At 42.1% G+C, this 57,671-nt stretch carries 53 protein-coding genes and 1 other RNA gene (1 of these 54 running past the window's edge); 27 read left to right on the top strand and 27 right to left on the bottom strand.

The window, feature by feature from the left end; translation table 11 throughout:
* Together CHB62_RS08290 and CHB62_RS08285 are read right to left on the bottom strand one after the other, a co-directional pair.
* On the bottom strand, nt 1-712 hold the 5' portion of the coding sequence (locus CHB62_RS08290; RefSeq protein WP_089366467.1) for an isochorismate synthase. Its footprint begins 335 nt before the window's first position; 712 of the gene's 1,047 nt are visible here — the first part of the coding sequence; the start codon lies at nt 710-712; its stop codon lies off the left edge, out of view.
* Nucleotides 713-1,129 (bottom strand): PaaI family thioesterase, encoded by a 417-nt coding sequence (locus CHB62_RS08285; protein ID WP_089366466.1) that lies wholly within the window; start codon nt 1,127-1,129, stop codon nt 713-715.
* Between the two features lie 1,384 nt (nt 1,130-2,513).
* On the opposite strand from CHB62_RS08285, the gene lysS reads away from it, so the two are divergent.
* The 4 genes from lysS to CHB62_RS08265 all read left to right on the top strand — a co-directional run bounded on the left by lysS (nt 2,514) and on the right by CHB62_RS08265 (nt 7,730).
* Nucleotides 2,514-4,250 carry a lysine--tRNA ligase gene (gene lysS, locus CHB62_RS08280; RefSeq protein ID WP_089366465.1) on the top strand — a complete coding sequence of 579 codons (1,737 nt, stop codon included), beginning with the start codon at nt 2,514-2,516 and terminating at the stop codon, nt 4,248-4,250.
* A 174-nt stretch (nt 4,251-4,424) separates the two neighbouring features.
* Complete coding sequence (locus tag CHB62_RS08275) at nt 4,425-5,420, top strand: NAD(P)H-dependent glycerol-3-phosphate dehydrogenase (RefSeq protein ID WP_009011521.1); 996 nt, start codon at nt 4,425-4,427, stop codon at nt 5,418-5,420.
* Nucleotides 5,421-5,426: 6 nt separating this feature from the next.
* Nucleotides 5,427-6,782, top strand: a complete 1,356-nt coding sequence (locus tag CHB62_RS08270) for a glucose-6-phosphate isomerase (protein WP_089366464.1) — start codon at nt 5,427-5,429, stop codon at nt 6,780-6,782.
* 213 nt (nt 6,783-6,995) lie between these two features.
* On the top strand, nt 6,996-7,730 hold the full coding sequence (locus tag CHB62_RS08265; RefSeq protein WP_089366463.1) for an inorganic diphosphatase: 735 nt from the start codon (nt 6,996-6,998) through the stop codon (nt 7,728-7,730).
* A gap of 197 nt (nt 7,731-7,927) precedes the next feature.
* Here the strand turns inward: CHB62_RS08265 and rsgA are convergent, their stop codons facing one another.
* From rsgA to rsmA, 4 genes are all read right to left on the bottom strand, one after another.
* Nucleotides 7,928-8,872 (bottom strand): ribosome small subunit-dependent GTPase A, encoded by a 945-nt coding sequence (gene rsgA / locus CHB62_RS08260; RefSeq protein ID WP_089366462.1) that lies wholly within the window; start codon nt 8,870-8,872, stop codon nt 7,928-7,930.
* A 154-nt stretch (nt 8,873-9,026) separates the two neighbouring features.
* On the bottom strand, nt 9,027-9,587 hold the full coding sequence (gene frr / locus CHB62_RS08255) for a ribosome recycling factor (RefSeq protein ID WP_009011525.1): 561 nt from the start codon (nt 9,585-9,587) through the stop codon (nt 9,027-9,029).
* Between the two features lie 167 nt (nt 9,588-9,754).
* Nucleotides 9,755-10,234, bottom strand: coding sequence for a GAF domain-containing protein (locus CHB62_RS08250; RefSeq protein ID WP_089366461.1), 480 nt, complete (start codon nt 10,232-10,234; stop codon nt 9,755-9,757).
* Between the two features lie 5 nt (nt 10,235-10,239).
* Nucleotides 10,240-11,043, bottom strand: a complete 804-nt coding sequence (gene rsmA / locus CHB62_RS08245; protein WP_089366460.1) for a 16S rRNA (adenine(1518)-N(6)/adenine(1519)-N(6))-dimethyltransferase RsmA — start codon at nt 11,041-11,043, stop codon at nt 10,240-10,242.
* Nucleotides 11,044-11,121: 78 nt separating this feature from the next.
* Here rsmA and CHB62_RS08240 point away from each other — a divergent pair, with 78 nt between their 5' ends.
* Together CHB62_RS08240 and CHB62_RS08235 are read left to right on the top strand one after the other, a co-directional pair.
* Nucleotides 11,122-12,150, top strand: a complete 1,029-nt coding sequence (locus CHB62_RS08240; RefSeq protein WP_089366459.1) for a lysylphosphatidylglycerol synthase transmembrane domain-containing protein — start codon at nt 11,122-11,124, stop codon at nt 12,148-12,150.
* 65 nt (nt 12,151-12,215) lie between these two features.
* Nucleotides 12,216-13,670, top strand: coding sequence for an aminoacyl-histidine dipeptidase (locus tag CHB62_RS08235; RefSeq protein WP_089366458.1), 1,455 nt, complete (start codon nt 12,216-12,218; stop codon nt 13,668-13,670).
* Nucleotides 13,671-14,501: 831 nt separating this feature from the next.
* On the opposite strand, the gene CHB62_RS08230 is transcribed toward CHB62_RS08235, so the two are convergent.
* The 4 genes from CHB62_RS08230 to CHB62_RS08215 form a co-directional block, all read right to left on the bottom strand.
* Nucleotides 14,502-15,080 (bottom strand): hypothetical protein, encoded by a 579-nt coding sequence (locus CHB62_RS08230; protein ID WP_089366481.1) that lies wholly within the window; start codon nt 15,078-15,080, stop codon nt 14,502-14,504.
* Between the two features lie 471 nt (nt 15,081-15,551).
* Nucleotides 15,552-15,974 (bottom strand): RNA-binding S4 domain-containing protein, encoded by a 423-nt coding sequence (locus tag CHB62_RS08225; protein WP_089366457.1) that lies wholly within the window; start codon nt 15,972-15,974, stop codon nt 15,552-15,554.
* Between the two features lie 31 nt (nt 15,975-16,005).
* Nucleotides 16,006-16,578, bottom strand: coding sequence for an aminoacyl-tRNA hydrolase (pth, locus tag CHB62_RS08220; RefSeq protein ID WP_089366456.1), 573 nt, complete (start codon nt 16,576-16,578; stop codon nt 16,006-16,008).
* A gap of 35 nt (nt 16,579-16,613) precedes the next feature.
* Nucleotides 16,614-17,216: a 50S ribosomal protein L25/general stress protein Ctc gene (locus CHB62_RS08215; protein WP_089366455.1), complete on the bottom strand. Its 603-nt coding sequence runs from the start codon at nt 17,214-17,216 to the stop codon at nt 16,614-16,616.
* A gap of 262 nt (nt 17,217-17,478) precedes the next feature.
* Here CHB62_RS08215 and nusB point away from each other — a divergent pair, with 262 nt between their 5' ends.
* From nusB to CHB62_RS08190, 5 genes are all read left to right on the top strand, one after another.
* Nucleotides 17,479-18,552, top strand: coding sequence for a transcription antitermination factor NusB (gene nusB, locus CHB62_RS08210; protein WP_089366454.1), 1,074 nt, complete (start codon nt 17,479-17,481; stop codon nt 18,550-18,552).
* A gap of 157 nt (nt 18,553-18,709) precedes the next feature.
* Complete coding sequence (yajC, locus tag CHB62_RS08205) at nt 18,710-19,039, top strand: preprotein translocase subunit YajC (protein ID WP_089366453.1); 330 nt, start codon at nt 18,710-18,712, stop codon at nt 19,037-19,039.
* Between the two features lie 35 nt (nt 19,040-19,074).
* A complete protein-coding gene (locus CHB62_RS08200) occupies nt 19,075-20,085 on the top strand; it encodes a CdaR family protein (protein ID WP_089366452.1) in 1,011 nt (336 codons plus the stop codon).
* Nucleotides 20,082-20,645 (top strand): dephospho-CoA kinase, encoded by a 564-nt coding sequence (gene coaE / locus CHB62_RS08195; protein WP_089366451.1) that lies wholly within the window; start codon nt 20,082-20,084, stop codon nt 20,643-20,645. The genes CHB62_RS08200 and coaE overlap by 4 nt, the downstream gene beginning before the upstream one ends.
* A 27-nt stretch (nt 20,646-20,672) precedes the next feature.
* The gene (locus tag CHB62_RS08190) at nt 20,673-21,110 is read left to right on the top strand and encodes a DUF5606 family protein (protein WP_009011539.1); all 438 of its coding nucleotides are present in this window, start codon (nt 20,673-20,675) and stop codon (nt 21,108-21,110) included.
* 95 nt (nt 21,111-21,205) lie between these two features.
* Here CHB62_RS08190 and CHB62_RS08185 read toward each other — a convergent pair whose 3' ends face one another.
* Entirely contained in the window at nt 21,206-22,036 is an 831-nt protein-coding gene (locus tag CHB62_RS08185) for a DUF4846 domain-containing protein (protein ID WP_089366480.1), read from the bottom strand.
* A 519-nt stretch (nt 22,037-22,555) separates the two neighbouring features.
* Entirely contained in the window at nt 22,556-22,963 is a 408-nt protein-coding gene (locus CHB62_RS08180) for an Hsp20/alpha crystallin family protein (RefSeq protein ID WP_009011541.1), read from the bottom strand.
* A 310-nt stretch (nt 22,964-23,273) separates the two neighbouring features.
* On the opposite strand from CHB62_RS08180, the gene CHB62_RS08175 reads away from it, so the two are divergent.
* On the top strand, nt 23,274-26,117 hold the full coding sequence (locus tag CHB62_RS08175) for a choice-of-anchor J domain-containing protein (protein WP_089366479.1): 2,844 nt from the start codon (nt 23,274-23,276) through the stop codon (nt 26,115-26,117).
* Nucleotides 26,118-26,244: 127 nt separating this feature from the next.
* Here CHB62_RS08175 and CHB62_RS08170 read toward each other — a convergent pair whose 3' ends face one another.
* Nucleotides 26,245-26,586, bottom strand: coding sequence for a DUF488 domain-containing protein (locus CHB62_RS08170; protein ID WP_089366450.1), 342 nt, complete (start codon nt 26,584-26,586; stop codon nt 26,245-26,247).
* A gap of 4 nt (nt 26,587-26,590) precedes the next feature.
* Nucleotides 26,591-27,115: a hemerythrin domain-containing protein gene (locus CHB62_RS08165; protein WP_089366449.1), complete on the bottom strand. Its 525-nt coding sequence runs from the start codon at nt 27,113-27,115 to the stop codon at nt 26,591-26,593.
* 142 nt (nt 27,116-27,257) lie between these two features.
* On the opposite strand from CHB62_RS08165, the gene CHB62_RS08160 reads away from it, so the two are divergent.
* Both CHB62_RS08160 and CHB62_RS08155 read left to right on the top strand, forming a co-directional pair.
* Complete coding sequence (locus CHB62_RS08160; protein ID WP_089366448.1) at nt 27,258-27,929, top strand: Crp/Fnr family transcriptional regulator; 672 nt, start codon at nt 27,258-27,260, stop codon at nt 27,927-27,929.
* Between the two features lie 51 nt (nt 27,930-27,980).
* A complete protein-coding gene (locus tag CHB62_RS08155; RefSeq protein WP_089366447.1) occupies nt 27,981-28,904 on the top strand; it encodes a calcium/sodium antiporter in 924 nt (307 codons plus the stop codon).
* Nucleotides 28,905-29,398: 494 nt separating this feature from the next.
* Here CHB62_RS08155 and CHB62_RS08150 read toward each other — a convergent pair whose 3' ends face one another.
* Nucleotides 29,399-30,235, bottom strand: a complete 837-nt coding sequence (locus CHB62_RS08150) for a TlpA disulfide reductase family protein (RefSeq protein WP_089366446.1) — start codon at nt 30,233-30,235, stop codon at nt 29,399-29,401.
* Nucleotides 30,236-30,629: 394 nt separating this feature from the next.
* Here CHB62_RS08150 and CHB62_RS08145 point away from each other — a divergent pair, with 394 nt between their 5' ends.
* The 6 genes from CHB62_RS08145 (at nt 30,630) to CHB62_RS08120 (ending at nt 35,654) form a co-directional block, all read left to right on the top strand.
* The gene (locus CHB62_RS08145; RefSeq protein ID WP_089366445.1) at nt 30,630-32,285 is read left to right on the top strand and encodes a hypothetical protein; all 1,656 of its coding nucleotides are present in this window, start codon (nt 30,630-30,632) and stop codon (nt 32,283-32,285) included.
* A gap of 18 nt (nt 32,286-32,303) precedes the next feature.
* Entirely contained in the window at nt 32,304-32,516 is a 213-nt protein-coding gene (locus CHB62_RS08140) for a hypothetical protein (RefSeq protein WP_009011549.1), read from the top strand.
* 272 nt (nt 32,517-32,788) lie between these two features.
* A complete protein-coding gene (locus CHB62_RS08135) occupies nt 32,789-33,481 on the top strand; it encodes a queuosine precursor transporter (RefSeq protein WP_042856076.1) in 693 nt (230 codons plus the stop codon).
* Between the two features lie 366 nt (nt 33,482-33,847).
* Nucleotides 33,848-34,060 carry a helix-turn-helix domain-containing protein gene (locus tag CHB62_RS08130; protein ID WP_089366444.1) on the top strand — a complete coding sequence of 71 codons (213 nt, stop codon included), beginning with the start codon at nt 33,848-33,850 and terminating at the stop codon, nt 34,058-34,060.
* A gap of 86 nt (nt 34,061-34,146) precedes the next feature.
* On the top strand, nt 34,147-34,602 hold the full coding sequence (gene queF, locus CHB62_RS08125) for a preQ(1) synthase (protein WP_009011552.1): 456 nt from the start codon (nt 34,147-34,149) through the stop codon (nt 34,600-34,602).
* A 113-nt stretch (nt 34,603-34,715) separates the two neighbouring features.
* Complete coding sequence (locus CHB62_RS08120) at nt 34,716-35,654, top strand: endopeptidase (protein WP_089366478.1); 939 nt, start codon at nt 34,716-34,718, stop codon at nt 35,652-35,654.
* A gap of 241 nt (nt 35,655-35,895) precedes the next feature.
* Here the strand turns inward: CHB62_RS08120 and CHB62_RS08115 are convergent, their stop codons facing one another.
* The 4 genes from CHB62_RS08115 to CHB62_RS08100 form a co-directional block, all read right to left on the bottom strand.
* The gene (locus CHB62_RS08115; RefSeq protein WP_089366443.1) at nt 35,896-36,843 is read right to left on the bottom strand and encodes a HipA domain-containing protein; all 948 of its coding nucleotides are present in this window, start codon (nt 36,841-36,843) and stop codon (nt 35,896-35,898) included.
* Nucleotides 36,840-37,175, bottom strand: a complete 336-nt coding sequence (locus CHB62_RS08110) for a HipA N-terminal domain-containing protein (RefSeq protein WP_089366442.1) — start codon at nt 37,173-37,175, stop codon at nt 36,840-36,842. The genes CHB62_RS08115 and CHB62_RS08110 overlap by 4 nt, the downstream gene beginning before the upstream one ends.
* Entirely contained in the window at nt 37,172-37,408 is a 237-nt protein-coding gene (locus CHB62_RS08105; protein ID WP_009011555.1) for a helix-turn-helix transcriptional regulator, read from the bottom strand. The genes CHB62_RS08110 and CHB62_RS08105 overlap by 4 nt, the downstream gene beginning before the upstream one ends.
* A gap of 622 nt (nt 37,409-38,030) precedes the next feature.
* Complete coding sequence (locus CHB62_RS08100) at nt 38,031-39,326, bottom strand: histidine-type phosphatase (protein ID WP_089366441.1); 1,296 nt, start codon at nt 39,324-39,326, stop codon at nt 38,031-38,033.
* A gap of 505 nt (nt 39,327-39,831) precedes the next feature.
* Between CHB62_RS08100 and CHB62_RS08095 the strand changes: the two genes are divergently transcribed.
* Nucleotides 39,832-41,124 carry a Gfo/Idh/MocA family protein gene (locus tag CHB62_RS08095; protein WP_089366440.1) on the top strand — a complete coding sequence of 431 codons (1,293 nt, stop codon included), beginning with the start codon at nt 39,832-39,834 and terminating at the stop codon, nt 41,122-41,124.
* Between the two features lie 506 nt (nt 41,125-41,630).
* On the top strand, nt 41,631-42,761 hold the full coding sequence (locus CHB62_RS08090; protein WP_089366439.1) for a BPL-N domain-containing protein: 1,131 nt from the start codon (nt 41,631-41,633) through the stop codon (nt 42,759-42,761).
* 351 nt (nt 42,762-43,112) lie between these two features.
* Here the strand turns inward: CHB62_RS08090 and ssrA are convergent.
* Nucleotides 43,113-43,513: a transfer-messenger RNA gene (gene ssrA / locus CHB62_RS08085) on the bottom strand.
* Between the two features lie 210 nt (nt 43,514-43,723).
* Between ssrA and mfd the strand changes: the two genes are divergently transcribed.
* Nucleotides 43,724-47,260 carry a transcription-repair coupling factor gene (mfd, locus tag CHB62_RS08080; RefSeq protein ID WP_176414854.1) on the top strand — a complete coding sequence of 1,179 codons (3,537 nt, stop codon included), beginning with the start codon at nt 43,724-43,726 and terminating at the stop codon, nt 47,258-47,260.
* Between the two features lie 19 nt (nt 47,261-47,279).
* Here the strand turns inward: mfd and CHB62_RS08075 are convergent, their stop codons facing one another.
* Nucleotides 47,280-48,611: a DUF6624 domain-containing protein gene (locus tag CHB62_RS08075; RefSeq protein ID WP_089366437.1), complete on the bottom strand. Its 1,332-nt coding sequence runs from the start codon at nt 48,609-48,611 to the stop codon at nt 47,280-47,282.
* A gap of 131 nt (nt 48,612-48,742) precedes the next feature.
* On the opposite strand from CHB62_RS08075, the gene CHB62_RS08070 reads away from it, so the two are divergent.
* The 3 genes from CHB62_RS08070 (at nt 48,743) to CHB62_RS08060 (ending at nt 51,119) form a co-directional block, all read left to right on the top strand.
* Nucleotides 48,743-49,060, top strand: a complete 318-nt coding sequence (locus tag CHB62_RS08070) for a nucleotidyltransferase domain-containing protein (RefSeq protein ID WP_167386057.1) — start codon at nt 48,743-48,745, stop codon at nt 49,058-49,060.
* Nucleotides 49,061-49,112: 52 nt separating this feature from the next.
* The gene (locus CHB62_RS08065; protein ID WP_089366435.1) at nt 49,113-50,474 is read left to right on the top strand and encodes a dipeptidase; all 1,362 of its coding nucleotides are present in this window, start codon (nt 49,113-49,115) and stop codon (nt 50,472-50,474) included.
* A gap of 288 nt (nt 50,475-50,762) precedes the next feature.
* The gene (locus CHB62_RS08060; RefSeq protein WP_141240413.1) at nt 50,763-51,119 is read left to right on the top strand and encodes a hypothetical protein; all 357 of its coding nucleotides are present in this window, start codon (nt 50,763-50,765) and stop codon (nt 51,117-51,119) included.
* Nucleotides 51,120-51,276: 157 nt separating this feature from the next.
* Here CHB62_RS08060 and CHB62_RS08055 read toward each other — a convergent pair whose 3' ends face one another.
* The 5 genes from CHB62_RS08055 to CHB62_RS08035 all read right to left on the bottom strand — a co-directional run bounded on the left by CHB62_RS08055 (nt 51,277) and on the right by CHB62_RS08035 (nt 56,283).
* A complete protein-coding gene (locus CHB62_RS08055; RefSeq protein WP_089366433.1) occupies nt 51,277-52,023 on the bottom strand; it encodes a polyprenol monophosphomannose synthase in 747 nt (248 codons plus the stop codon).
* Nucleotides 52,024-52,088: 65 nt separating this feature from the next.
* Complete coding sequence (locus tag CHB62_RS08050; protein ID WP_089366432.1) at nt 52,089-52,901, bottom strand: lysophospholipid acyltransferase family protein; 813 nt, start codon at nt 52,899-52,901, stop codon at nt 52,089-52,091.
* A gap of 17 nt (nt 52,902-52,918) precedes the next feature.
* Nucleotides 52,919-54,091, bottom strand: a complete 1,173-nt coding sequence (locus CHB62_RS08045) for a metallophosphoesterase (protein ID WP_009011566.1) — start codon at nt 54,089-54,091, stop codon at nt 52,919-52,921.
* Nucleotides 54,088-54,927 (bottom strand): vitamin B12 dependent-methionine synthase activation domain-containing protein, encoded by an 840-nt coding sequence (locus CHB62_RS08040; protein ID WP_009011567.1) that lies wholly within the window; start codon nt 54,925-54,927, stop codon nt 54,088-54,090. The genes CHB62_RS08045 and CHB62_RS08040 overlap by 4 nt, the downstream gene beginning before the upstream one ends.
* Before the next feature lie 6 nt (nt 54,928-54,933).
* Nucleotides 54,934-56,283 carry a dihydroorotase gene (locus CHB62_RS08035; protein WP_009011568.1) on the bottom strand — a complete coding sequence of 450 codons (1,350 nt, stop codon included), beginning with the start codon at nt 56,281-56,283 and terminating at the stop codon, nt 54,934-54,936.
* Nucleotides 56,284-56,476: 193 nt separating this feature from the next.
* Here CHB62_RS08035 and CHB62_RS14880 point away from each other — a divergent pair, with 193 nt between their 5' ends.
* A complete protein-coding gene (locus CHB62_RS14880) occupies nt 56,477-56,632 on the top strand; it encodes a hypothetical protein (protein WP_157600253.1) in 156 nt (51 codons plus the stop codon).
* On the opposite strand, the gene CHB62_RS08030 is transcribed toward CHB62_RS14880, so the two are convergent.
* A complete protein-coding gene (locus CHB62_RS08030) occupies nt 56,619-57,467 on the bottom strand; it encodes a DUF4369 domain-containing protein (protein WP_009011569.1) in 849 nt (282 codons plus the stop codon). The two genes, CHB62_RS14880 and CHB62_RS08030, sit on opposite strands and share 14 nt — an antisense overlap.
* Nucleotides 57,468-57,671 lie beyond the last annotated feature (204 nt).

The following is a 57,671-nucleotide window of genomic DNA, read 5'->3' as shown; positions in this document are numbered from 1 at the left end:
AATCTGTGCGGAGATGAGCCAGGTGGGCTGCACGTGTCGTGTAAGGTTCGCTTTCTGTAACCTCCATCGCAAACGGCTGTAAGCAAGTACGGATATAATCCGTCACAAGTTGTTGCTCCTCTCTATTCTTGTCAGACCATCTCATGTCTTCACCCGCATATCTCATCGTACCTGCTAAAGCCATGGTTTGATAGCCATTAGCGTCTCCACGGAGAAGAATCTCCGGACTTGCAATGAGCCACATACCTGTCTCTTGTGTGTAGAAAAGAGCGATGTATGAGCGAGGATACCTACTACAAGCATTTAAGAAAATGTCACGAGGACTCATGTGCTCGTCTTTCTGTTCGATGACCGAGCGAGCCAAGACCAATTTGCGGAATGTATTGCGTTCTAACTCACTATGGAAACGATAGAAATCATTGTGATACTCCTCACGATAAGCAATACTTGAGGCAGCAAACACTGCGTCGTCTTGCCATTCAGGAATAGCCTCAAAGCCTTCACTCCCATCTAATGGAAGAACGAGCGAAGTGCCCTTTGGCCCATCCAGCAAGTAGACTTTGTCATTAGTATGGCAACTGAAGGGAGCAATAACAAATCCTTCTCGTCCGTTAAGGGCTGTGAGGGAAGCGAAAGCTGACGGCTGTTCTGGTTGAGTATAGCAATGACAAACCTCTTCAAAAGGTTCGCGATAGATAAAAAAAGAATCCATTTACTTCTTCTGTGGTGCTATGACGTAGTTGGTAACTTGTACGCTTGAAATAAGTTCGTTATCGTCATTCTTGATGTCAATGTTCCATACGTGTAGCGTACGCCCTTTGTGAATCAGCTTTCCATAAGCTGTAACCGACCCACCGTAGGGCATTGCCTTGACATGATTACCGTGTACATTAATACCCATAGCCATCATCCCAGGGCATAAAGCCATCGATCCAACGCCTGCAAGGTTCTCTGCAAGAGCCAAAGACGCACCGCCTGCGAGGAAGCCAAAAGGCTGTTTATTACGGTCGTCGACCGCCATCCTTGCTTTTAAGGTGTCGTCTTCTGGTGTCGAAATAAACTCCATACCGAGTGTATGACTTAGTCCGTCTTCCCTTTTGATATGTTCCCAAACTTTATCTATATTCATTACTTTGTCTGTTTAATGCTATGCAAAGGTAGTAAAAAGTTAGATAGATTGCAACATTACAGCAATAGTTATGAGGTGCTAAGCGGCTATTAAATGTATGTTGTCATGTGTTCTGATGGATTATGTTATCCTAAGACTCATGTGCACAAAGGTATATGAAAGTTGGAGGGGTGGCATCCTCACTCACTGTTGCATAGGTGGTCTATCCCCAATTCCAGTTGGTCCTTTCTCCTTCCCCAGCTGGCTTTTTCCCCTTCTCCTCCCTCGATGGGAGAGGTGTAAAATGTGAGGTCACTCCTCATGAACTGCTGATAAAAGGAGAGGAAACATTACGCTTGCAGATTGAAATTGTGAGAGTAGTTCATTAATCACCCTCCTCTAAATTTGTATAGAGGTCGGTTGTGAGTCCGTTCTTGTCTGTCTTTTTCAGTAATCGTTCCCTCTCTCAATTGCGAAAGAGGCTGGGGACGTAACAAGAAGACGCCCTTCTACGTTAGAGAACATGCCCTTCTTGCATCAAGAAGACGTCCTTCTTGGGGCAAGAAAGGCATGTTCTTAAAAGCTATTTATAACACTCTGATTTCGTGTGGGTTATGAATGTGGTAATAGGGGGTATTATATCCTTGTTTTGAGGGTCATTAGCCCGAGTCCGTGTAATGACTTTTCGTAATCTCGCAGACCTATCAGAAGGGTGGAGTGATAGTCGAGACATCGCCTATGTGTACGTAAGAAAAAGTAAAAGGGAGTCATCCTTTCTTTCACAGATGACTACCGATTTATGTACATTGGTAGAGCCTTATAGATCCCCATAGCCAATTTAGTTCACATAGAGTGCCATTACTGACTATCGTAAATAATTAAATCCCCCCTCCTTCTTTTGTGCTATTCCAACCGAGCTAAGAGCAAAATGTGAAGATGTTAAGGATTGGCTGAATGAGAGGAAAAATATTTTTGCTGTCATATCTGTCATTCTTTTGTTGTATATAAGCTGTTGAATGATAACGAGTTAGCGTTAAATGTTAAAATGACAGCAACTTAGTTTAAAACTAAAACTGTAATTATAGCTCATCTCTTAGACGTTTTCAGAAGTCATTATTATTCTTATTGATTGCATGGTTATCTACTATCTATTATCACCGGGTAGGTATCTTGGAAGACTTTGTTGCATGATGTAGGTTGGAAGCAGCAGAGTTATGTAATCCGAACAGGCAGTTCGATAATAAAAACAAAATCTGTTTAGGCACTGAAAAGCAATATGGGATAAATCTTGAAAAGTAAGTGTTATAAATGCGAAGTAGCCATAAAAAAGTCAAAACCAGCCATAATTTGCGAATTATTTAGTAAATTTGCAAACTATAAGAATATATTCGATTTAATTATAAATATGAACGTTTTAGAATTATCTGAGCAGGAGATTGGTCGCCGCCAAAGCCTGCAAGAATTGCGAGAGATGGGGATTAATCCTTATCCAGCGGCAGAGTTCCCAACAAATGCTTACTCTACTGATATCAAAGAGCAGTTCAAAGAAGACGAGCACCGTGAGGTTGTAATTGCTGGTCGTATGATGGGACGTCGTGTTATGGGCAAGGCCTCCTTCGCAGAATTACAGGATAGTAAGGGTAGAATTCAGGTTTATATCACTCGAGATGACATCTGTCCGGGTGAAGATAAAGATTTATATAATAAGGTATTCAAGAAGTTACTCGACATAGGTGACTTTATCGGCGTTAAGGGTGAAGTGTTTAAGACACAGATGGGAGAAATCTCTGTACATGCAAAAGAGATTACCCTCTTGGCTAAAAGTTTGAAGCCACTGCCTATCGTAAAGTATAAGGACGGTGAAGCCTACGATAAGTTTGAAGATCCAGAACAGCGTTATCGTCAGCGTTATGTCGACCTCGTTGTGAATGATGGTGTGAAAGATACTTTCTTGAAGCGTGCCACCGTACTACGTACTATGCGTAAGTTCTTCGACGAGGCAGGATATACAGAGGTGGAGACGCCAACCTTGCAGAGTATTGCTGGTGGTGCAAGTGCACGTCCGTTCATCACCCACTTTAATGCTCTCAACATCGAGATGTATATGAGAATTGCAACAGAACTTTATCTGAAGCGTCTTATTGTCGGTGGTTTTGAGGGTGTTTATGAGATTGGTAAGAACTTCCGTAACGAAGGTATGGACCGTTTCCATAATCCAGAGTTCACTTGTATGGAGCTTTATGTACAGTACAAGGACTATAATTGGATGATGTCTTTCACCGAGAGATTGCTTGAGAAGATATGTACAGAGGTAAATGGAAAACCAGAAGTACAGGTCGGTGATAAGGTTATCAGCTTCAAGGCGCCATTCCGTAGACTGCCAATTCTTGACGCAATCAAGGAGAAGACGGGCTTTGACCTTAGTGATAAGACAGAGGAAGAAATCCGTAATATCGCTGTAAACGAGCTGAAATTAGAAGAGATAGACGAGAGCTTCGGTAAAGGAAAGCTTATTGACGAAATCTTCGGAGAGTTCTGTGAGGGTACATACGTACAACCAACCTTCATTACAGACTATCCTGTTGAGATGTCACCACTGACGAAGATGCACCGTTCAAAGCCAGGCTTGACAGAACGCTTTGAGTTGATGGTTAATGGAAAGGAGTTGGCTAATGCTTATTCAGAGCTTAACGACCCAATTGACCAGGAGGAACGTTTCGTAGAACAGATGCGCTTAGCAGATAAGGGTGATGACGAGGCGATGATTATTGACCAAGATTTCCTCCGTGCTTTGCAGTATGGTATGCCTCCAACTTCTGGTATCGGTATCGGTATCGACCGTTTGGTGATGCTGATGACAGGTAAGGAATACATACAGGAAGTATTGCTTTTCCCACAGATGAAGCCAGAACCAAAGATACCACAGTCTTCTGTTAAGGAATGGGCTGAGCTCGGAGTAGCTGAAGAGTGGGTCTATGTTCTGCGTAAGGCAGGCTTTAATCTCATCTCTGATATCAAAGAGGAGAAGGCACAAGGGCTGCAGCAGAAACTCGGAGAAATCAACAAGAAGTACAAGCTCGGCTACGAGAAGCCTTCTGTTGAGAATATTCAAAAGTGGATTGAAGAAGCAAATAAAAGATAAGAAAGTAGAAGCAAATAGGTAAGAAAGTAGGGAGTAAGCTATTGTTCTGATATAGGATAGAAGAAACAGGGAGATGGTGTTGCGTTAAGAGAGGGATTTATAACATCCTGCTGATACGCTAATCTTATCCCACTCTTAGCCTTATTACCCTATAACCTTTTTACTTTAGTGACTATGTTCGACATCGGTAAAATAGCAATCATAGGAAGCGGTAGCTGGGCAACGGCTATCGCTAAGATTGTTGTGGAGCATACGCATCATATTGGTTGGTACTTCCGACGTGACGATAAGATAGAAGAGTTTAAGCGGAGAGGACATAACCCAACCTATCTCACCAGTGTGAAGTTTAATATGAAGGAGGTGATGCTCTCATCAGATATCAATGCGATAGTACAAGAGTATGACACGTTGGTGTTTGTAACTCCTTCTCCTTATCTGAAAGCATTACTAAAGAAGCTGAAGACAAAGGTAAGTTCTAAGTTGATAGTGACAGCTATTAAGGGTATTGTTCCCGACGAGAACCTTGTGTGTTCGGAGTATTTCCATGAGGCATATAATGTGCCTTACGATAATCTTGCAGTCATTGGCGGTCCTTCTCATGCGGAGGAAGTGGCAATGGAACGCTTGACCTATCTCACAGTGGGCTGTTCTGACCTCAGTAAGGCACGTGCTTTTACGGAGGTGTTGGCATCAAACTATGTAAAGACAAAGACCTCTCCTGACGTCCTCGGTATAGAGTATGCATCTGTATTGAAGAATGTCTATGCCATTTCAGCCGGTATTTGTTCTGGTTTGAAGTATGGTGATAATTTTCAGGCAGTACTGATGTCAAATGCAATGCAGGAGATGGAGCGCTTCCTCAATACGATAAATCCTATCAAGCGGTCTATCATTGACAGTGTGTATCTTGGTGATCAATTGGTGACAGGATATAGTAAGTTCTCTCGAAACCACACCTTTGGTACAATGATAGGAAAAGGATACAGCGTTAAATCAGCACAGATAGAGATGGAGATGGTTGCTGAGGGCTACTTTGGAACAAAGTGTATGAAGGAGATAAATCGTCGTCTACATGTCAATATGCCTATCCTCGATGCTGTATATAACATCCTTTATGAACGTATTAGTCCACAAATAGAAATAAAATTATTAACAGATTCATTTAGATAAACACAAATGGAAAGTATTAAGTTAGACATCACAAAAGCGGTTCAGTTTCTGAATCCAGGCACAGTAGAGGCTTATGCCCCTCATGTTGCTGCAGCTCAAGACGCTTTAGAGAAGGCTACTTGCCCAGGTAATGACTTCCTTGGTTGGTTGCATTTACCATCAAGTATTACTCCAGCGTTCCTTGATGAGATTCAAGCAGTTGCCAATACACTCCGTGAGAAGTGTGAGGTGGTTGTCGTTGCAGGTATCGGTGGTTCTTACCTCGGTGCTCGCGCTGTCATTGAAGCATTGGGTAACAGCTTCGCTTGGCTTGTAAATGATAAGAAGAACCCAACTATCCTCTTTGCTGGTAACAATATTGGTGAGGATTATCTCGCCGAGTTAACAGACTATCTGAAGGATAAGAAGTTTGGTGTTATCAATATTTCTAAGTCTGGTACAACGACCGAGACTGCCCTTGCATTCCGTCTTTTGAAGAAGCAATGTGAGGATCAACTGGGCAAGGAGAATGCTAAGGATGTCATTGTTGCTATCACTGATGAGCACAAGGGTGCTGCACGTGCTGCTGCAACAAAGGAAGGCTATAAGACATTTATTATTCCTGATAATGTCGGTGGACGTTTCTCTGTACTCACTCCAGTTGGTTTGTTGCCTATCGCTGTTGCTGGTTTCGATGTAAAGAAGCTTGTTGAGGGTGCGCAGGTGATGGAGAAAGAGACTTCTGTTGATGTTCCTTTTGCAAATAACATTGCAGCACGTTACGCAGCAGTTCGTCAAGGTCTTTACTCACAAGCAGGCAAGAAGATCGAGATTGTAGCTAACTTCCAGCCAAAGCTTCATTTCTTTGCTGAGTGGTGGAAACAGCTCTATGGAGAGAGTGAAGGTAAGGATCGCAAGGGTATCTTCCCTGCAGCTTGTGACTTCACAACCGACCTCCACTCTATGGGTCAGTGGATTCAAGAGGGTGAACGTTCTATCTTTGAGACAGTCATCTCTATCGAGGAGCCTAATGCTAAGGTTCTCTTCCCACATGATGAGGAAAATCTTGATGGTTTGAACTTCCTCGCAGGTAAGCGTGTTGACGAGGTTAACAAGATGGCAGAGCTTGGTACACGCTTGGCACACGTTGATGGTGGTGTCCCTAACATCCGTGTTAGCGTTCCTAAACTGAATGAGTATTACCTCGGTCAGCTTATTTATTTCTTCGAGAAGGCCTGCGGTATTAGTGGTCTTGTACAAGAAGTTAATCCTTTCAATCAGCCAGGTGTTGAGGCATACAAGAAGAATATGTTTGCTCTTCTTAATAAGCCAGGGTACGAAGCAGAAAGTAAAGCTATTCAGGAAAGACTGACTAAGGAATAAGAACCTCTCCACAATCTCTTCTCGAAAGGGAGGGAAGCACCCTATCCAAGCTCCTCGAATGGGGAGGAATACCTACTGAAACGAAGTTAGGGTGGTGTGGATAGATGTCACGGAGAGTACTATTTATAATATTCTTACTATATCCTCAAGTTCTTCACATAGCTGAGGGACTTGAGGATAATAATATATAATAATAAGGTGAAGCAAGTTACGATGATGTCACAACCTCAGCAAGACAGCCCTTCCGTAGGAGAGTCTTGGAGAGAACCCAAGGTAGTCCTCTTTGATATGGACGGTGTTCTTTATGATTCAATGCCCAATCACGGTGTTGCTTGGCAGCGTGCTATGAAAGAGTTTGGTATCCACTTCACCCTTGAGGACTCATACGCAACGGAGGGAGCACGTGGAGTTGACACCATTCGTAAGTACGCAAAAGCCCAATTAGATAAGGAACTTAGTGAGGATGAGGCCCAGCGAATATATGATGTTAAGGCACATTATTTCCATGAAATGCATGAGGCTAAGGTGTTTGATGGTGTGATAGACCTCATGCGAAAGATTAAGAAGAGTGGGTTAAAGATAGGTATTGTCACAGGAAGTGCCCAACTTCCCCTGATAGAGCGTGTCACTCGTGACTTTGGTGAGTTTGTTTCTAAGGACCAGATAACGACGGCCTACGATGTGAAGCGTGGTAAACCGAATCCCGATCCTTACTTAATGGGATTGCAAAAAGCAGGTAACTATTCACCATCAGAGGGTATTGTTGTTGAAAATGCACCACTTGGAGTGCATGCAGGAGTAGCAGCTGGCTGCTATACGGTGGCCATCAATAGTGGTCCTTTGGCTGATTCGGTGCTCTTAAAAGAAGGAGCTAACATCCTTTTCCCTACCATTCGCAAGTTTACCGACAGTTGGGAGTGTGTATTAGAACATCTCACAAAGCGTTAATTTGGGCTTTTTTAGCTTTTAGTCTACTTGTTTTCTACTATCATTCGTATATTGAAAAAACAATTATAAAAGCTTCCTTCTTCAATTTATTTACGTGAAAAGAAATATTTTTCATCATGAAAATAAATATTTCTTGTCGTGAAGAAAAATCTTTCTTATCATGAAATAAAATTCAAGCAAACAAAAGAAACGTGAAGCTAAAAAGCCTCACGATATTTATTTTCATCCTTGTCTTCGAGCATAGAGAGGTAGCTATTGTAACGACTCTCAGCTATGTAGTGGTCTTCGACAGCCCTTCTTACAGCGCAGCCAGGCTCATGTGTGTGCGTACAGTTTGAGAATCTGCAGTCTTTTGAGAACTTAAAAATCTCACGGAAGTAGCTTGTCAGCTCTTCACGTTCTATATCGAATGTTCCAAAACCCTTTATTCCTGGTGTGTCAATAAGATATCCACCTATAGGCAACTCCAGCATCTCGCTGAATGTTGTAGTGTGCATACCCGTGTTGTGAACATCAGATATCTCAGCCGTACGAAGGTTGACATGGGGTAGGAGAGCATTGATGATGGTTGATTTCCCTACGCCACTATTCCCACTCAAAAGGGTCACTTTACCAGCCAGTAAAGGCTTTAGTTTCTCCACGCTAAACTCGTTATCTGCTTCAGCGCTTGCCTGTATCTCTACACATTGATATCCGATAGTGTCATAGAGATTCATTACGGCATGCTGGTAACGTAATTCGTCCTCCTCAAGTAAGTCGTGCTTATTGAAGATGAGTGTTACTGGGATGCGATAAGCTTCAGCACTGGCAAGGAAGCGGTCGATAAAGGTTGTGGATGTTTCAGGATAGTTTGTTGTGACAACCAGGAACGCTTGATCGATGTTGGCAGCAATGATATGGCTCTGTTTTGATAGGTTAGGTGACTTTCGGATGATATAGTTTCGTCGGTCTTCTATCTCTGTGATGAAGGCCGTTCCCTCTTGGTTGGGCGTGATAACAACATGATCACCCACAGCTACAGGGTTAGTTGAGCGTATTCCTTTCAGTCGGAAGTTACCCTTAATCTTGCTATCTATCGTCTTGCCGTCATCGGTCTTCACCGTGTACCAGCTACCTGTGTTCTTAATTACTAAGCCGCGCATAAAAATAAAAGAGAGTGGCCCCTCTCACTTACCCCTCCCCCAAAGGGAGGGGAGTAGTTACCGCTATTAATCTGAATAGAATTGTGATAATCGGTACATATTACTCCCCTCCCTTTGGGGGAGGGGTAAGGGGGAGGGGCCGTTGTGTGCTTTATTAAACGGTCATAATCTCTTTCTGCTTATCTTCTAACAGCGTATCAACCTGCTTGATAAACTTGTCATGAATCTTCTGTAAGCTGTCTTCTGCGTCCTTCTCATTGTCTTCAGAGAGGCCATCTTTGATAGCTTTCTTCAGTTTCTCCTTGATATCAGAGCGAACATTACGTATCTCAACCTTGGTACGCTCGCCTATTTTGTTGCATTGCTTCACCAAGTCGCGACGACGTTCCTCGGTAGGTTGAGGCAAGTTAAGGCGAATCAGCTCACCATTGTTCTCTGGTGTGATACCAACATCTGAGTCCATAATAGCCTTTTCAATGTCCTTGATGGCTTTCTTATCCCATGGCTTGATAGCGATGGTACGTGCGTCAGGCACCATGACAGAGGCAACCTGATTCAAAGGAACCTTTGAACCGTATGAATCTACTCGTACACCATCGAGGATGGCTACGTTTGCACGGCCAGCACGGATGCGCTGCAACTCATCACCGAGATACATCGTTGCCATTTCCATGCGCTCGCTGGCATCATTTAATGTCTGCTTAACGTCTATCATATTCCGTTGTGTTATTATTCAATGTTACAAAAATAGGTATTAATTCGGATATGTACAAGATTTTACTTTACTTTTTTGTCAAAACAAGGTCTTACTCCTTATACACTATCCGTATCGTTGGGAGGTTAGCTACTATTCTTACTTAAAATAAGCTTCTCAATCCTTCTTTATAAGAAGAGGTCTTGTGTTTCTTCCATGAGTAAGTCGATGATATGTCCTAAGCCTTCTTTGTCGTCTTCGTCGAAGTCGTTGAGGCGGGTGCTATCGATATCGAGTACACCACGGAAGGTATGTGTATCATCATACATAGGGACAACAATCTCACTGCGAGAAAGACTACTACAAGCAATGTGTCCAGGGAATGTCTCTACATCGGGAACAATGAGTGTGTGTCCTTCTTCCCATGCTTTCCCGCAGACACCTTTACCGTATGGGATGGTGTAACAAGCTACTGACCCTTGAAAAGGACCTAATCTCAGCATATTGCCATGTGCTTGTAGATAAAAGCCCACCCAAAAGAAACGCTCTGGGAAGGCCTCATGTAGTGCTGCTGATACATTCGCTAAGATGCCAATGAGGTTTGTTTCATCTTTTATCAAACCTACAATCTGCGTTGTAAGTTGTTCATATTGCTCCTTTCTTGTCATGTACTCTATTGTTGATAATTAACTAATTGCGCCTCAACCATGTTTGTTAGTTCAACAAACTGAGCGATAGACAATTGTTCAGGACGTTTGGTCATGATGTCTTGCTCATAGAAACCATTCGTTGGTTTACCAGTATTGAAGATCTGACGTAGGCTCACACGCAACATCTTACGACGCTGATTGAAGACAGTCTTTACCACACGCTTGAAGAGTTTCTCGTCACATCCGATGTCTGTCACATCATTGCGTGTCATACGGATAACGGCACTCTTCACCTTTGGTGGTGGGTTGAAGACATTCTCATCTACAGTAAAGAGATATTCTACATCATACCATGCTTGTATCAAGACAGACAATATTCCGTAAGCCTTTGAACCTGGTGCAGCAGCCATACGCTGTGCTACTTCACGCTGAATCATACCCGTACAGCAAGGAATAAGGTCTTTATACTCAAGCATCTTGAAGAAGATTTGAGATGAGATGTCGTATGGGTAGTTACCAGTCAGTACGAATTGTTTTCCGTCAAAGACCTTTGTCAAGTCCATAAGGAGAAAGTCCTCCCCAAGAATATTCTCTCTTAACTTAGGGAACTTATCGTAGAGAAAAGCCACACTCTCCGTATCTATCTCTACAGCTTTCACTTCACGTGGCTTCTCAACAAGGTATTGAGTAAGGACACCCATACCCGGTCCTATCTCTAATACCGGTATGTCAGGACAGGCATCAACGGTGTCAGCAATCTGACGAGCGATGTTTAAGTCGGTAAGAAAGTGCTGACCCAAATTCTTCTTTGGCTTGACTAATTTCATAATTTTTCTTTATTTGCCTACAAAGATACTCATTTTATTTTGCATTAAAAAACATTTTAATTATCTTTGCTCCATTATATGAGGACGAAGAAACTGTTCAACAATACTGTGAAGATTGCATTGCCGTTACTACTTGGAAGTGCAATCCTCTATTGGATGTACCGGGGATTCGACTTCTCCAGCATCAAGCATGTGTTATTACATGATATGAACTGGACCTGGATGATTCTCTCTCTCCCCTTCGGCATACTGGCGCAAGCATTTCGTGGGTGGAGGTGGAAGCAGAGTCTTGAGCCTATTGGCGAGCATCCACGTTCGTCGGTATGTGTCAACTCAATCTTCCTTTCTTACGCTGTTAGTCTGCTTATCCCTCGCATAGGAGAGTTTGCTCGCTGTGGTGTATTGAATAGGTATGATAAAGTAGCCTTCCCGAAAGCTATCGGAACGGTAGTTACTGAACGCGCAGTAGACACGATTATCGTATTACTTATCAGTGCTACAGCCTTCTTAATGCAGATAGGAGTCTTTACAAACTTCTTCTCTAAGACGGGAACACGCATTGATGATGTCTTCGGAATGTTCTCATCAACAGGCTGGTTGGTAACAGCTATCTGTGGTGTAGCATCTGTTATCCTCATCTATTATGTGTTACGTCACTTGTCTTTCTATAAGAAAGTGAAGGAAATGTTTAGTGGTATATGGCAGGGAATTAGCTCATTACGTAAAGTAAAGAATATTCCCTTGTTTATCTTCTACAGTCTGGCGATATGGGGAAGTTATTTCCTACATTATTACTTGACGTTCTTTTGTTTTGATGCAACAGCAACCCTCGGTCTTTCATGTGCACTTGTGAGTTTCGTTGTTGGCTCGGTAGCCGTTATAGTACCGACACCTAACGGGGCAGGACCATGGCACTTTGCTGTCAAGACAATGCTGATACTCTATGGAGTGGCAGACAATCAGGCACTCTATTTCGTACTGATTGTACATACCATTCAGACCTTATTGGTTATTCTCTTGGGCATCTATGCATGGATAGCACTAAGTTTCACCAAGACACCAGTGTCTTTAGGTCGTCCAACCGAGCTTACTCGTCCTGCAGAGTAAGGGTAGAAGAAGAATCTATTGAGCGAATGAATAAACAATGATAATAACCTTTTAAAATCAACATTATGAGTGAAATCAGAAATCTTAAGCCTGAAGGCCTTTGGAGAAACTTTGATGATCTGACACAGGTTCCACGCCCTTCAGGATTACCAGAGAAAGTACAGCAATTCTTGTTAGACTTTGCTAAAAGAGTAGGTGTTGAGTCTTATATCGATGCTGGCGGCAATGTCGTTATGCGTAAGCCTGCCACACCAGGATACGAAAACCGCAAGACGGTTCTGTTGCAGGCTCACATGGATATGGTTCCACAGAAGGCTCCAGATAGTAACCATAACTTTGAGACCGATCCTATAGTCACACATATCGTGGATGGATGGGTTTATGCAAACAATACTACCCTTGGTGCTGATGATGGTATTGGTGTTGCAGCTATCATGGCAATCATGGAAGATAAGACCTTGAAGCATGGTGTTGTAGAGGCATTGATTACTCGTGATGAAGAGACGGGTATGTATGGTGTCAATGAAATGCCAAGTGGTGAGTTGCATAGTGATATCCTTATGAACCTTGACTCAGAGACTTGGGGTAAGTTTGTGATTGGTTCTGCTGGTGGTGTCGACATTACTTCAACATTAGAATATAAGGAGGTTGAGAACGATCAGGAAGCTGCTGTAAAGGTGACCTTAAAGGGTCTTCGTGGTGGTCACTCTGGTCTTGAGATCAATGAGGGGCGTGCCAATGCTAATAAGGAGATGGTTCGCTTTGTACGCAATGCAGTTACTGAACTTGGTGCACGCTTAGCTTCTTGGGAAGGTGGTAATATGCGCAATGCTATTCCATTCAAGGCAGAGGTTGTTTTGGCGTTGCCACAGAGCAATGTTGCAGCTTTGAAGGATATGGTTGCACGCCAGAAAGCACTCTTAGAAGACGAGTTCAAGGGTATTGAACCAAATGTAGAGTTCTTCGTAGAGGATGTTGAGAAGCCTGCAAATCTTGTCCCTGTAGACATTCAGGACAATCTTATTGATGCAATCTATGCTTGCCACAATGGTGTGTTACGCATGATTCCTTCGTATCCAAACGTTGTTGAGACTTCGTCAAACCTTGCAATTATACATATTGAGCCAACTAAGGCCTCTATTATGATTCTTGCTCGTTCAAGCCGTGAGGACATGAGAGATTATATCTCTACTCAGTTGGAGAGCTGCTTCAATATGGCTGGCATGAAGACAGTCTTCAGCGGCCAATATGGTGGATGGGACCCTAATCCAGATAGCGAAATCCTTAACCTTTTGAAGAAGGTCTATAAGGAACAGAATGGTGAAGAGGGTATTGTACAGGTTGACCACGCTGGTCTTGAATGTTCAGTTATCCTTGGCAAGTATCCAGGTATGGATGTTGTTAGTCTTGGTCCAACTCTCCGCAGTCCACATACAGCGAAGGAACGTCTTGAGATAGCAACTGTTGAGCCTTTCTGGAAACTTCTCGTTCAGACTTTGGAGGAGATCCCTGTTAAGTAAGGTAGATTACAAATAGAACAAAGGAAACAACGGCCTTACGCTTCTTCTATGAGGGAGTGGTAGGCCGTTTATTGTTTTATTGTAAAAAGCTATTCGTCTTGGAGGGTAAGAAAAATCATTACATACATGTGAACTGAATACGCTCTAAATAGGTGACTATGGCCTTTTAGAATGAGGCTTACAAACTACAATATATCAGATAGTTACATACTGGGTTGGAGAATACGCCCTTCTTGCCTCAAGAAAGGCGTATTCAAGGTGCAAGAAGGGCATGTCCTTGAATGTTGAAAGGCGTCTTCTTCACCCGAGAAGGGCAAGTATTAGAATTGAGAGAAGTGAAAATTGTTGACAATTAGTCAAAGAACTAAAGCGCGAAGGGGTATGAAGGAAAGTTCCTTTTGGGAATTAAAAGGTTGCAAAGGAGTGAAGGATAGATAAGACAATACTGGTTACACACGTTAAGGCAGTATATCACAACAATTGAGGTGTACGCTAATAGAGTCGTTGGTTACTCCTTTCTCTCTAAGACTTACATTCTAAGGATGGGTTAGTTAAGTCTTATTCAATACCAAAAGCATGGGATGTATCGAATTTGACAACGGTGTTCTATGTTATATATGTACATGAGCTGCAGCTAAAAAAGGTGGATGAAGCATCGCTTATTGAGTATGCTCCTGTCCATGGGAGTAGTGAGTGTGTTGAAATGAAGCATGATAGCGGTGTTAACCATTGGTATGAATAGATAAGGTAATAGCTTAACTATTCCTTATACAGCAAAGCAAGGACGCTCTCAGCGTGCGTCCCTGCTTTTTGTTAGTATCTAACTGAAGATTAAAAAGCCCAACCGAAGCCAAGATAGGGATAGATGAAGGACTTCTTAACTGCATTCTTCTCGCCAAGAGTAAAAGAAGGACTGAAACCTGCACGGAACAGGAAACCCTTGTTAGATACGTGACGATAGCCTATGTTCCCAAAGAAATAGTAGCCGAATTGGTTACGACTCTCATTGTAAGCCAGCCAGGTCTTTATTCCTTCAGGAGTGTTATACTCTCCCACAGCATGCTTCTGCTGGTCAGCTGACAGCGAAGATGTAGGGCCATCTACAGACTCCACAAAGATACCGTGTATATTGTATATACCCACACTTGTACCTACACCAACCTCAAGATTATTCTTTTGGCTACCTAAGAGATAGTTAACTTCCAATGGTACAGCATAGCCACGTACGTCTGAACCTTCCCAGAATATATTGGAATTATGACCATAACCGAAGCTCAATCCGGCTCTCCACCCAAAGCGTGTATGGTCGTTGAAACGTGCATCATAGTTGATACCTACAAGGTTAGAGGCACCTAATAGTTCCAAGTAAACGGCTTTATCCTTATCCAATCCAGTCGTCTCTTGTGCCATAGCCGCCGTTTGTAAGCCAAAGAACAAGGTGAAAATGAGTAGTTTCTTCATTTGTTTAGTTTTATTAAATCCATTTGCAAAGATATGAAATAAAATGAATAAAGATGAATGAAAGGCTAACTTTGTAGGGATACGATAAGTTTGGTTATTGTTGATGGGCTTTTAATAGGTGTAGGTTCGATAAGCTAAAGATGTTTGGAGTAGTATGTTTTGTATTTTATTTGTCATGTCCTTTATCTCTGTGGAAAACTTATTGTTCTTAAAGGCACCCGTTATATAAGTTGAAGATATGTTTTTGATTTGTCATTATTATATAAGAAAACACGACTTACCTGTCCGCTTATTATCGTTGTTTGCGGTACGTAAGTCGTGTTTTCTTATTTCTTATGAAGTCACATGGTGCAAATATGGTTTCAATAGAGGCCTTGTAAGACAGTCTATAAATTATGTATAACCAAGTTGATAGAACCTTTAGAAATCGTCTTCCTTGTCGTCCTCTTCATCAAAGCCAAATAGGGCAGGGTCGACGAAAGCATCCATCTGACGGCGGTCCTTCTTAGTTGGGCGTCCTGTACCACGTGCTCTGTCAACGAAACCACTGATACGGCTCATCTCTAAAAGCTCGTATTGCTTTGCATCGGTCACATTCTCGTAGACTTCAGGGATGAGTTTTGCACCCACACGTTGCTCAATTGGCTTGAGAACCTTGAACGAATAGGTGATAGGCGACTTCTTAACACTCACCACTTCACCCGCCTTAATGGTATGAGAAGGCTTCACGTTGACACCATTTATTGTGATACGACCGTTTTTGCAGGCATCCGCTGCAATCGAGCGAGTCTTATAGATGCGGGCTGCCCATAGCCATTTGTCAATTCTTGCAGTATCGTTCATAACTTCATTTGATGTTAGAGAGCGTGTACTATTACTTCTTTCCGAGTTTATTAAACTGGTTCATCGTGATGTCGATACCAGCAAGAACAAAGCTCTTGATGATTTCTACACCTAAATCGATAGCTGGTTGAAGCTCCTTCATTTGTTCGTCAGAGTAGTGTCCCAGCACCCAGTCGACCTGTCCTCCACGTGGATAGTCATTGCCAACACCCATACGTAAGCGGGCATAGTTCTGTCCGATAAGTTGTTGAATATGTCCTAAACCATTATGCCCACCATTTGAGCCACTTCCTTTCAAGCGGAAAGCACCTAATGGAAGAGCAACGTCGTCGGAGATAACCAAGAGTCGACTCTGGTCGATATTCTCTTTGTTGAGCCAGTAGCGCACGGCATTACCAGAGAGATTCATGAATGTCGTAGGCTTCAAAAGAATAATCTTACGGCCCTTGATGGTTGTCTCTGCGATGAAACCATAACGCTTATCCTCAAAAACAATATTGGACGCTTTAGCGAAAGCGTCCAATACCATAAATCCTGTATTGTGTCGGGTCCCATCGTATTCATACCCTGGGTTACCCAATCCACAAATTAAATACTTGTCCAATTTCCTATATTAAGTTAATTGTTGGCGTAGGATTACTATGCCTCAGCAGCTGCTGCAGCCTGCGCAGCTTGGATAGAATTACGTGTAGCCTTGATAGAGCAAACTACAACCTCCTTTGGTGTTACCAGCTCAAGACCCTCGAAGCTCAACTCGCCAACCTTGATACTCTTACCAAGACGAAGTTCTGTAACGTTGATATCGAGGTGCTCTGGAATCTGCTGATAAGGAGCCTTAACGTTAATCTTACGGATAGAGAGGTTCATACGACCACCATCACGAACACCCTGTGCCAAACCAACGAGCTTAACAGGAACGCCGATAGTGATAGGCTTCTGGTCATTTACCTCATAGAAATCTACGTGAAGCAGTGCATCTGTTACTGGGTGGAACTGAAGCTCTTTGAGAACTGCAGTGTGTCTCTCGCCATCAATAACCAACTCAACAACGTAGATGTGTGGTGTGTAAACCAATTTACGCAACTCTGACATAGGAGCAGTGAAAGAGAAGGCTACTGGTTTGCCATCCTGCTGAGCCTCACCATAGAGGTTACATGGGATTAAACCTTCCTTACGGAGCTGCTTAGAAGCTTTCTTTCCAAGGTCTGTACGCTTCTGACCTGATACTTTAATTTCTTTCATAATTGTGTTACTCTAAATTAATATGAACTTTAATTCGCCATCACACACTGAGTGATTAAGGAATTGGAAATCTTTATCTATATCCATAACTTTCAATCCTCAATTTGCAAAAAGCGCTGCAAAGATACCGCTTTTAGCTGGATTAAGCAAGTAATCAATAAAAAAACATAGAAAAAGATAGTAATGTTTGCACGTACGAAGGATTTTTCCTACATTTGCAAAATAAAGTATTCAATACGAAACACAATCTTTAGAAAAGGCAATGATCAATAGGGAATTAATTAGAATTAAGATTGTCCAGTTAACCTATGCATACTATCAGAACGGTAACAGGAATATGGACAATGCTGAAAAGGAACTACTTTTCAGCTTGGCGAAAGCGTATGATCTCTACAATTACCTCTTGGCTTTAATCGTATCCATAACTCAAGAGGAGCGTCATCGTGTGGAGATTGCTGCTAATCGTGCTACCCGTGAGGGGACAGAGGCTCCCTCAAGTCGTTTTGTAGATAATAAATTCGCTCTTCAGTTGGAGGAGAATAAGCAGCTAAACCTGTTCATGGAATCACAGAAACGCCGTTGGGAAGATGATATGGAGGCTGTTCGTAAACTCTGCGACCAGATAGAACAGAGTACAATCTACCAAGAGTACATGAATGGTGATGATGATTCATACGAAGCCGACCGTGAGGTATGGCGTAAGATATATCGTACGCTAATACAGGAGAACCCTGACTTGGATGTAGTCTTGGAGGAGAAGAGCCTTTATTGGAATGATGATAAGGAGGTTGTTGATACCTTTGTTATCAAGACTATCAAGCGTTTTGACCCAGCTAATGGCGCTGATCAGGAGCTTCTACCGGAGTATCGCGACGAAGAAGACCGTGATTTCGCTCTTAAGCTATTCCGTTCGACAATCCTCAATGCCGATGACTATCAGCGTTACATGAGTGAGTCAAGTCGTAATTGGGATTTCTCTCGTTTGGCATATATGGATGTTGTCATCATGCAGATAGCTATTGCAGAGATGTTGACATTCCCAAATATACCAGTGACGGTAACGATCAACGAGTATGTTGACTTAGCTAAGTTATATAGTACACCACGTAGTGGCGGATATATCAACGGTATGCTTGATACGATTGCACGTCATCTCATACAGATTGGTATGATGATGAAGACGATGCCAGAGCCTCGTCCTCGTCATCCTCATAATGAACGTCAAGACAATAGGGCTACTCGTCGTGAAGGCCGTCGCCCTACGATTGCGCAAACTTCTGCTCAGCGTGTTGCTAATCGTCAGCAACAAGAGCCAGAACAGGCTGTAGAGGAATAAGGAGTTAGCGTATAGAGAGAATAACAATAAGCATTGATAAGGATGCGAAACTCATGTGAATGGTTCTCATATACATTATGATAGCCACCAAAGGAGTAGGTTCTGTTGTTTACTCTCTCTTACTTATTACATTATAGAATATAATAACTGATAAATAATGAATACAACATTAATCCTCGCAGCTCAGGCTGCAAATCAAGGTAGTCCAATGCCTATGATAATCATGATGGTCGCTATCTTTGCCATCATGTGGTTCTTCATGATTCGTCCACAACAGAAGAAGCAGAAGGAAATTCGTGCTTTTCAGAATGCGCTCTCAGTAGGTGACTCTGTTGTAACTGGTGGTGGAATCTATGGAACAGTAAAGCATATTGATATGACAACCAATAAGGTTGAAGTCGAAATAGCACGTGGTGTTGTTATCACTGTTGATAAGAACTACGTATTTGCAAACGTACAGGCTTCTCAGCAGGGACAGACTAAATAAACCCTTATTGATAGAGAAAAGAAGGAAAGGATTTGATGAAAACAAGCAAATCGCTTCGTACATTCAGTACTTTCAGGAGCTTCTTATTGAGGATATTCAATAAGGAGTTTCTGATTTTTTTGTTCTTCTTGGTATTGAGTGGAGGTTTTTGGTTGATTATGACACTGAACGAGACTTATGAACGAGAGTTCAGTATCTCACTTCGCATGACGGGAGTTCCTCGTAATGTGGTCATCACCAGCGACCTTGATTCCGTTGTTCGCTTTACCGTGCGAGACAAGGGTTATATGATAGCTTTTTATGGACTTGATGATACTTTCCATCCTCTTTACATCGATTATAAGGCATACAGTGATGGTAGAAGCCGAGGAGAAGTACCCGTTGCCGACCTCCAACGTCAGATTAATCTTCAACTTTCCAAGAGTTCAAAGATAACTTCTGTTAAAAACGGTAAGTTCACTTTCTCTTTTAATTTTGGTCGTCATAAGAAGGTGCCAGTGCGTCTTTTAGGTACAGTAACGCCAGGTGATAACTATTATCTTGCACGTGTCGATTTCTATCCAGACAGTGTACAGGTCTACGCAGCACGTAGTGTGTTGGATAGCATCCAAACTGTCTATACGGAGCGGCAGCATATAAGTAACTTTACTGACGTTAAAGAATTGACAGTCGACCTCCGAAAGTTCACAGATGCTAAGTGTATTCCTTCCAAGGTGAGGATGAAGCTTTATCCTGACGTGCTTACTGAAGAGAGCGTAGAGGTACCTATTGAGGCGATTAACATGCCAGAAAATAAGGTGATGCGTACCTTCCCAAGCAAGGTAAAAGTGAATTTTGTGGTAGGAGCCTACCGTATGCAGTCTATGCCAAAGAATGCTGAGACGAAAGAGCTACTCCCTGTAGGCTTTCGAGTTGTTGTCAACTACGAAGAGATAGAGAAGAGTAATAGCGATAAATGTCCTATCTATGTGATTAGTTCACCTAATGGTGTACGCAATGTTCGACCGGCCATAAATAGGGTTGATTATCTTATCGAGCAACGATGATTATAGCATTAACAGGTGGAATTGGTAGTGGAAAGTCTTACGTCTGTAAGCTTCTTGCAGAGCGAGGTATCTCCGTTTACGATTGTGATGCGCATGCAAAGGAATTGATGCGCACCTCTCAGTCCTTACAGCTACGGCTCTCCACACTTATTGGTGATGATGTGTTTCGTGATGGAGTGTTACAGAAAAGCATCCTTGCGGCCTATCTCCTTCGTAGTGAAGACCATGTACAAGCTGTAAACGCTATTATTCATCCTGCTGTAGCTCACGACTTTGAGCAGTCTGGTCAAGCATGGTTAGAGAGTGCTATCCTCTTCGATAGTGGTTTTGACAAGCGTACCCATATAGATAAGGTGGTATGCGTCACAGCTCCAGAAGACGTTCGTATTCATCGAGTGATGGTACGTGATGGTATTAGTAGGGACAAAACCCTTGAGTGGATAGCACGTCAGCTACCGCAGGAGGAAGTGTTACGACGTAGTGATTATGAAATCATCAATGATGGCATACGTCCTCTCGCTCCGCAGGTAGACCATCTGCTTTCCGTTATTTCAGAATGATTAAATTATAAACAAGAATAAATTAAAATGTTACAGACAATTCTTTCAATCGCAGGTAAGCCAGGTCTTTATAAGTTGGTGAGCCGTGGTAAAATGAATCTTATCGTTGAGTCACTCGATGAAACACACAAGCGTCAGCCAGCATTTGGCTCAGACCGTGTGACAAGTCTTGCTGATATCGCTATGTTCACAGAGTCTGATGATGTCCCATTGGGTGAGGTGTTGGCAAAGGTACGCGACAAGGAGGAGGGCAAAGTGGCTTCTCTTAACTGGCGTAAGGCTTCTGCTAAGGAGTTGCAGGACTACTTCGCAGAGGTTCTCCCTGACTTCGATCGCGACCGTGTACACTCAAGTGACATCAAGAAGCTCCTCCAGTGGTATGAAATCCTCGTTAAAGCAGGTATTACTAACTTTGAGGAAGATATGAAACCAACTGAGGGCGATAACGTTGATGACAGAAAGTAAGATTGCTTTCAAGTCAGAATACAAACAAACAAAAGCACTGTGAGTTCGCTCGCAGTGCTTTTAATTTTTCTATTCTAAGCTGTATCGAATGCTAATTAGAAGTGTTTAGCATAATTACCACGGAAGTACCAGTTTGGAGTCTCAAGGTATTTTACCTGTGGATCGATACAGAACCACTGATTGAATATCTCTATTTCTTGTGCAGGCGTATATCCTTGCGCAAGTAGGTAGACGGCTTCTCCCTTCTTGTTGACAGCTTTGTCTACAATGATGACAGTGTGTCCAGGATGACCACCATTGATAATCACATCACCAACTTGCAGTTCTTTACCCGTGACATTGGCTAATTCCTTTTCAAGTGAGGCCGTTCCAGCATACGTAAAGACGAGATTTAGATATTTGCGGAATGTCTTGTAGGAATAGTCTGGCCCTGTGTCTTTGCTATACGAGCATCGCCAAGTCCTTTTGTCAATATGAATTCGTTCGCCTTTAGCCCACCGGATATAATCAGCTCGAAACCCATTGGTGAAGTTAAAATGGATTTTATCATACTGCTTTGTCCTCCAAAGCCATAAAGCTCTGAGGAAGATAACAGCATCAGCACACTGTTCTACCTCCCCATGACCAAAGTCGATGTCAACAACTGCACCTGTGTAGTTCTTTCGTTTGATGCTACCATTATAATAATGTAAGTCACTTCCCACAGGTTTCAATGGCAGATGCCGTAGGAAATAACCGAATGTTCCCTCTGTTAGTTTTACTTTTTCGTAGCCAGGTGGTGGTGCTAAGCGTTGTTGATTACCCATGGTTGTCTGTTCGACAGTAGATGGTTTTTCTGTAGGCTGCTGTATCTGTCCATTGGTTTTCCCCGTGCAAGAGAGTAGAAATGTGGCCAGTAAGAAAGTGATTGTATAAGTAGTTTTCATCATTATCTCTGTACGAATTTGTCTTATTTTGGTACAAATATAAGTATAAATAACCAACTTGTCAAGTGTTTATCTTAAAGAGTTATACTTTTTCCCATTGTTTTTTAGGGAGATGATAGCGGTCTTCTTATGTTCTTTCCACCTTTTTCTATATATGTTCAGTTTACTTTCTCTAAGATGAAAGGAAGTTATCATCGAATTATTTTCATGAGTGGAAATATTTATTTACGTGACAAGAAATATTTTTTTTCATGAAGAAAAATATTTTTCTTCATGAAAATAATTCGCAAGAGAAGTTCTTTCAATGTGGGGAGAGGTTGTTTGCTGGGGTGGTTTCGTTCGCCTTTTGGATGCATGATAGATAGCCACTTGAGTCGTAAAAGCTAATGTATAGACACGAAAAAGTCCCCAAACATATTCCGTCTGGGGGCATATTCACCAATAACTAACCTATTTCATCAAGGTTCCTCAGCTTAACGCATCAGAACGACAACCTTTCATCAGGGGTACAGTGAGTATTTAGCCCACTGTAATCTGGCGTGCAACCTTCTGCTCCTCTACCTGAATCTTAGGCAAAGTAATGGTGAGCACTCCGTTTGCAACACGTGCTGCGATACTGTCCTTCTGAACATCATCAGGCAAGATCAGTGTCTGCTCATACTTACTATATGCGAACTCGCGACGGAGGTAATGAGCCTTCTGCTCGTTCTCCTCAGCTTTCTTTTCCATCTTAATGGTCAAGTCACCATCGCTGTTAATGTTCACATCAAAGTCTTCTTTGCTCAGACCCGGTGCTGCAAGTTCAACAACATAATCCTTCTCAGACTCCAGTACGTTGATAGCTGGTGCTGTTGGATTAGCCTTAGGCATATTTGTAGTGTTCAAAAAGTCATTGAAAACCTCTGGTAACCATGAATTTCTATACATATCTTAATCTCCTTTACTTTTATTTGTTTGTTAATGTTTTGTACCAACTAATATGCAATGAGCGTACCATTAACGCCTTTATGACATCTTGTCGGTTGTGACTGACAAATTGACTCATGGGCCTTATTATACCTATTGGGCTAATAAGCCTAATAGTACCACCATTTGCTTATAATTAATGAGAGCTTATACACCTTTTAGTTTAGATTGGTATTATTATAAGTCAAAAGTCAAATAAAATGTAACAAAACTTTGTTTGTATGTGAATAATTCCTATATTTGCAGTATGTTAATCAATAATTAGATGTCAATGAAGCATTTTTACTTATCTGCAAAACTGTTTGTAAGTCTTTGTTTAGTTGGTTTTACAAACACGTTGTATGCACAAAATGGTATCTCTCGATCGGTTAGTCATGCAAGTCAACTTACTGCTGAACAAGCAACGGTAGAGTTGTTGGAGGACCCTTATTTCTATTCTTTTAATAATGGTAAGCCTGCACAGTGGGAGACAGCAGGAACGGTTACACAGCTGAAGGCTGGGGATAGATACAGTAGTGACACGGGTTTCGGTATAGGAATAATGACTGCATCAGATGCTGAAGGCTATCTGAAGCAGGTGATAGACCTCAAACGTACTGGGAAGGAAGTCGCTGAAGGCGACGAGTTGGAGTGTTTGATACATTATTGTACGATGGAGAGTAGTCGCACGGAGGGGCCTTTCCGTCTTGCTCTGCGCTGGTTGGACGCTGCAGGGAATGAAGTTGAGTCTAATGAAAAAGCCTTTATCCATAACCCAGAGGTCTATTTCGGTCGCATGAAGGCGTATGGCGAATTGAAATTCCGTACCGTTTGTCCGGCTGGGGCAGTACGTTTAGAATTCTCACTCTTGGTAGCTCCAGGAAGTCAAGTTCGTATGGATGATTTCAGTGTGTTACGTTTGTCAGACAGAGACAAGACTCCACTCGTTGCCATTCTTCCACAGTATCGTACGATGACAGGCGAGGTGGGACAAGCAAAGTCGTTCCCTGTAGCCTTACAGGGTATGCATCTTGCAACGGAGCAGGTGCCTAATTTCTCTGGTAGTCAGTCGTCTTCTGTAATGCAATTAGATGTAGAGAAGCTACCAAAGAACGGTACACTAAAAGCCAATCTAACGATTACGCCGCGGACTGCAGGTGTCTATGTGGGTGCTAATACCTATAAACTTCGTTTCTCGGGAGCCGATGAAGAGAATAGTGGAATGCTTAGTTTGACAGGATACTTTAAGAAGGCTGGTACCACTCCGACGATTAAACTAAAGTTAGGAAAGGCTCGTGAGATGAGTGCTGCGCCAGGAAAGGCGGACGAACAGACACTTGAGTTCGAGATTAATGATGTCATTACGAATGTGAACCTTGCACTGAAACATGGCGAAAATACTCCCTTCCGTATAGATAAAAGTCAATATTACTATGCAACAAGGACAGGAAAACTTTATCAGAGTCCTGTAAAAGTGACCTTTGCACCACGTGAAGCAGGGGTATATGAGGCTGAGTTGAGTGTGTCAAGTGTCTTGGCTGACACCTTGGTTATAAAGCTCAAGGGCGTCTCACAGGTAGCAGCTACTGCCGACTTAGTAGAGAAGTTCACAGCAGACCGTGCTATGGACAGTCGCTTTACGGGTGCTGCATGGAAGGGATATCATAAGTTCGACTTAGGTTACTGGAAACTTAATGGTAATTGGAACAGCACAAGTAATGTCATGTTGACGGCAAAGGATACGCTTTATTACGATGAGTTGGTTGCCGATGGAGTTAATACGCTGCAGTTGTCACCAGTAGGTAGTGCTGCAAAGTGTACTGCTGAATATTCTGTAGATGGTGGTGGGCATTGGAGTTCAGTGGGTGCAGCTGATGGTGAAGGCAAGTTTATTGTGGGAACTCATCGTCCTACACTCGTGCGTTTTGTCACCTCTGAGCGTGTAGAGCTGCAGGGTGTGACCATTAGTCCGAATGCAGCAGAGGCACGTAAGACCTACGATAAGATAGAAGACGCTATGTTGAAAGGAGCTGACAATGAGCCGTTAGCAGTGTTAGATGAGACCTTCTCAGGTTTGCGTCATACACGTATCCTTGGCTTGAAGGGCTGGCAGAATCTTACAGTACGTGGTGAACGCCCATTCTATGCATGGCAACAGAAGAATGCTGACCAGAGCGTTGTAGAGAACGAGGTGGCACAGATTTCTTTCTTAAAGTATGGGGTTGTGGACAAACGTGAGCATGAGAGTTGGCTTATCTCTCCAACACTTTCTTATAAGAAAGCACAAAGCAAGGACCTTACTTTCAGTGTGATGTATCGCAATCAGACGACTAATGGTGAAGAACAGTTCGGCTTCTATATCATTATAGAGAAGGACGGTAAGGCTACACCTTATTATATAGACCTATCAGCATACGTCCCAGCAGGAGTCAAACTTGAGCCTGATATGTGGTTTGACTATCGTATAGACCTGTCTAAGGTAGAGGGACTAACCATTGATGATAAGTTTCATGTGGCCTTTTCATATTATAGTCCAGTAGGTGGGAATGAGACCTCCTTGAACTTTATGATAGATGATGTGACCTTCGGACGTACTGACCTTCCAGAGCTAAGTGTTGATAACGACTTCATTAAGTTTGCGTTCCGTTCGGGACAGGAGATGACACCTCAGCCACTTAATATATATAGTGATCGTACGACAGCACCTGTGACTATCACCTTGACCCCTTCTACTCAGAAGAAATACTTCAAACTTTCACATGAGAAGTTACCACTTGAAGGTGGGGCGATGGCCGTAGGTTTTAAGAGTAATGACTCAAAGACACACGCTGCCGCACTACTTATCCAAACGCGTGGAGCGGAGTCTATCGTCGTGAAGCTGCTTGCACAGCCTGTCACGGACGGTATCAGCAGTGTTACGAGTAGTAGTGATGGTAGTCTGATGCCCGTTGTTAATGGTACAGAACTGACTGTTAACGGTACGTATCAGATGTATCAGCTTTTCTCAACAGATGGGAGTCTCTTGCAGCAAGGCAGTTATCAGCAGCGTATAGACCTGTCTGGTGTTCAGCCAAGTGTTCTCATCTTGAAGCTTAACACAGGCAAAGACGTAAGGACATTCACCTTAAAGCGTTAAGGATTAACCTCTGACATAGAGAATGTGGATGTCAGAAGGTGAAAAAGAGAAAGGGGATAGACGATGATGTCTGTCCCCTTTATTTTTGTTACTTCTCTTTTGTTCATTTGCGTTATAGGGCAAATGCTTACTTTGTTTCAAGCAGATGCTGCAGAACAACAGCGTTGTTATGCTCTTCATCATGGGCCGCAAAGAGCAAAGTAGCGTTAGGATGATCCTTAATAGCACTACGTAGTTCGTCTAAGGCACCGCTCTCTTCTAACTCAGCCTGATAACGTTTAGAGAACTCAGGGAAGCGTTCTGGGTCATGCCCGAACCACTTACGCAAGTCATTACTTGGTGCAACCGACTTCAACCAGAGGTCGATTTTCGCCTTATCCTTACTGATACCTCTTGGCCATAGGCGGTCGACGAGGATTCGATAACCGTCGGTATCTTCTACTGGAGCGTAAGCACGTTTGATTTTCATTGTTTTATTCTAACATTAATGCCCTTGGGAATATGATTTCATTTTCTACATAGACATGCTCAAGGAGGTTGTCACGGAACTGACGGAGGTCGGCAAGGGCCTGTACATATTCTGGTTCAGCACCTTCTGGAGCAGTGTAGTCGTTTGTCAGTTCTGCTATTCGTTCATGCCGTTCAAGCTCTTCACTATGGTCAGCCATCATCGCATTGATAGGAAACTGAATAGAACCACAGTGGAAAGGAGCGTGTTCTTGGCCATACTCTGCAGCGTTGAAGATGTCGATAATGTATGGAAAGAGAATATTCTCCTCTTTCTGACAGTGCATATCAAGGTCGGCAACACTATTGCGAAAGTGGTCTGCTACACGATTCAGTTCTGGGTGACTGCCTGCAAGAGCGTTTAGTCTTACAGCGAGGTCCTCTCCCTTTCTGCGTATGTTACGATGATGGAATTTGAGAACATAGTCAACGAGTAGGTCAAGGTCCCATGACTGGAATGGAATTGTGGTTTGAAATGATGTTTGTGCCATTATAATTCTATTTATCTTGTTCGTTTAATGTGATTGCAAATGTAATCATTATCAAGCAGAAACGAGGGTAACAAATGTGTCCAATACGAATTAAATAAAGTTAAATCTATAGGAATAACAAGAAACTTCGTAACTTTGTAACATGGAAGATAAAGTAATGAAAGCACTCCGTTCCTGTCCGCTTTTTGCAGGAATGAGTGAGATAGAGATAGACCTGACGTTAGGTAACGTTAGTCACCAGCTTGTTTCGCTACCTTCACATGAGGTATATGCCTTGGCGGGTATGCCTTGCAAGTATGTAGACATCGTGGTGACAGGTAGGCTTGTATGCCGTATGGCTGCACTCTCAGGCAAGCAGGTTGAGGTAAGTCGACTACATAGTGGCAATATGGTAGCTCCTGCTTTCATCTTTTCAAAGGATAGGAGTCTACCAGTGAGTGTCGAGACTGATGGGAAGGTACAGCTGTTTCGTATGCGTCCAGAGGAGTTGAAGCGGCTCATTGATGTTGATGATGTTATTCGAATGAACTTTATTCGTATTCTTTCAAACATCGACGTGTTCTTAACACAGAAGATGAAGATACTTAGCCTGTTCACTGTTCGTGAGAAGGTGGCTTATCTTCTGATGGAGCGTGCCGGAGAACAGGGTAGCAACGAGGTACATCTTGAGCGGTCACGGCAGGAAATAGCCGACTCGTTTGGCATTCAGAAGTTCTCTTTGCTACGTGTTCTGTCCGACTTTGAGAAGGAGGGAGCGATAGAGATTGACGGTAGGAACATTAAAATACTTGACCGTCGTAAGATGTTAAAATAACGAAGGCTATTCCTTAGGTTTGTTTTTAGTTATTCAATATAGTACGATTTAATGATACTAAATATTCTTTTTATAGTCATCGGGATAGTCCTTGTGTTGTGGGGAGCTGACCGACTGACCGATGGGGCAGTGGCTGTTGCGGAGAAGATGAAGATGCCACAGATTGTTATTGGACTGACCATTGTTGCAATGGGGACAAGTATGCCAGAGTTCTGTGTGAGTCTTATCTCTGCTTTGAAAGGTACATCCGACCTTGCAGTGGGTAATATTGTTGGTTCAAACATCTTCAATACGCTGCTTATAGTTGGTGTGTCAGCCTTGGTGGCACCAATGTCTATTATGAAGACAACGGTACGGAAGGATATTCCCTTTGCACTTGTTGCCTCTGCTTTACTATTGATAATGTGTCTTGACGGGGATATTAGTAGGATTGATGCAGCTATTCTCTTTGTGATGTTCCTTATCTTTATGTATATAACCCTTCGAGGAGCAAAGGTGCAAGGGACTGATGTAGAGGAAAAAGAAAAGAAGCCGATGGCCACTTGGCTGTCTGTTGTATGGATTCTTGTTGGGCTGGCTTGTTTGATAGGAGGTAGTAATCTGTTTGTTGATGGTGCTACGGCAGTGGCAACAAAGCTTGGTGTGTCGGAGGCAGTTATCGGTCTGACGATTGTTGCAGGAGGTACGTCTCTCCCTGAATTGGCTACAAGTGTTGTGTCAGCTCGCAAGGGGAATAGTGGTATAGCGATAGGTAACGTACTCGGTTCGAATGTGTTTAATATCCTTGCTATCCTTGGTCTTACGGGTGTGATAAGTCCAATGACATTAAAGGGGATTACGATGACCGACCTTTCCATGATGGTTATCTCCATCATCCTTATATGGCTCTTTTCGTTTACGAAGTATAAGATTGAGCGATGGGAAGGAGCAATACTGACGGCAGTGTTCGTGGGGTATATCTATTCCTTGCTCTAATAGCATCTTTAACTCTGCCTCGGAAGGCTTTTTCTGGGCTAAAGCAACGACGGAGCTGTTGAAGAGAGCGTTGCTTGTCCTTAGTTAGTATGGTCTGATGGACTTATTGTTTAGAGGTAAGTTGTTGATGTCTCGCTATATTGATGGTGATTATGCTGGAAGGTCTTTACCCTTTCTTACATACGTACGCAGACTTAACACGTGTGGTGCTGACTACTAAATACTTTGTAATGTGTTGTTAGGAAGAGATGAATATATAGTGACGAACGAGTGATACAATCCTCTACTTAACAATACTTATCGGTTAGGTAAAAACGCAATAACACCAAAAGAACCCTATCTAAACTCATGAGTAGAGTTAGATAGGGCTCTTTTTTATATTGATAAAGTCGTAATTTCTCGGAGTGTGCAATAGGAACTTATATCCCCTCAAAAGGGAGCTTGAATATTCTCAGGCAATGCCTCTTATTCAGTAATTCCTTTTTACAGTCACTTTACTTCAACTTCTCAGCCAGTACCTCCTGTAGTTTATTCTCTCTAAGGTCCATTGCCACAATCTTACCTTGTGGGTCAATGAGGATGTTAGAAGGAATACTACGGATGCCATAGACGGCAGCTGCAGCTGACTCCCAGCCTTTAAGGTCAGACATCTGAGGCCAAATCATACCTAACTTCTCTACTGCTGCAGACCATTGTAATTTCTTACTGTCGAAGCTAACACCAATAATCTCTAAGCCTTTATCCTTGAAACGCTTGTAAGCCTCAACGACATTTGGCATTTCCTTACGGCAAGGACCACACCAGCTTGCCCAGAAGTCAACCAATACATACTTACCTTTACCTACCCATTGGCTCAGTTTAACCTGCTTGCCATTGAGGTCTTCCATGGTAAGATCCTTATACATTGAACCAGGTTGACGTAATTTGTAAGATTCAAAGAGTTGCTTTGGTTTGGCCATCTCAGGCTCATTATAATAGCCTGTCTTTGGGTCGCAGAGGTCTTTTAGTTCGTCATATTCAACGTCATACATCACCTGTGCAATATATTTTGCAGGGAACTTTGTGTCTTTGAATTTCTTTGCTATCTCTAAGACAGCATTCTTCTGTGCGCTACCAAGCGAATCTGCTTTGGCGATAATCTCGCTAATCTTTGCCTTCTCAGCCTCGGTGAGGGTTGAAGGATCTTTCTTTCCGAATGCCTGATAATCAGCTTCAAGTTTCTTAAACTGCGCCTCTATTTGAGACATCTTCTCCTCGTATGGCTTGGTGTCTTGTGCATTAGCGGTGAAGACAGCCGTAGCTAACATTGATATTAAAATAATCTTCTTCATAATTAATTATTCTTTGATAAGACTACAAAAGTACTGATTTTCTGCTTATCACCATGAATAATTATGTTTTTTTATGCGTTTACCCTCGCTTTATGCGTAAAGTGATATATTAGGCGAGCATGAAAAATAGTTGATCATACGGTTTATTCGGTTATAGTAAATTAAATTTCAGAAATATAAACACGGCTGGTTAATATATGTCTTAAATACTTTAATCTATAAAAGTTATGTAAATGTACTCGAAAAAGAATGACATAAAGTTGCATTATGTTGAATTTTTATTAATAATACATGCTGTTTTGTATTGCTATTTACATAAAGTATTATTTTTGCACAGCTAAATTAAAGAGACAAAACATGTAAGCTAAATAAACTCTTATATAATATAAAACTTATGGTTAAACATTTACACTCAGTCCTGACACTTGTGTTAGGATTCTTTTCTGTGGCTGCGTCAGCACAAGCACCAGCTACTGTAACAAAACCAGATGATGGTTATTATCGTATTGTGAATGCTCGTCAGCGTACCGATGGCAAGCAGTATGTTTATGTAACGGGTAAAATTGCGGCACAGCCTAATGCCACTAAGGATGAAGCAACTACATTGCCTGGTACGGTAATTCACCTTAAAACAAAGGTTGATGACAAAGACGCAAGCAGGCTTAATGTGACAACTCTCCGTTCACAAGGTGTTGATGTGATTAATGAATACCTAAACCCTACAATAGAAAAGGTGGAGAAAGCTGTGAAAGACAAGCTGAATGAAAAACTTAGTGCTCCTTTGAGTAGCATAGCTTATGGGATATTTAATACGAGCGTGATTGGACAATGGGACTTGAAGATGCACTTAAAGCCTGTTACCACATCTGATGGACGTGATGCTTATTATGCCTTTGCGACAGTTCCTTCCATGCAACCAATCTGTGATTTCTGGCATACTTATGGGATATTTGCAGGTCGTGCTCTTGATAGCTATCCTAACTTGAAATCAGCTTTAGACCGTGGCAATCCAGACGATGTATGGTATGAAATAGAGCGCCTTGCCTTAGCAAAGATAGAAAGTAGTCCAAATGCTAATGCTGATATAGTAAATATTATAAAGCATTATATTGGAACTACACGTGCAGAGAATCGTATTAATCAAGGACAAACTTACTATCTTATTTCTGGTGCATTAAAGAAGGTTGACCCTTCAGGAACAGCCTATAATCCTGCTAATCCGACAGGGACAGCACATAATGAATATGACGGAACGGAGGCAAAGTTCGACTTTGTCAATAATAATACTACGGACGAATACTTTGGTCCTGAGCTCCCTGTGACAGGAGATGCAGCTATGTGGATCCTTGAGAAGGTTGATGATACAAACTACTTTGGTGTTAAGCCTTCTGCTAACATGAAGGGTAGAGATGGCAAGTATTACACTACATTGTATGTGGACTTCCCCTTCAAGATAGTTGGTGACGTAAAAGCTTACACCATTGAGGGCGTTGATGCTAAGAATGCTCAAGGTTATTATTTCGCTAAAGTGAAGGAGCTTGCTCAGAAAGGCGATACTGTTCCAGCTCAGACCGCCGTTGTTTTGGAGTGTAACTCTACGAATCCTGCTGACAATAAGTTGTTGCCTACGGGTGATGAAAAACCTAAGACAAGTAATAACCGTCTCTGTGGAACATTCTTTGGAGGGGCTATCAATGGCTTGACAGTGAAGGATGGTGCAGGAAATGACTACAATGTAACGCATGATAACATCCGTGCTTTCAATATCAACACCGCTGATAGCAGAAACCCAATAGGTTTCTATAAGGTGAAGAATAATGTTACTAATCTCCCAGGCAACAAGGCATTCCTTGTCCTTACCAGCACTGAAGCACAAGCTAAGAGCTTTGTCTTAGAGTTTGAGGACGGTGGTACAACTGGTATAGAGACTATCGAAAACTCAAAGAATAGTACTGATGATGGTGTTTACTATGACTTACAAGGTCGTCGTGTAGAGAATCCAACACGTGGTATCTATATCGTTAATGGTAAGAAGGTCGTAATTAAATAATCAAAGGAGGATAAAGTCATGAAGAAGATATATTTAACCCCTCAATGTGAGGTGGTGGTTTTGAATGTAAATGGTGATATCCTTGATGGCCATTTCGGTAACCAGAGCGGTGTTCCTGTAGAGTCCTCGAACTCACAACCAGGTGATAGTGGAGCCACTGATGGCGTAGGTGGTTTCGAAGCTAAGGAAAGTGAATGGGGCGAAATTGAGTTCACTCCTTGGGAGGATTAAGCTCCGATGGTGTAAAAAGGGTAATATAGTAATTTGCTACATTTAGACTTATATTGCCTATATTGCCACGATTAGGGCTATAATACATGATAGAGAGTGTGTTAAGATATTGGTCTTACAGATGCTTAGAGCGTCTGTTCTGATAGAACAATAACTTAGCACACTCTCTCTTTTCTTGTATTATTTAGAGTTATTTCAATATTAATGTGTACCTTTGCAGCCACTTAATTGAATAGGGGTACTTGCTCAACCCCCTTTAACAAAACAAGACAATGACAAAAAGTAAACAACAAGTGAGTGTGCTGTTTATGCTTTTCAGCATCCTCTTCTGCGTTTGCCTTATTGCAGCAAACACGCTCGAGACAAAGCAAATCTCTGTATTAGGTATCTCATTGACGGGTGGACTCATCGTTTTCCCCATCTCTTACATCATCAACGACTGTGTTTGTGAGGTATGGGGATTCCAAAAAGCACGTCTGTTGATATGGACGGGCTTTGCAATGAACTTCTTTTTCGTGGCGATGGGAGCATTATGCGACTGGATACCGGGTGCACCTTATTGGACAAATGAAGCTGGCTTCCATGCTATCTTTGGCCTTGCTCCACGTGTGGCAGCAGCCTCTTTCGTAGCTTTCATCGTAGGGTCATTCGCTAATGCCTACGTAATGAGTAAGATGAAACTACGTGATGGAGGTCGTCATTTCTCATGGCGTGCCATCTTGAGTACCATTGCAGGTGAGAGCCTTGACTCTCTCATCTTTTTCCCTTTGGCGTTGGGTGGCGTAGTTCCTACCCCTGAATTGCCAAAACTAATGCTTTGGCAGGTAGTGTTAAAGACGCTTTATGAGGTAATAGCCTTGCCTATCACTATCCGTGTAGTAAAGAAGTTAAAGCAACATGAAGGCGAAGATGTTTATGACAACGGTGTGAATTATAGCATCTGGAAGATTTTCTCTTTGCAATAAACATAAGTGGATAGGCGAAAGAAAGGGGATGTGTCAATGAGAAGACACATCCCCTTTTTTCGTAGTTCATTAGCTTAAAAGTCATTTTGAAGCTTGGAAAATAGTGTTGTTAGTAGTTCAAATACAGATAGTATGTATCATAGTACACTCTTTAACCTACTAAAAAGTGAATTTCTGTTGCGTGTTTGCGGTGAGACTCATTATGAGCGAGTGAAATAATAGTATGTCTTTTCTCATTGTTTACTTACTTTCTTAAAGTTGATAAGACGATTACTTTTAGTTCTACATTACCGACTTTCATATAAGATGTCAATGTGTGAGAGTAGTCCTGTACGTCAGAAACTGCTCTAACAGGCGTTAGTTCTAATGGTCGTAAGCTTGTTGAATTTCAAGTGCAAGGTTCTTTGTAGGCTTTTTAGTCGACCTGCTATCAGCAACTACCTACGCACAACGGATATGAGTGTGAAGGAGATTAGTAACTTATTAGGCTTCCCTAACACAAGCTTCTTTGGGAAGTACGTGCGCAATCGGCTGGGTTGCAGTCCTCTTGAATATCGGAGACAACAAAAGGAGAGGTAGGTCTGCTTCTTTGGTAATATCTTGTGAAGGTGTTTGTAGTTTACTAACAATGTATTACCTTTGCAAGTAAAACAATATAAACGATTATGGAAAGAAACGAAGAGGGCTTGCAGTCGTTAGGTTCTGCAACCCAATACAGAATGGATTATGCGCCAGAGGTGTTGGAGACGTTTATGAACAAGCATCCAGAGAATGACTATTGGGTGCGTTTCAACTGTCCTGAGTTCACGAGTCTGTGCCCTATTACGGGACAACCCGACTTTGCTGAGATACGTATCTCATACGTCCCTGACGAGCGAATGGTTGAGAGTAAGAGTCTTAAACTCTATCTTTTTAGCTTCCGTAATCATGGTGATTTCCATGAAGACTGTGTGAATACTATTATGAAGGACCTCATCAAGTTGATGGATCCTAAGTACATCGAGGTGACAGGAATCTTCACTCCTCGTGGGGGTATCAGCATCTATCCATACGCTAACTATGGTCGTAAGGGTACGAAGTATGAGCAGTTAGCCGAACAACGGTTCATCACGCACGAATAAGGGAGTATATTCCTTGTTCGTAACAAATGCTGATTGTTATGACAACTAAGCGGATTGTATATTCCATCTTCTTACTTCACATTCTACTGTGCTTCAGTTGGTGGATATTGCACATGTGCCTGTCTGATGACTTGCAGCTCAATGTTGTCTTAGACAGCATATTGTATTATGGCATGCTCTGCACCCTTCCTATATGGCTTTATCCTATAGTGAGAGTCATCAAGAAGACCTTTAACTATAATGAGATATTAGGTGTCTTAGCGATAATCCTCATTAGTGGGATTGTGTTTGTGGTTTGGTTTATCGGTCTGCTTTTGTTCACTATTGAAGCTCCAAAAACTGTGTGGTATGAGGATAAGAACCATATTATCACAGATGGTTATGCCTCCGTTGGCTCCTTCTTCGTATGTGATAGGGGAGGAATAGTAAATAAAGTAAGGTCTAAAGGACGCCTCAGAGATTCACCACTAATCCCTGATTCTGCACAATGGAAGTTCTATGATCAGTGGGGAGTACTGATTGCATGGTCGGATAATAAGCTTGATGAAGATCGAGGAATGAAGGCTTATAGCCTTTTTGTTACCGACTCCTTATTATATAAGCGGCATCAGAAGGAAATTCTAAACCTACGTAAGTCTTATCTGATGAAGGAACGAAACTATATTCTTGATTGTCATTTACTCTGTTACGGAAGCTCTCTTCCAAACTATGAGTTCGAATATAACACACGGACACGGATAATGAGTATAGACGACGATGGGATTGATTTTAAGAATAAAATAAGTTTTAAGTTGTCTCCGGAGACGAATGATAGTATTGTTGCTTTCATCCATCAGCATCCAGAGGCATCTATAAATTATGATGGAGACGTTGAACATTATGGACAAGGAGATGTATGTGTATGGCTTGAGGTAAATAGGCGTTCTGTCTTTGACTGTGATAATAGTGACTTTGCACAGATGCCAGTTCCTTTCCAGAATATCATTCGTCTATTTGCAAATAAGCATGTACGGGGGCGCGACCTATTGAAAGTTGTGGACAAAGCAAAGTGATTTACCTAAAATAAAAACTCTCTATAAGACATGATAAATCCCTGATTTAGTTTTGTTTTTATTTGCTGTCATTTTTAACATTTGCGTTAACTCGTTGGTGCACAATACTTTTTTAATGCAAAAGCAATGATAGGAATGACAGCAAATAATGATTTCCTCTTTTCTTATAGTGTGTCCAGATTGTGTCAGTAGCTATTTCAAAAGCTTTGTGAATATTTCTACTTTATGTACAAAGGAGCAGTTATTCCCATGCTAATACATCTAATCGACTATCGATAAGAGCTTTATAGCTCTGTTTCTGATCGTCACTTATGAATGAAGAATCTATACAAGTAAACCACTTATCTCTAAACTTTGAGAAGTCAGACAGTATCCTATTTGTCACTACCTTAGTAATGTCTGTGGAATACATCGCCTCTCTAAAGTCATAAACAAGTAGTTTCTTTTTGAATCCGTTGAGGCTTAATGCCATTTCTTCCGTGTCTTCTGGCATAACAATCTTAGTAGACACTTGGTCGTATGTAGGGCTGAGAACGTAATGATCTGTGCGTGGACTATACAAGGAGAAGTTCTTTAAGTGCATATCAGCATTACCAATAATCCATGAGAAGACGACCTGTTGCCAATAGTTTATCTTATCCAATTGCGGTAAACTTGAATACTGTTCTATGATTTTTGCAATCAACTCATAGCTACCTTGATATTTCTGTTCTGTGAGCTTACCGCTCAATTGACACATGTCTTCCATAGGTAGTTTCTGCCCATCGTCTGTCCTATCTATTCGCCGTGTGATGTAATTCAATTCGCCATCAACAAAGCGAATGAGCGCATGAGGGACGGTCGGTATTTTTGCAATCTCAGCCAAGTGCATAGAGAGGTCTTCTATTTCGGGCAGTCGTTCAAAACGTTCTGTTTGTGGTTTAAGGATATAGCGCCCCATCAAGCCCACTGTTGTTAAGCGTTGAGGCCCACCTGTATTATCCTGTTGAAGGTCTATTGATAACTTTGATTGTACACCTGTCACAGTGGTGCTATTAGCAACGATTACCTGCGCTAAGTCGTTGATGTCCTTACGTGTATATGGTAATACTGGCGCTGTGGGAGAGCCAAATATCTTCTTTGCACATTGTGGGTGATAGTCTATTTCTCCTGCATGCAAGGGTCTATAACAGCACAAACATCGTTTCATCTTTCCGTTTCTTTTTGTTCAATGGGGACAATACTAATATCACCTATACAATCACGACAGCATGAGAGTAGTAATCCCATGCGGTCATGTCGATTGATTTTCCAGTTCCGTTCAGCAATGTTCAGCATCCAGCCTTCGGGTATGAGACCATCAAAGAAGGAAAATAGAACATTGCTGTGATAGTCCTTCTTGCTTAATGGCAAGGTAAGGCTAACAGGTGTGGGATGGTCACTATCTAAGTATGCTTGTGCGTAAGTGAAGCCGTAACCAGTCTCATCTTCCGTTATGATACCCGCCAATTGATTCTTAACAAATACCTGTCCTTGTCTCATTTCGATGAATATAATAATGGTGGTTCTTCCCTTGGAATGGGTACAGGGGCTAATTGTAGGTTGAACAGTAGAAGCACTTGATTCACCTTGTCCATACGTAATGTAGCTTTTCCTTGCTCCATTTCGCGGACAAAGCGTAGACCTACTCCAGCCTTGAAAGCCATATCCTCTTGCGTAAGATGATACTCTTTGCGCAGCTGCTTTAGTGTGGTTGATAATTGATTATTCTCCATTTTGATTATACCTTATCGGGTACAAATATACGAAAAAAATATGAAAAAGAGCATAGAACATCCCTAACGGGTATAATCTTATACTTATTTAACGCAATTATACCCCATTGGGTATAAACTTAATGGTCATGTACTTGTATTTTTCTAAGGTTTTTCTTTAGTCTATCCAACGTATCGAGTGGTTGTTTCAAGTATTTTTTTAGGGTTAACTAAATTTCTAAACACTTTCATGGGTAGCAGTTTCTTCTCTTTTCAGTAGGCTTAGTAAGATTATGAAAAATCGTTACGTTTTATCTAACTGAATACTCTCAAGATAGGGGTATGATATCTTCTATAATCGAGTCTATAACATTCAATAAATCAAGAGGTTATGTTTAGTGTTAAAGAAGAGGCCTTTCTTGCATCAAGAAGGGCCTCTTCAATGTGCAAGAAGGGCATGTTCTTGACTGTAGAAGGGCGTCTTCTTAACCCATGAGGGGCATGTGTTGGATTTAAGAAGGGCGAAAATTATTGACAAACGGTCAGGGCGTTGAAGAGTAAAAAGGAATGGAGTAGGGGAAGAAAACAGCTGGTGACGGGAAGTACCCACCACCAGCTGTTAGGTAGAAGAGCGTGTAGCCCTTTATTCATGATAGCTGTTTAGCTTTGCAAGATAGTATTTCTTAAAGTCACTCCATCGATAGTAATAAGGTGTAGAGGTCTTTGGAAGGGGCAGCGTAGCCTCTTCCTCATTGAGTAAAACCTTCACGAGGACATCGGCATTAGGCTTCTTTGGGTTCTTATAGAACACGAACTGGATGTTAGCAGCCATAGGGACAATGCGAGTAGAGCTCCAACCTTTTAGGTTGAGACTATCTATATCCGATACGCTAATGTCGTTGTTATTAAGATTAAGTAGACAAGTCAATGGCATAACCATCGTGTCATGACCGAAACGAAGGGTTGCACCTGGGTGAGGTAGGGCCAGACATGAGTCGGCATCGGTGATAATCTTACGCAAGAGATTGCGCTGTGAGAACGGTTGCTTACCTCCACTTTGTGGTGCACTGGCATAGCGTAGATACCACCAAGCATTGCTTCGCTCCCATAGACGATATAACTCATCCGACGTAAAGAGATTGTACAATGAGATCGAATGGCGTATCTCTGAGTTCTGAACAATACTTGCCAGACTGAAGAGGTCGAAGGCGAGTTGTCCTGCATCTACCTTCTTGGCCACGTATTCCTTATCGTTAAAGAGGCGAGCCATCAAAGGCTTGGTGTCGATATTGCGTTTGCCCCACTCGTCAATCGTGTTCTTTACAGCACTACTATCCCTTTGATGAGACAGTTTCTTGTCTGATTGATTCATGAAATACATGTCATGTGCACTCGCATCATGCCTAATACGTAAGCGAGGATTATGTCGAATCAGCTCTTGCAGTTCGTTTTCCATGGACAGAATACAGCGGATAACATCCGTAGACTTGGTATCTACCCACACAGAATCACGGAAAACGGATGGGAAACGACGATACATTCTTCTCGCAATCTGCTGATGCTGCTGTGCTCCCAACGGTGTTAGCTCGCCCCATCGCTTGTAGGATTCAGCATACATGAGGTGTAACTTCTTCAATACATCTTTCCCTTCATTGGTCAGAACGCCTGCTGAATCAGCCCGCTCGAGCGTCTCTATTGGTCGGAGATATTGCTGCGCATGGATGAGATAACGTGAGCCATGGCGGCCGTAGTGGGAGAGATAGACCGGAAGATAGCCTGACGGAGCAGGTGTCAGCTTACCAGAAGGAGTCGGATAAGCAAGGTAATTGTTGGCAGAAAGCTCTGGATGAGCACTAACCTGCTTCTTAAACGATTGTGCTGTGACGTGTAGCGATGCGGAGAAGGCCAACGCACAAAGCAAAATAAGCTGTTTTTTCATATCGTTGTGATTTGTTCTAAACTACTTTGCAAAGGTAATCATTTTCTATAAAGATACGTAAGTGAGCGTGAATTAAAGATAGATAGCAGGGGTTATCAGGCATGTGTTCTCATCGGAAACGGACGTTTTGAAGGCTGAATGGTGTGAGGACGATTTATTACAGTCGTGTCTTTCAGTTCAAACGAATGTTGTTTTAATAATAATCTCAGTCTATGCGCTGACATAAATATCTCCAAAAGTCAGTTGACATACAATATTTTCGATAATAATTGACTATCTTTGCAAGTCATGACAATATACTTGAAGGGTCTCTTTCCTCCCATTTAAGCTCCGCTTTATGACTGGTTATGGTTGTTATCGTCAGACTGCAATAGGGGATAGGAGACCTTCGGGGAGTGAGTTAGTGCTGTGTAAGGCCTCTGTTCCACTCGAAAGGGAAGAGAGCATAGGGCTACATCTTCCCATGCTTTAAGTGTGTCGGCACAGAATAAAAACTACAATAACAATGAAAGTGAAGTCTATTGCTTGTCCGTTAGAAACCTTTATCCCAGCTCGGGCAGTTGGTCAGCGTGATGTTCTGTCGTTGACACTCCCCCCGATGCCCCTCTTGCAGGTGGCTTTTGTGGGTGTTGGCGCTCGTGGACGGATGGCAGTTACACGCTGGTGTCATATCCCTGGGGTTCGGATAGCTGCTGTCTGTGATGTTTCAAGAGAGGTGGCTGAGGAGGTGGCACAGCATGTTGAGCAGTTAGGGAAGCCTCGTCCGATGGTCTTTTGGGGTGAGACAGCTTACGTCGATATGTGCCGACAGCAAGCAGTCAACCTCGTTTATGTGTGTACGGATTGGATGTCGCACGTCCCTATAGCCGTTCATGCAATGGAACAGGGGAAGTGTGTCGCTGTGGAAGTACCAGCGGCACTCACCTTAAAAGACATCTGGAAACTGGTAGGTACGGCCGAGCGGACACGACAACACTGTATGATGTTAGAGAATGTAGTGTATGACTACTTTGAGATGGCGGCCTGTCAAATGGTAAGAGAGGGTTTACTCGGTGAGCTTGTACATGTTGAAGGAGGCTATGCACACCCTATCGGCGACCGTTGGATGCCTTGGCGCATGGAGTACACACGTCGGCATGCAGGCGATATCTACCCTACGCACAGTATAGGACCAGCTTGTAGGCTCCTTGATATACACCGTTCTGACAACATGCAGTACCTTACGGCGATGCAATCTAATGCTTTTAAGGGACGAGAGATGTATCAAACAGTGATGGGGACAGACTGCGATGACTTTGCAAATGGCGACCAAACGTCTACGATGATACGAACGGTGAAGGGGAAGACTATCCTTTTACAGCATAATGTGATGACTCCACGTCCTTATAGTAGGATGTTCCAAGCGGTTGGCACACAGGGGTATGCCGCTAAATATCCTGCCCCGGAAGTGCAATTGAGTCCTATGGCTGCGGCCAAGGTGGGGATTGAGATAGAGGAAGATGACACGACCTTGAATACTGTTCAGATAGAGAGACTACTCAGTCATTATGCGCCTTCCTTCTCATCAGAGACTATCGCTTTAGCCAAACAGATTGATTCACGAGGTGGGATGTCCTTCTTTATGGACTTACGGCTCGCTCAGTGTCTGCAAGATGGGCTCCCTTTGGATATGGATGTATATGACTTAGCGGAGTGGTGTAGCATTGCGGAGCTATCTAAACTATCCGTTGAGAATGGCTCAATACCGGTAATGATACCCGACTTCGTGCACCGTGTACATTTATATGATAAGGAATAGCAATAGTGACAATAATGGGTATGATACTATGAGGTGGTTGGTTTGACATTACACTTTGCTTCCATGGAGTTAGGTAGTGTGTTTTTTTATCAGTTATACAAGGTGTCTCCTTTCACGGAAGACGCTATGATTGAGGCTTCTCACCCTAATGACATTGGCAGTGTGGCATAATCACGAGCCTATAAGAAGATGTTGGGTAAGGTGTTTCGTAAATGATAAAGAGCGTAATAGGCGTTGACAAGGAAATCAATCGCTCGTTCTGCTTTGCTTAGTGATAATGTCGTGTAAGGGAGTTTGTTCTTCGCATATTGGAGGAAAGGGTAAGGGAGATGAGTGGAGACTATATAATAAGGTGGAACAAGGCGGTAAGTGATAGTCTAAAAATACTTAAAACACGTATGTAAGCATGTAAGTATCAAAGATAAATACTATCTTTGTCTCGTTCATAGTAGGTTGATGATGAACAAGCAAGACTATAAAAGAATTACAAACTAACATAAACAATTATGCTACGAAAAACGATTTTTATCATTGCCATGTGCTTGGTAGGACTGAGTGTATGGAGTATGGGAGTAGGAAACAAGGTACGTGTGGGTGTGTTCCAAGGTAATGGCGGTGCGCAAACGTGTATTTGGGAGACCATAGCGTCCATACAGTTAGACCCCGACATGACTGTGAGAACAATTACGACGGGCGATATTGTGAACGGAGTTTTGAGTGATTTGGATGCTATCATCATCCCAGGAGGTGAGGGAGCGACGCAGTATATGAATCTTGGAGAGGAGAACATGGAACGAATAAGAAACTTTATTCGTTCAGGAAAAGGTGCTGTGGGTATCTGTGCTGGTGCCTATCTCTTTACAGACACACCAGGATATGCTTGTATGCACATCAATGGTGGAAAGGCAATAGACATCGAACATGATAACCGTGGACATGGTATATCAGCTTTCTCCCTTTCCGCTGAAGGTAGAAAACTATTCCCTGAGCTTGCTAAGCGAGACCGTTCATACGTGATGTATTATGAAGGTCCGGTCCTTGTGAAGAGTGATAGTGTTCCTCTTCCCTACACAGTTATGGCGATGATGGAGACCGATGTGCACGAAGAAGGTAATGCCCCAGCTAACATGACGAACAATCGTCCATTCTTCATCGCCAATGAGTATGGGAAAGGACGTGTCTTTAGTAGTATCTCGCACCCAGAGGCAACACCTGGGATGATGTGGATGATACCACGCATGGTGCGTTGGACATTACGAATGCCAGTCGTAGCCTATTCGAAGCGGGTCGTTAATCCTGATTTATACAATCGTGAGATTCTCATGACGAAAGCTGATTTAAAGAAGGAGCGTGGGTATTATAACACATTCTTATACGGTTCGCCTAAGGAGAAGATAGCGGCACTCGATTGGCTACAGAACTGTCGGTCGTGGGATGCTAAACGCTGGGTACAGGGTCTGCTCTTTGATAATAGTCCTGCAGTAAGAGAACGGGCGGCTCGTTTTATAGCTGAGACTGACTATCTCCCCTTCCTATCTGACTTAGAAGCAGCATGTCGTGTAGAACGTAATGCACAAACGAAACAAAGTATGATGAGGCACCTTGAGCATCTGAAAGCGCTATTGCCGCATAAATAATCTTTGTCTTGTAGGGTCTATTACAGGATAGAAACGTATATGATTTGGGCATTGCTTCGAAGGAGACATTACTTGAAAACAAATTTTCCTGTCATTCCTGTCATTCAAAGCAATGACTTAATACGCTGAACAACAGGAAGATTACGTGAAATGTTAAAAGTGACAGCAAAACGAAATTAAACTTTTTATGATAATAGAAGACATAATCTCTCCTTCTTTCAGTGGGCTTTTTCATTCCATGTCTCGGAAGAGCTGTATATGAGTTCAGCAGGGAGAGCATAAAAAAAGACAGTATCAAATTAAGCTTTGATACTGCCTTTTAATTTTTAGAGAATCCCTTTTAGGATTAAAAAGTGGACCTGGTGGGAGTCGAACCCACGTCCGCACAAGGAAACCATACGCTTTCTACACGTTTATTCCAGCCTTCGATTTTCGTATGTCGGCAAGACCTGGACCACCAACCGACATCTTATCCTCTAAATTTTCATCAGTGCATCGAGGCATACACTGACTATTTCCGATTGAACCTGCATCGCTTACTCTCCGGATTCGGAACAACATCCTCGGAGCGATGTCTCGTCCAACTATCTAATAGTCGGATAAAGCCAGTAACCTACTGTACTTCGGTTAGGCAGCGAGAGCGTAATTGTTTTCGCCAATTAATTTTTCGATAACTGAGATTTAGGAGCCAGTCAACGATGCTCCGCGTGCTTACGTACCATCTCGTCTTGCCGTCAAATCCAAACAAGCCCATAGTACATTTGAGGAATGATATTGGGTGAAAACCATGGCTCTCACCCTCTTATTTCTGTATTCCTTTATCTGTTTCCGCTGAATCAGACTGCAAATATAAGGAGAGTTCACGAAACTACCAAATCTTTAAGTACTTTTCTGCTTAATTTCATAGATAATTGCTGTCTATCTGAAATTTGTTGTAACTTTGCAAGCACAACGCATTGGCGATGAGAATACAGGATATACAGAAACTATACGCTATGCTGCCTCAGGCAGGAGCGATACTGAAGATACAGGAAGATAAGTCAGTTAAGACTGTTTTCCTGCAAGGACTCGTGGCCTCAGCTGCCCCGATGTTCTTTGCATCAATAGCTGAACGATGGAAGACAACGACTGTTTTCGTGTTGAATGACAATGACGAGGCGGGTTATTTCTACAATGACCTCAAGACAATTGCTATGCCTGCTGACGGTGAAAGGAAGGTGGCTGAGGTGCTATTCTTTCCATCATCTTATCGTCGTGCAGTGAAGTATGGACAGCGTGATGCGGGTAATGAAATTCTGCGTACAGAGGTGCTGACACGTCTTTCTGCCCTTGCCTCGGGTGCTGACAACGCTCTACCGCTTTATATTGTGACTGAGCCATCAGCGCTATCAGAACTCGTTGTATCAAAAAAGCAGTTGGATGAACGTCATTTGACATTGACAGTTGACCAGCATATTGATATTGTGGAGGTAGAGAAAACCTTACGTTCTTTTGGCTTTACAGAGACAGATTACGTCTACGAACCAGGTCAGTTTGCTGTGCGTGGTAGTATTATAGACGTCTATTCCTTCTCTAATGAACTGCCATTCCGCATTGACTTCTTCGGTGATGACATTGAAACTATTCGTAGCTTTGAGGTAGAAACGCAGTTGTCTACAGAGAGGTTGACACGTGTTGAGATTGTTCCAGAGCTGACAACGATGTCAGAAGAGAAGGTGCCTTTTCTTCAGTTCTTACCAGAAGATGCCGTGTTGGCATTTAAGGATTTTCTCTATGTGCGTGATGCGATTGATAATATCTATCAAGAAGGCTTTACTAATCAGGCATTGACAGAGAAGTTAGAGGGTAAGACGGAGTTAGAACAGCGTGAACTGGAGCAGGCTTACCGCAAGGAAGGACAGCTTGTACCAGCCTCAAGATGGATGAATGATGCACTTGATTTCCGTCGTATAGAGTTTGGTATGAATCATTCTACCTCTGATCAAGCAAAGAAGAAGGATGGCTCACGGGCAACAATAAACTTCAGTACGTCACCACAACCACTCTTCCACAAGAACTTTGATTTACTGTCTAAGACGCTTCGTGACTATCTTATAAAAGGTTATAAACTCTATATCTTTGCAGATAGTGAGAAGCAGACTGTACGTTTGAGGGATATTTTCGATTCATTGTCAGATACAAATGTCTCACCAGAATCAGAAAATCTATCCGTAGCTGAACTGTCTGGAGAGGGTAAGGATGCGACGGTAGAAGCCTTACCTTTCACGCCAGTCAACCGAACGTTGCATGAAGGTTTTGTTGATAGTACGTTGAAAGTATGTTTCTTTACCGATCATCAGATTTTCGACCGTTTCCATAAGTACAATCTCAAGTCAGACAAGGCACGTCAAGGTAAGATGGCTTTGACGATGAAAGAGCTGCAAGAGATGGAACCTGGTGATTTCTTAGTGCATGTTGACTTTGGAATAGGTAAGTTTGCCGGTCTGGTTCGTGTACCTGCTGGTGACTCTTATCAGGAGATGATACGTCTTGTCTACCAACATAACGACATTGTGGATGTGTCTATTCACTCGCTTTATAAGATTAGTAAGTATCGTCGTGGCGATAGTGGCGAACCACCACGACTGTCTGTTCTTGGTTCAGGTGCTTGGGACCGACTGAAAGAAAAGGCGAAGAAGCGTATCAAGGATATTGCTCGTGACCTCATTAAACTCTATGCTAAGCGATGTCGTGAGAAGGGATTTGCCTTTTCTCCAGACTCATTTATGCAGCACGAATTGGAGGCTTCATTCCTTTATGAAGATACACCCGACCAGTTGAAGGCTACGCAAGAACTCAAACAAGACATGGAAAGCGCACGACCAATGGACCGTCTGGTTTGTGGTGACGTGGGTTTCGGTAAGACAGAGGTGGCTATCCGTGCTGCTTTTAAGGCTGCTGTGGATAATAAACAGGTGGCTGTATTGGTGCCTACAACCGTGTTAGCCTTTCAGCATTACCAAACCTTTAAGAAGCGATTGAAGGATATGCCTGTGCGTGTTGACTACCTCTCACGTGCTCGCAGTGCTAAACAAACAAAACAGGTATTGGAAGATTTGGCAGAGGGAAAAATTAATATTCTTGTCGGTACGCATAAGTTGATAGGTAAATCGGTGAAGTGGCATGACCTCGGACTCCTTATCATTGACGAAGAACAGAAGTTTGGTGTGTCAACAAAGGAGAAACTCAGACAGCTGAAAACGAATGTTGACACCCTTACGATGTCGGCAACGCCTATCCCACGTACGCTACAGTTCTCACTGATGGGTGCACGCGACATGAGTATTATGCGTACACCGCCACCTAACCGTTACCCTATTCAGACCGAGATAGCTTCTTTCTCGCATGAAGTAATAGCAGATGCTATTAACTTTGAGATGAGCCGTAACGGACAGGTTTATTTCGTTAATGACCGTATTAGCAATCTTCCAGAGATAGCAAAGCTGATTAAGAAGTATGTTCCCGACTGTCGTATTGCTATCGGACACGGGCAGATGAAGCCTGAGGAATTGGAGGAGATAGTTATGGGTTTTATGAACTATGACTATGATGTACTGCTTTCAACGACGATAGTTGAGAATGGTATTGATATTTCCAACGCCAATACAATCATCATCAACGATGCTCATCGTTTCGGACTCTCAGACCTACATCAGATGCGTGGTCGTGTGGGACGTTCTAATAAAAAGGCTTTCTGTTATCTTCTCGCTCCTCCTTTGGCTGCATTGAACCCAGAGGCACGTCGTCGTCTGGAGGCTTTGGAGACTTTCTCCGACCTCGGTAGTGGATTTAATCTTGCGATGCAGGACCTTGATATCCGTGGTGCTGGTAACCTCTTAGGTTCTGAGCAGAGTGGATTTATGGAGGACTTGGGATATGAAACCTATCAGAAAATCCTCAATCAGGCGGTGATGGAGCTGAAAAATGATGAGTTCCAAGACCTTTATGAGGAGGAGATGGAAGAAGGAAAGCAGATTACTGGCGATGACTTCATTGATGATTGTGCCGTAGAAAGCGACCTTGAAATGTACTTCCCTGATAACTATGTGCCGGGTAGTTCAGAGCGTATGCTGCTCTATCGTGAGCTTGATAATATTGAAAAAGACGAAGACCTCGATGCCTATCGTAAGCGTCTACAAGACCGTTTCGGTCCTGTTCCACGTCAAGGTGAGGAACTGATGCAGGTCGTTGCACTCCGTCGTGTAGGTAAGCGATTAGGCTGTGAGAAGATTATCCTCAAGCAGGGACGCATGCAGATGCAGTTTGTTTCTAACCCTAATAGTGTCTACTATCAGAGTGCTGCCTTTGATAAGGTTCTCAACTATATCGGTCATCATCCTCGCCGTTGCAATTTGAAAGAGCGAAATGGCAAGCGTTCTATGGTGGTTAGTGACGTTAAAACGGTGGGAGAAGGTGTGAAAGTTTTAAGAGCAATAGAACAAGGGAACAAAATGTCTTGATGAAATGGATACCCTAAGTTCACTTTGAATATTCATCCAATGGTGGAAGACCAACCTCCTTCCGCCATTGATTGACCATTTTCTTATTAAGTAAAGGACAGATTCCATTACGATTTCTCTGTGTTCCGTATTTCTGAGGTCGCCCCTCTCTTACATCAATCCTGTCATGTAGAGCAGCAACTAAAGCAGCTTGAATGTTCCCTTCTGTCGCAGCTCTCTCCAACATAGGTAGATATTCTTTCTGTACGTCCAAGGGGGCATGCTGAATGATTATCCATGCTGCCTCACAAGCAGAAGTGCCTACTTCTGTCTTTTTAGGGAAGCCGTGTTCTTTCAATATTTTCCTTATCTCGGCTTGGTTGATAGAGTCAATACTATCAGCACGAAGCCTTAACGCTATATCACGTTGTGTCTCCTCATGGTGCAACTGTCGGCTCAATATCCATTGTGTCCTATAAGCTTGGTCACGTTCAAGCATCTCTTCTAAATGGTTCTTCAGTGATAAATCATAGTTATAGATATCTGCTCGCTTATCAAACTCATCTTCATAAGAAGGCACAGTAGCAGAGTCTGGCATCTGATAGTAATCCTTTTCCATTCTTATACGGTGCTTATCAAACTTATAAGCAGCCTCATCTTTATCAACCATACGCAATTTATAAGCAACACTTGATAACTTGGAAGGAAAGATATAACGATCATCTGCGAATGCTTCAGTATATACACGGATGGCATCATCATAACGCCCTTGCTCATAAAGAGAGTCGGCATGGAAGATAAGACGCCAATAATCATCCTGTGAGGAAGGTGTCTTGATATCTGGAGACATTAATTTAGGAGTGCTGTTAGAAAGGTTGAATCGTTTTAGAGTTGAGTTCTTCATATCTTCTAAAATAGAGCCAACTAGCTCTAAATGTTCCAGTCGGGTGACATCCCAATTATAATGTCCACAAGAGGCATAGGACTTATTCCTACTCTGAAGAATATAAATTATACCTTTCGTTTTTTTATCTATCAACACCCTATCTACACATATTATCCGATGTTTCCTCTTTTTTATGAAGAGGTTACGCCATACAATATTGGGCTGCTGTGCTTGTTTCGGTTCATTAAAGAAAGTACGATAAACAAATAATGCACCGTCATCCCTTATTTCATAGTCAGGCTCTGCTGTAATAATACCATTGTTGGCGAAGCTCCAGCTGTTACTATTGGTGGGTTTAAGAGAGTCTAATTGAAAAGGGATATCTTGCCTTATTCCATTCAGCATACGTTGTTCTTCTGTAAGTTTAGCAGAACCACATGCAAATAGTAAAGATGACAGGACGATTATCAGGATAACTTTGTTCATAAAAGAGTGTATTAGTTTTTACAAATATATCAATTAATTCTATCTCATGCAAGTAAACTAGTATAAAACCAAAGGAAATACTTGCAAAAGTCATAAATCATGCTTAAATTTGCGAACAAATGACTACGAGAATGAAACATACAGATGTTTTTAGCTCTATTCGCAACGTTGCAATGAAGTTAAAACCAGAGAATGGAAAGATAATACTCTTCGGTTCTCAGGCACGTGGTGACGCTCATGAAAATTCCGATTGGGATATTCTTGTCCTATTAGACAAGGATAAGATAGAGGTGATAGACCATGATAAGTTCACTTATCCATTCTGGGAACTTGGCTGGGAAATCAATGCAATGATTCATCCTATTATATATACCTCAAAAGAATGGAGCACTCTCTCTCACACTTCTTTCCGAGATAATGTAGAACTATATGGGATTGTTTTATGCTAAAAACGGAGAGAGAAGAAAGAAAAGATATAACACCATAAAATATCAAATAATTATGATTAAGAAATATGTAGAAGAGAACAAAGACAGAATGCTCGAGGAGTTGTTCAGTCTGATACGCATACCAAGCGTAAGTGCACAACCAGCTCATAAGGAGGACATGGTACGCTGTGCTGAACGTTGGAAGGAACTACTGCTTGAGGCAGGTGTTGACAAAGCTGAGGTGATGCCATCAAAGGGTAATCCTATGGTTTATGCTGAGAGAATGGTTGACCCTAATGCAAAGACTGTCTTGGTTTATGGTCACTATGACGTGATGCCAGCAGAGCCATTTGAACTTTGGAAGACCGAACCATTTGAGCCAGTTATCAAGGATGGTCATATCTGGGCTCGTGGTGCTGATGATGATAAGGGTCAGTCATTCATGCAGGCAAAGGCATTCGAGTATCTTAACAAGAATGACTTGTTGAAGCATAATATGAAGTTCATCTTTGAAGGTGAGGAAGAGATTGGTTCTGGTAGTCTTGGTCCATTTATTGAGGAACATAAGGAACTCTTGGCTTGCGATGTTATTCTTGTTTCAGATACTGGTCTTATTGGTCCTGATACTCCTTCTATCACAACCGGTTTGCGTGGTTTGTCTTACTGGCAGATTGAGGTGACTGGTCCTAATCGTGACCTTCATTCAGGAACCTTCGGTGGTGCTGTGGCTAACCCAATCAATGTTCTTTGTAAGTTGATAGCTGATGTGACTGGTCCTGATGGTAAGATTCGTATCCCTGGCTTCTATGATGATGTTGAGGAGGCTTCTGATGAGGAGCGTAAACTCGTTGCATCTATTCCTTTCGATGAGGAGGAATATAAGAAGTCTCTTGGTGTTAAGGCACTCTTCGGAGAAGAAGGTTATAGTACAATAGAACGCACTGGTTACCGTCCAACATTTGATGTATGCGGAATCTGGGGTGGTTATACTGGTGATGGTGCTAAGACCGTTATCCCATCAAAGGCATACGCAAAACTTTCTTCACGTCTTGTTCCACATCAGGATCATACAAAGATTAGCCAGTTGGTAGTAGACTATTTCAACAGTGTTGCTCCTGATTACGTTACAGTGAACGTAGAGAAGCATCACGGTGGTCATGGTTATGTTTGTCCTATTGACTTCCCAGCTTATAAAGCTGCTGAGCGTGGCTTCGAAGCAGTATTCGGTAAGCGTCCATTGCCAGTACGTATCGGTGGTAGTATTCCAATCATCTCTACTTTCGAGAAGTTACTTGGTGTGAAGACTGTTCTCATGGGCTTCGGTTTGGAGTCAAATGCTATTCACTCTCCAAACGAGAATATGCCAGTAGATCTTTGGTTGAAGGGTATTGAGACAATCATTAACTTCCACCTCGAGTACGATAAGGAGGCGTAAAATTGACATTATGACACGATAAGCTGTGTCAAGATATAGTAGCAAAGGAATGTTGTTCTCTGTAGTAACAGATTCTTTTATCTAAAGGCTTTTATTGCAAGGAATGATGTTCCTTTTAGTTTTTATTAAAACATGGCGTGCATACATGTTGGTTGTGTTGGTAGGAATGGACTGGATAAAACAGAGTAGACTGTGTCAAAATAAAGTAGAGAAAGGCAGTCCTCTATAGTAACAGTCTCATTTAAGTGAGTTAGGTAATGATAAAATAATTTTTAAATTCATATTATTATGATTAAACATCTATACATTATAGCATCTTTAATGTTATTTCTCTTTGTGGGATGTACAAAGGAAGAAGACGTAGACGGCGACTACAAGTATGAAAAAACAGATACGATAAGCGTATTATCGCATAAGGAAGACTACTTCTATCCAGGTACATCTATTAAATCGAAAAATAAAGGCTATGTTATAGTAGACAAAGATATGAGAACATCTGTTGTATCTCATATTGATGGATTTGATAGTATCTATGAAGAGGGACACGAATACCTTATCATAGTAAAAATATACATTCCACGTTATGAAATGCCAGATTTGTATGAACATAGATACAAGTTTGTTAGTTTAATTAGTAAAAAGTAAATTAAACCTGAATCTCCTGTATTTATTTTCTAATGTTTTATACAATTGATTTGTACTACCATAGTTTCTAAGTTGTATAAAAACAAAGTCACTTGTGTAAATAGTAACAGCCATGACCTTAGTGGGTTATGGCTGTTACTGTTATTTGGCATAAATCTTAGTTCTTTATCTTAGGATACTTTCTGAACCAACCGTCCATACGGAGTCGGATGACACCAAAGAAGGCTTCGGAGAAGATGCCACCGCTCATCTTACTTGTTCCCTCACGTCGATTAACGAAGATAACAGGTACTTCTTTAATATTGAAACCAATCTTGAAAGCGGTGTACTTCATCTCAATCTGGAAGGCATAACCCTTAAAACGAATCATATCCAATGGGATTGTCTCAAGAACGCGACGACGATAACATACGAAGCCCGCAGTCGTATCATGAACATGGAAACCTGTTACAATACGAACATACTTGCTGGCAAAGTAACTCATCAATACACGTCCTATAGGCCAATTTACAACGTTTACTCCACTGACATAACGTGAACCAACTGCAACATCGTAACCTTCGTCATGAGTTGCAGCATAGAGGCGAGGAAGGTCGTTAGGGTCGTGGCTAAAGTCAGCATCCATCTCAATAATGTATTCGTAGCCATGTTCTAAAGCCCACTTGAAGCCAGTGATATAAGCTGTACCTAATCCTAATTTTCCTGAACGTTCAATGATAAAGAGACGATCAGAGAACTCTGTCTTAATCAGGTTATGTACGATTTGTGCCGTTCCATCAGGACTTCCGTCATCAATAACCAAGATATTAAACTTTTTCTCCAATTGGAATACCGCTCGGATAATCTTCTCTATATTCTCCTTTTCGTTGTATGTCGGTATAATTACAATGCTATCGCTTGTCATAGATTTTTGTTTTTATAGGACAAATGTAGTATAAAAATATGATACTAACAAGTTTTTGTCTGTTTTTATTGGTCTGGGTTCTCTACGAAACCTTGGTATTCAGGAGTAAGAGCAGACATAACAGAATTGTAAGCTTCATTCATAGTCTCCTTTTCATATTCGCTACCTTTCCCTTTAGGTGTGATGGGTTCATGAATGGTGAGACTCAGTCGATGCCAAACAGGGAAATGCCAATCATTCGTACGGGGCATAACATCGAAGGAACCATTGATGGTGATAGGACAAACAGGTAATTGGAGTTCGTCTGCTAACATGAAGGCACCACGGCGGAACTTACCCATGTGTCCCGTAAAACTACGTGCCCCTTCTGGGAATACAACCACTGACATTCCTTCATGAAGTGTTTCACGTGCCGTATCGTAAGTCTTTTTAATTTTACTTGCACCACTCTTATCCACAAAAATATGATGTGCTTTCTCACACGCCAGGCCTACCAATGGTATCTTACGAAGAGACTTCTTCATCATCCATTTGAAATTACGACCAAGAAAACCATAGATTAGAAAGATATCGAACGCACCTTGGTGATTGCTGACGAATACATAGCTCTGTTTAGGATTGAGGTGTTCACGTCCTTCAACCTTTACGGGGAGGAAGAGAATTCGAATAGTAAACCATGACCACCATTTCCCTGGGTAGTATCCCCAGAAATGTCCATTACCGAGTTGACAACCAATGGTTGTGGTTAATGCAGTAAAGATGGACGCAATGAAAAAGAGTGGAAAAGCAATGAATAGCATGTAAACCCTATATAGAAAGGTTATAACCAACATCACTATTGACGTTTGCTTTTTTTGTTGCGATACAGTATTGCTCATATATGTTTCCGTTTATTCTATTTCTTTATATGTAATGTTATAACAGTAATCTCATTAGGCATATTGATTCGGAAGGGGACAAGGCCACCTAATCCAGCCGTAACATTGAGAAAACGACCATCTTGTTCGTAGACTCCATAATCTTCATGCTGGCGTACACTCGTTGGTCGCCATCCAAAAAGTTGCATTTGTCCTCCGTGTGTATGTCCACTAAGTGTCAGTTGTGCTGTTGTCTTTGGAAGGATAGAACGCTTCCAAGCAGATGGATCATGCTGTAGCATAATTATAAACGAATTTGGCGCTATGCCTTGTGTTGCTTTCTTATAATCTGAATGGTTTGGGAAGGGAGGCTTACCGTCATTTTCTGTACCACAGATATAAATAGACTCTTTCTTAGGTGATGTGATACAAATGTTCTGATTGCGTAAGAGTGTCCAGCCTAAGACCTTCCTTTCTGCATTGACTAATCGTTCTTCTTGCGCTGCCTTCTCTCTTTTATCACCTTTTATATACTCCGTATAATCATGGTTCCCTAAGACGGAGACAGTCCCCTTCATGGGTTGACGAATAAAGGACGACATCCTTTCAACCTCTTCTGGGCGTATATTCTGTAAATCGCCAGTGAAACAAATGAGGTCAGGCTTTTGCTTTTCAATACTATCCATCTCTGCTTTTAGTATCTTACTGCGCCAACCATCGAAAGTTCCAAGGTGCAAGTCAGATACATGTACGACTCTATAGCCCTCAAACGACTTTGGTAAGTCTTTGAAATAAAGGTCTACATGCCTGATGCGTATATCTGATATTCCGTATGTGAGTCCATAAACAAATACTCCAAAGGCAAAGCAACCTAAAAGTACTCCTATATAATGTCCCCAATTTCGATTTGTACGAATAATATATTTACGAACTATCGAACCTAAGAATGATGTGAGTGCAAAGATAGCCTTAGGTCCGACAAACATACCGAGCAGGAACAGATAAGTGTTCAACCAAGTGAGGTTGTCTGGCGCAAAGTTTTGAATGGATGCCATTGCACAAGTATAGATTACCATCCCGATGCAGGGTAACCACCACAATAGACGTAGCCACCAAGATACGTGGTAACGCTTACGGAAATAGTGAATGTCAATATACAAGTCTGACAGCACTATTATCAATATAAGATATATAACGATTCGAGCTATCATTTCTTCAATAAAGAGGAGACAAGAAACTTTCTTAACAGCTCAACAGGCTGATTACGACGACGAGCATAGTCTTCTAATTGGTCTTCATCAATCTTCCCTACTTCAAAAGATCTACTTTGTGGGTGAGCAAACATAAAGCCAGATACACTGGCATGAGGTATCATCATACCACTTTCTGTTAGGCTAATCCCAATTCCTTTCATATCTAATAATTCATATAAAAGGAAATTAACACTGGTGTCAGGTATAGATGGGTAGCCTACAGCTGGTCTTATTCCTTGATATCTCTCAGCAAGGAGATCTTTTATTGTAAGCTGCTCATCTGCTGCATAACCCCAATATTTCTTGCGGACATCCTCATGAAACTTCTCTGTTGTAGCTTCAGCTAATCGGTCAGCAATGGTCTGGGATAGCATACGTTGATAGGGGTCATCCTCATTACTCTCTGTAAAAGCCGTATCAACAGAAGCTGCAAAGAGTCCTACTGTATCTTTAATGCCCGATGCAGCAGGGCGTAGGAAATCTGAAAGACAGAGGTTGGGTTTTCCTGCAACTGCCTTCTGCTGACGCAACATGGGGATACGTGTTCCATTGACGATGATATCATCACCATCGCTATTAGCATCACACAAAGCAAAGACGGCATGGGTGTGATACTTTTCTTCCATATCGTTTAGCAGGGTCTCAGCTTCCTTACGTAGTTCTTGTTGAGCCTCTTTAGCCTTACCATTCATCGACCAAGCATAGAAGAAGAAAGCCCAATTAATATATGGAACAATGTCACTGATGTTATAAGTTACAATCCTACTTTTATTATCAATTATTGCATCGTTCATTTTACTTTAATCCTTATTTCGGAAAGTAATCTTCTCACCACGAAGCGTGTCATCAAACTTTCCGTTATTTAATAGGTGTTGTCCATTGCAGAAGGTGTGTAATACTCTCCATTGATAAGTGTGTCCCATCATCGGACTCCACTTACATTTACTCTGAATACAATCCTCGTCCACAGTCCAAGGCTGGTTGGGTGAAACGATGGTGATGTCGGCCTTATATCCTTTACGTAAGAAACCACGTTGGTCAACATGGAAGAGCCGAGCTGGTGCGTGTGACATCAAGTCAACCATCCGTTCTATTGTCATAACACCTTTGTCAACCAATTCGAGCATTGTGACGAGTGAGAATTGTATCATTGGCATACCTGATGCAGCCTTAGTACAACCACCTTGTTTCTGTGTCAATAGGTGTGGCGCATGGTCGGTACCAATAACTGTAATCCGCCCGTCTGTGAGTGCCTGACGAATAGCATCTCTATCAGATACCGTCTTGACTGAAGGATTACATTTAATAAGTGCTTTCTTTGTAAGATAATCTTCATTCGAGAAAGCTATATGAGCAATAACAGCTTCCAAGGTTATCCTTCCCTCGTCTTCTGTTTGATTGGCTAATGAAAGCTCCTTTTCAGTAGTGATATGAGCAATATGGAGTTGGGTCTTATATTTTCGAGCTAATTCTACGGCTAATTGAGAGGATGCCCAGCAAGCCTCAGCGCTTCTTATCTCCCAATGATGTGTAATATCTGGATCATCACCAAAGTGTTCCTTGGCAACTCTTATGTTCTCATTGATAATACCAGAATCCTCACAATGTGTCATCACTGGTAGATTCAATGCTGCTGCAGTACGGAATGTTTCTTCTAACGCTTCACGTCTATCAACAAGCATGTTTCCTGTTGAGGCTCCCATAAAGAGCTTTATTCCAGGGATAGTATGTATATCTAATTGAGGAAATAGCTTACTATTAGCATTCGTCGCACCAATAAAGAAGCTATAGTTCACATGACTTGTCCGGCTTGCACGATCCCATTTATCTTGTAAAGCTTCCAGCGTTGTTGTTTGTGGATTGGTGTTTGGCATCTCAAAGTATGATGTGACACCACCATACGCAGCTGCACGACTCTCACTTTCAATATCTGCCTTCTCTGTTAGGCCGGGTTCACGAAAGTGGACATGGTCGTCAATAACGCCTGGTAGAACAAAGCACCCCGTGGCATTGACTATCTCGTCAAACATACCACGGGGTACCTCGTTACCTTCTATAATCTCTATGACACAATCGTCCTCTATGACGAGCGAACCTATAAAGCTTCGCCCTTCATTGACGATAGTTCCACCTTGAATGAGTTTCCTCATATATTATATTCTTTTTTGTTTGAGATTGTTTGTTAATTCATCCGAAAGTTGAAAGCATAAAACCTACTAAAGTAAGATAGAAAACATTACCTATTTTACTAGTAATAGTTTTATTATCATTTGCTGTCATTTTAACATTCCGTGTCAATATCCTATAATCCAGCCAGTTAAATACCCATGTGGGCTGACAGATATGACAGCAACTTTCGTTTTGGATAAATCCGTTGTTGCTCGTAGACTCTTTATCCTACCTTCGGAAACACTCCTATGGAATCTTATCCTACTCTTGTTAAGTCAGAGTCGTTACAGAAAAGATGGTGGGGTGTGGTTGGCCCTTACTTTGAAATAGAGTCGCCTGCCATTTGTGCTGGTGTTGGAGGAGCAACTGCAGCATTAGGTGTTGTACCTGCTGCATCTGGTAGTCCTGCAGGATCAGCCATTCCGTTCATTTCCTTTTGAGCTTGTAAGAAATTAGCATAGAATGCTTTTATCTGCGGATTCTGCTTAAATGTGTCTGTAGCCTTAGACATGATATATTCAATCCATGAAGGTAATTGATTAATAGCATTGCTATACATATAATCATTCATCCATTGTGGATATGCGTCAGGTGTTGTCTCATAGCTGATGCGCGTAAGGAAACACCATGGTCCAAGGATATTATTAAAATTCTCTGTAATAAACTTTGTGAAAAGTTTGTCACCTTTGTCATATACGCCCAAAGCCTTCTTTGTAAGACGAACATTCACCGTCTCCTCATCTTGTCCATTCATAATGGCTGCACTTTCTTCATGGTCAATCTCGGCGTATTGGTTGCGTAGCTGTATAAACTTCGTCCAGAAATCATTAAGTTTATCATTCAGGGGCGTACCACTGACACGTTGCTGTGTATTATCCAGTTTAACCGTAATATCGCCTTTCTCTATTACAACAGGGAACTGAAGGTTGATGTCATCCATGAATATTTGCCCTATCTTGGTAGAGTCAACCGTTCCATGGAAAGCAAACTGACCATGAACCACGTCACATGAGTCCAAGTCAATGAGTGAATCGGCCTGATCAGTTTTCAGATACAACTTACGTCCATCCAGACTTGAAACGTTAGATGTACCTTGGATGTTGAATGAGTTGGCACATGACGTAAACGCTATCAGCGTTAGTAATGCATAGAGAATCTTATTCATAGATGATTAAACTGGTTCTGTTTCTTCTCAGACAAAATTACATTCTATAATCGAAGCCGAGAAACTTTTTTATTCAAATTAAAACAATCTGTGAGCTTTTAGCTTTTTTGGGTCAGTCCTAAAACCCAGTTGCAAGCCTACTCTCTTAAGCACACAATTTCATAAGCCTATATAAAAAGAAAGGAATATCTGTCACCCCTCTGA

This window comes from Prevotella jejuni (genome assembly GCF_900187995.1).
Classification (GTDB): Bacteria; Bacteroidota; Bacteroidia; order Bacteroidales; family Bacteroidaceae; genus Prevotella; species Prevotella jejuni.
This window is presented reverse-complemented; position numbering and strand designations above follow the sequence as displayed.

Coding starts and splice junctions, on each gene's coding strand:
- CHB62_RS08285 (WP_089366466.1), bottom strand. CDS start 1,129: ATGAATATAGATAAAGTTTGGGAACATATCAAAAGGGAAGACGGACTA.
- lysS (WP_089366465.1), top strand. CDS start 2,514: ATGAACGTTTTAGAATTATCTGAGCAGGAGATTGGTCGCCGCCAAAGC.
- CHB62_RS08275 (WP_009011521.1), top strand. CDS start 4,425: ATGTTCGACATCGGTAAAATAGCAATCATAGGAAGCGGTAGCTGGGCA.
- CHB62_RS08270 (WP_089366464.1), top strand. CDS start 5,427: ATGGAAAGTATTAAGTTAGACATCACAAAAGCGGTTCAGTTTCTGAAT.
- CHB62_RS08265 (WP_089366463.1), top strand. CDS start 6,996: ATGATGTCACAACCTCAGCAAGACAGCCCTTCCGTAGGAGAGTCTTGG.
- rsgA (WP_089366462.1), bottom strand. CDS start 8,872: ATGCGCGGCTTAGTAATTAAGAACACAGGTAGCTGGTACACGGTGAAG.
- frr (WP_009011525.1), bottom strand. CDS start 9,587: ATGATAGACGTTAAGCAGACATTAAATGATGCCAGCGAGCGCATGGAA.
- CHB62_RS08250 (WP_089366461.1), bottom strand. CDS start 10,234: ATGACAAGAAAGGAGCAATATGAACAACTTACAACGCAGATTGTAGGT.
- rsmA (WP_089366460.1), bottom strand. CDS start 11,043: ATGAAATTAGTCAAGCCAAAGAAGAATTTGGGTCAGCACTTTCTTACC.
- CHB62_RS08240 (WP_089366459.1), top strand. CDS start 11,122: ATGAGGACGAAGAAACTGTTCAACAATACTGTGAAGATTGCATTGCCG.
- CHB62_RS08235 (WP_089366458.1), top strand. CDS start 12,216: ATGAGTGAAATCAGAAATCTTAAGCCTGAAGGCCTTTGGAGAAACTTT.
- CHB62_RS08230 (WP_089366481.1), bottom strand. CDS start 15,080: ATGGCACAAGAGACGACTGGATTGGATAAGGATAAAGCCGTTTACTTG.
- CHB62_RS08225 (WP_089366457.1), bottom strand. CDS start 15,974: ATGAACGATACTGCAAGAATTGACAAATGGCTATGGGCAGCCCGCATC.
- CHB62_RS08215 (WP_089366455.1), bottom strand. CDS start 17,216: ATGAAAGAAATTAAAGTATCAGGTCAGAAGCGTACAGACCTTGGAAAG.
- nusB (WP_089366454.1), top strand. CDS start 17,479: ATGATCAATAGGGAATTAATTAGAATTAAGATTGTCCAGTTAACCTAT.
- yajC (WP_089366453.1), top strand. CDS start 18,710: ATGAATACAACATTAATCCTCGCAGCTCAGGCTGCAAATCAAGGTAGT.
- CHB62_RS08200 (WP_089366452.1), top strand. CDS start 19,075: ATGAAAACAAGCAAATCGCTTCGTACATTCAGTACTTTCAGGAGCTTC.
- coaE (WP_089366451.1), top strand. CDS start 20,082: ATGATTATAGCATTAACAGGTGGAATTGGTAGTGGAAAGTCTTACGTC.
- CHB62_RS08190 (WP_009011539.1), top strand. CDS start 20,673: ATGTTACAGACAATTCTTTCAATCGCAGGTAAGCCAGGTCTTTATAAG.
- CHB62_RS08185 (WP_089366480.1), bottom strand. CDS start 22,036: ATGAAAACTACTTATACAATCACTTTCTTACTGGCCACATTTCTACTC.
- CHB62_RS08180 (WP_009011541.1), bottom strand. CDS start 22,963: ATGTATAGAAATTCATGGTTACCAGAGGTTTTCAATGACTTTTTGAAC.
- CHB62_RS08175 (WP_089366479.1), top strand. CDS start 23,274: ATGAAGCATTTTTACTTATCTGCAAAACTGTTTGTAAGTCTTTGTTTA.
- CHB62_RS08170 (WP_089366450.1), bottom strand. CDS start 26,586: ATGAAAATCAAACGTGCTTACGCTCCAGTAGAAGATACCGACGGTTAT.
- CHB62_RS08165 (WP_089366449.1), bottom strand. CDS start 27,115: ATGGCACAAACATCATTTCAAACCACAATTCCATTCCAGTCATGGGAC.
- CHB62_RS08160 (WP_089366448.1), top strand. CDS start 27,258: ATGGAAGATAAAGTAATGAAAGCACTCCGTTCCTGTCCGCTTTTTGCA.
- CHB62_RS08155 (WP_089366447.1), top strand. CDS start 27,981: ATGATACTAAATATTCTTTTTATAGTCATCGGGATAGTCCTTGTGTTG.
- CHB62_RS08150 (WP_089366446.1), bottom strand. CDS start 30,235: ATGAAGAAGATTATTTTAATATCAATGTTAGCTACGGCTGTCTTCACC.
- CHB62_RS08145 (WP_089366445.1), top strand. CDS start 30,630: ATGGTTAAACATTTACACTCAGTCCTGACACTTGTGTTAGGATTCTTT.
- CHB62_RS08140 (WP_009011549.1), top strand. CDS start 32,304: ATGAAGAAGATATATTTAACCCCTCAATGTGAGGTGGTGGTTTTGAAT.
- CHB62_RS08135 (WP_042856076.1), top strand. CDS start 32,789: ATGACAAAAAGTAAACAACAAGTGAGTGTGCTGTTTATGCTTTTCAGC.
- CHB62_RS08130 (WP_089366444.1), top strand. CDS start 33,848: ATGGTCGTAAGCTTGTTGAATTTCAAGTGCAAGGTTCTTTGTAGGCTT.
- queF (WP_009011552.1), top strand. CDS start 34,147: ATGGAAAGAAACGAAGAGGGCTTGCAGTCGTTAGGTTCTGCAACCCAA.
- CHB62_RS08120 (WP_089366478.1), top strand. CDS start 34,716: ATGTGCCTGTCTGATGACTTGCAGCTCAATGTTGTCTTAGACAGCATA.
- CHB62_RS08115 (WP_089366443.1), bottom strand. CDS start 36,843: ATGAAACGATGTTTGTGCTGTTATAGACCCTTGCATGCAGGAGAAATA.
- CHB62_RS08110 (WP_089366442.1), bottom strand. CDS start 37,175: ATGAGACAAGGACAGGTATTTGTTAAGAATCAATTGGCGGGTATCATA.
- CHB62_RS08105 (WP_009011555.1), bottom strand. CDS start 37,408: ATGGAGAATAATCAATTATCAACCACACTAAAGCAGCTGCGCAAAGAG.
- CHB62_RS08100 (WP_089366441.1), bottom strand. CDS start 39,326: ATGAAAAAACAGCTTATTTTGCTTTGTGCGTTGGCCTTCTCCGCATCG.
- CHB62_RS08095 (WP_089366440.1), top strand. CDS start 39,832: ATGAAAGTGAAGTCTATTGCTTGTCCGTTAGAAACCTTTATCCCAGCT.
- CHB62_RS08090 (WP_089366439.1), top strand. CDS start 41,631: ATGCTACGAAAAACGATTTTTATCATTGCCATGTGCTTGGTAGGACTG.
- mfd (WP_176414854.1), top strand. CDS start 43,724: ATGAGAATACAGGATATACAGAAACTATACGCTATGCTGCCTCAGGCA.
- CHB62_RS08075 (WP_089366437.1), bottom strand. CDS start 48,611: ATGAACAAAGTTATCCTGATAATCGTCCTGTCATCTTTACTATTTGCA.
- CHB62_RS08070 (WP_167386057.1), top strand. CDS start 48,743: ATGAAACATACAGATGTTTTTAGCTCTATTCGCAACGTTGCAATGAAG.
- CHB62_RS08065 (WP_089366435.1), top strand. CDS start 49,113: ATGATTAAGAAATATGTAGAAGAGAACAAAGACAGAATGCTCGAGGAG.
- CHB62_RS08060 (WP_141240413.1), top strand. CDS start 50,763: ATGATTAAACATCTATACATTATAGCATCTTTAATGTTATTTCTCTTT.
- CHB62_RS08055 (WP_089366433.1), bottom strand. CDS start 52,023: ATGACAAGCGATAGCATTGTAATTATACCGACATACAACGAAAAGGAG.
- CHB62_RS08050 (WP_089366432.1), bottom strand. CDS start 52,901: ATGAGCAATACTGTATCGCAACAAAAAAAGCAAACGTCAATAGTGATG.
- CHB62_RS08045 (WP_009011566.1), bottom strand. CDS start 54,091: ATGATAGCTCGAATCGTTATATATCTTATATTGATAATAGTGCTGTCA.
- CHB62_RS08040 (WP_009011567.1), bottom strand. CDS start 54,927: ATGAACGATGCAATAATTGATAATAAAAGTAGGATTGTAACTTATAAC.
- CHB62_RS08035 (WP_009011568.1), bottom strand. CDS start 56,283: ATGAGGAAACTCATTCAAGGTGGAACTATCGTCAATGAAGGGCGAAGC.
- CHB62_RS14880 (WP_157600253.1), top strand. CDS start 56,477: ATGACAGCAACTTTCGTTTTGGATAAATCCGTTGTTGCTCGTAGACTC.
- CHB62_RS08030 (WP_009011569.1), bottom strand. CDS start 57,467: ATGAATAAGATTCTCTATGCATTACTAACGCTGATAGCGTTTACGTCA.